The organism is Pseudomonas donghuensis (genome assembly GCF_000259195.1).
GTDB lineage: Bacteria > Pseudomonadota > Gammaproteobacteria > Pseudomonadales > Pseudomonadaceae > Aquipseudomonas > Aquipseudomonas donghuensis.
Genome location: NZ_JH650757.1, coordinates 84,002 through 134,241 on the forward strand (window position 1 = coordinate 84,002; position 50,240 = coordinate 134,241).

The 50,240-nt window shown below is 60.4% G+C and carries 44 protein-coding genes and 1 pseudogene; 14 read left to right on the top strand and 31 right to left on the bottom strand.

Annotated features, from left to right (window positions below):
• Positions 1-83 precede the first annotated feature (83 nt).
• On the bottom strand, positions 84-860 hold the full coding sequence (locus UW3_RS0102715; RefSeq protein WP_010220681.1) for an enoyl-CoA hydratase: 777 nt from the start codon (positions 858-860) through the stop codon (positions 84-86).
• Positions 861-887: 27 nt separating this feature from the next.
• Complete coding sequence (locus UW3_RS0102720; RefSeq protein ID WP_010220682.1) at positions 888-1,340, bottom strand: universal stress protein; 453 nt, start codon at positions 1,338-1,340, stop codon at positions 888-890.
• A gap of 171 nt (positions 1,341-1,511) precedes the next feature.
• On the opposite strand from UW3_RS0102720, the gene UW3_RS0102725 reads away from it, so the two are divergent.
• From UW3_RS0102725 to UW3_RS0102745, 5 genes are all read left to right on the top strand, one after another.
• On the top strand, positions 1,512-2,417 hold the full coding sequence (locus UW3_RS0102725) for a LysR family transcriptional regulator (protein ID WP_010220683.1): 906 nt from the start codon (positions 1,512-1,514) through the stop codon (positions 2,415-2,417).
• A 208-nt stretch (positions 2,418-2,625) separates the two neighbouring features.
• The gene (locus UW3_RS0102730; RefSeq protein ID WP_010220684.1) at positions 2,626-4,185 is read left to right on the top strand and encodes an MFS transporter; all 1,560 of its coding nucleotides are present in this window, start codon (positions 2,626-2,628) and stop codon (positions 4,183-4,185) included.
• A 26-nt stretch (positions 4,186-4,211) separates the two neighbouring features.
• Positions 4,212-5,288 (top strand): HlyD family secretion protein, encoded by a 1,077-nt coding sequence (locus UW3_RS0102735; protein WP_026001173.1) that lies wholly within the window; start codon positions 4,212-4,214, stop codon positions 5,286-5,288.
• Positions 5,285-6,751 carry an efflux transporter outer membrane subunit gene (locus UW3_RS0102740; RefSeq protein WP_026001174.1) on the top strand — a complete coding sequence of 489 codons (1,467 nt, stop codon included), beginning with the start codon at positions 5,285-5,287 and terminating at the stop codon, positions 6,749-6,751. The genes UW3_RS0102735 and UW3_RS0102740 overlap by 4 nt, the downstream gene beginning before the upstream one ends.
• A 102-nt stretch (positions 6,752-6,853) precedes the next feature.
• Positions 6,854-7,648: an SDR family NAD(P)-dependent oxidoreductase gene (locus UW3_RS0102745; protein ID WP_010220688.1), complete on the top strand. Its 795-nt coding sequence runs from the start codon at positions 6,854-6,856 to the stop codon at positions 7,646-7,648.
• Between the two features lie 42 nt (positions 7,649-7,690).
• On the opposite strand, the gene UW3_RS0102750 is transcribed toward UW3_RS0102745, so the two are convergent.
• The 4 genes from UW3_RS0102750 to UW3_RS0102765 all read right to left on the bottom strand — a co-directional run bounded on the left by UW3_RS0102750 (position 7,691) and on the right by UW3_RS0102765 (position 12,562).
• A complete protein-coding gene (locus UW3_RS0102750) occupies positions 7,691-9,382 on the bottom strand; it encodes an alpha-keto acid decarboxylase family protein (protein ID WP_010220689.1) in 1,692 nt (563 codons plus the stop codon).
• Positions 9,383-9,430: 48 nt separating this feature from the next.
• Entirely contained in the window at positions 9,431-10,744 is a 1,314-nt protein-coding gene (gene paaK / locus UW3_RS0102755) for a phenylacetate--CoA ligase PaaK (protein WP_010220690.1), read from the bottom strand.
• A gap of 189 nt (positions 10,745-10,933) precedes the next feature.
• Entirely contained in the window at positions 10,934-12,076 is a 1,143-nt protein-coding gene (locus tag UW3_RS0102760; RefSeq protein WP_010220691.1) for an acyl-CoA dehydrogenase family protein, read from the bottom strand.
• A 72-nt stretch (positions 12,077-12,148) separates the two neighbouring features.
• Positions 12,149-12,562 carry an acyl-CoA thioesterase gene (locus UW3_RS0102765; protein WP_010220692.1) on the bottom strand — a complete coding sequence of 138 codons (414 nt, stop codon included), beginning with the start codon at positions 12,560-12,562 and terminating at the stop codon, positions 12,149-12,151.
• A gap of 496 nt (positions 12,563-13,058) precedes the next feature.
• Between UW3_RS0102765 and UW3_RS0102770 the strand changes: the two genes are divergently transcribed.
• Positions 13,059-13,799 (top strand): SDR family NAD(P)-dependent oxidoreductase, encoded by a 741-nt coding sequence (locus tag UW3_RS0102770; protein ID WP_010220694.1) that lies wholly within the window; start codon positions 13,059-13,061, stop codon positions 13,797-13,799.
• A gap of 41 nt (positions 13,800-13,840) precedes the next feature.
• Positions 13,841-14,755 carry an HpcH/HpaI aldolase/citrate lyase family protein gene (locus UW3_RS26405; protein ID WP_010220695.1) on the top strand — a complete coding sequence of 305 codons (915 nt, stop codon included), beginning with the start codon at positions 13,841-13,843 and terminating at the stop codon, positions 14,753-14,755.
• Here the strand turns inward: UW3_RS26405 and UW3_RS26410 are convergent.
• From UW3_RS26410 to yaaA, 17 genes are all read right to left on the bottom strand, one after another.
• Positions 14,735-15,427, bottom strand: coding sequence for a TetR/AcrR family transcriptional regulator (locus UW3_RS26410; protein ID WP_145959290.1), 693 nt, complete (start codon positions 15,425-15,427; stop codon positions 14,735-14,737). The genes UW3_RS26405 and UW3_RS26410 overlap by 21 nt on opposite strands.
• Positions 15,428-15,724: 297 nt before the next feature.
• Positions 15,725-16,549, bottom strand: coding sequence for an SDR family oxidoreductase (locus UW3_RS0102785; protein ID WP_010220697.1), 825 nt, complete (start codon positions 16,547-16,549; stop codon positions 15,725-15,727).
• A gap of 33 nt (positions 16,550-16,582) precedes the next feature.
• A complete protein-coding gene (locus tag UW3_RS26415; RefSeq protein ID WP_010220698.1) occupies positions 16,583-16,933 on the bottom strand; it encodes a thioredoxin family protein in 351 nt (116 codons plus the stop codon).
• Between the two features lie 85 nt (positions 16,934-17,018).
• Entirely contained in the window at positions 17,019-17,483 is a 465-nt protein-coding gene (locus UW3_RS0102795) for a hypothetical protein (protein WP_010220699.1), read from the bottom strand.
• Between the two features lie 150 nt (positions 17,484-17,633).
• Positions 17,634-19,085 (bottom strand): mannose-1-phosphate guanylyltransferase/mannose-6-phosphate isomerase, encoded by a 1,452-nt coding sequence (locus UW3_RS0102800; protein ID WP_010220700.1) that lies wholly within the window; start codon positions 19,083-19,085, stop codon positions 17,634-17,636.
• A gap of 33 nt (positions 19,086-19,118) precedes the next feature.
• Positions 19,119-19,775 (bottom strand): alginate O-acetyltransferase AlgF, encoded by a 657-nt coding sequence (locus tag UW3_RS0102805; protein WP_010220701.1) that lies wholly within the window; start codon positions 19,773-19,775, stop codon positions 19,119-19,121.
• A 13-nt stretch (positions 19,776-19,788) separates the two neighbouring features.
• Positions 19,789-20,946: an alginate O-acetyltransferase gene (locus tag UW3_RS0102810; protein WP_010220702.1), complete on the bottom strand. Its 1,158-nt coding sequence runs from the start codon at positions 20,944-20,946 to the stop codon at positions 19,789-19,791.
• An 11-nt stretch (positions 20,947-20,957) separates the two neighbouring features.
• Positions 20,958-22,415, bottom strand: coding sequence for an MBOAT family O-acyltransferase (locus UW3_RS0102815; RefSeq protein WP_010220704.1), 1,458 nt, complete (start codon positions 22,413-22,415; stop codon positions 20,958-20,960).
• Positions 22,416-22,611: 196 nt separating this feature from the next.
• On the bottom strand, positions 22,612-23,733 hold the full coding sequence (locus tag UW3_RS0102820; protein ID WP_010220705.1) for a mannuronate-specific alginate lyase: 1,122 nt from the start codon (positions 23,731-23,733) through the stop codon (positions 22,612-22,614).
• Between the two features lie 7 nt (positions 23,734-23,740).
• Positions 23,741-25,150, bottom strand: coding sequence for an alginate O-acetyltransferase (locus UW3_RS0102825; RefSeq protein WP_010220707.1), 1,410 nt, complete (start codon positions 25,148-25,150; stop codon positions 23,741-23,743).
• Positions 25,151-25,163: 13 nt separating this feature from the next.
• A complete protein-coding gene (gene algG, locus UW3_RS0102830) occupies positions 25,164-26,729 on the bottom strand; it encodes a mannuronan 5-epimerase AlgG (protein WP_010220708.1) in 1,566 nt (521 codons plus the stop codon).
• Positions 26,730-26,747: 18 nt separating this feature from the next.
• Positions 26,748-28,229 (bottom strand): alginate export family protein, encoded by a 1,482-nt coding sequence (locus UW3_RS0102835; protein WP_010220710.1) that lies wholly within the window; start codon positions 28,227-28,229, stop codon positions 26,748-26,750.
• Positions 28,226-29,710: an alginate biosynthesis TPR repeat lipoprotein AlgK gene (gene algK / locus UW3_RS0102840; RefSeq protein WP_010220712.1), complete on the bottom strand. Its 1,485-nt coding sequence runs from the start codon at positions 29,708-29,710 to the stop codon at positions 28,226-28,228. The genes UW3_RS0102835 and algK overlap by 4 nt, the downstream gene beginning before the upstream one ends.
• 19 nt (positions 29,711-29,729) lie before the next feature.
• Entirely contained in the window at positions 29,730-30,896 is a 1,167-nt protein-coding gene (locus UW3_RS0102845) for an alginate biosynthesis protein Alg44 (RefSeq protein ID WP_010220713.1), read from the bottom strand.
• 37 nt (positions 30,897-30,933) lie between these two features.
• The gene (alg8, locus tag UW3_RS0102850; RefSeq protein WP_026001177.1) at positions 30,934-32,424 is read right to left on the bottom strand and encodes a mannuronan synthase; all 1,491 of its coding nucleotides are present in this window, start codon (positions 32,422-32,424) and stop codon (positions 30,934-30,936) included.
• A gap of 62 nt (positions 32,425-32,486) precedes the next feature.
• A complete protein-coding gene (locus UW3_RS0102855) occupies positions 32,487-33,803 on the bottom strand; it encodes a nucleotide sugar dehydrogenase (protein ID WP_010220716.1) in 1,317 nt (438 codons plus the stop codon).
• Between the two features lie 793 nt (positions 33,804-34,596).
• Positions 34,597-35,376 carry a peroxide stress protein YaaA gene (gene yaaA / locus UW3_RS0102860; RefSeq protein WP_010220717.1) on the bottom strand — a complete coding sequence of 260 codons (780 nt, stop codon included), beginning with the start codon at positions 35,374-35,376 and terminating at the stop codon, positions 34,597-34,599.
• A 134-nt stretch (positions 35,377-35,510) separates the two neighbouring features.
• On the opposite strand from yaaA, the gene UW3_RS0102865 reads away from it, so the two are divergent.
• Together UW3_RS0102865 and UW3_RS0102870 are read left to right on the top strand one after the other, a co-directional pair.
• Positions 35,511-36,638, top strand: coding sequence for a polysaccharide deacetylase family protein (locus tag UW3_RS0102865; protein WP_010220719.1), 1,128 nt, complete (start codon positions 35,511-35,513; stop codon positions 36,636-36,638).
• Between the two features lie 340 nt (positions 36,639-36,978).
• A complete protein-coding gene (locus UW3_RS0102870; protein WP_010220720.1) occupies positions 36,979-38,373 on the top strand; it encodes a PhoH family protein in 1,395 nt (464 codons plus the stop codon).
• A gap of 63 nt (positions 38,374-38,436) precedes the next feature.
• On the opposite strand, the gene UW3_RS0102875 is transcribed toward UW3_RS0102870, so the two are convergent.
• Positions 38,437-38,685 (bottom strand): hypothetical protein, encoded by a 249-nt coding sequence (locus UW3_RS0102875; RefSeq protein ID WP_010220721.1) that lies wholly within the window; start codon positions 38,683-38,685, stop codon positions 38,437-38,439.
• A 186-nt stretch (positions 38,686-38,871) separates the two neighbouring features.
• Here UW3_RS0102875 and moaC (UW3_RS28040) point away from each other — a divergent pair.
• Positions 38,872-38,985: pseudogene (moaC, locus tag UW3_RS28040) on the top strand (cyclic pyranopterin monophosphate synthase MoaC); the annotation flags it as partial.
• 39 nt (positions 38,986-39,024) lie between these two features.
• On the opposite strand, the gene UW3_RS28045 reads toward moaC (UW3_RS28040), so the two are convergent.
• From UW3_RS28045 to UW3_RS26420, 4 genes are read right to left on the bottom strand one after another with little or no spacing between them, the layout of a single operon-like run.
• Positions 39,025-40,254, bottom strand: a complete 1,230-nt coding sequence (locus tag UW3_RS28045; protein ID WP_010220722.1) for an MFS transporter — start codon at positions 40,252-40,254, stop codon at positions 39,025-39,027.
• A 1-nt stretch (position 40,255) separates the two neighbouring features.
• A complete protein-coding gene (locus UW3_RS28050; RefSeq protein WP_010220723.1) occupies positions 40,256-41,809 on the bottom strand; it encodes a carbamoyltransferase C-terminal domain-containing protein in 1,554 nt (517 codons plus the stop codon).
• A complete protein-coding gene (locus UW3_RS28055; protein WP_081492762.1) occupies positions 41,796-43,595 on the bottom strand; it encodes a methyltransferase domain-containing protein in 1,800 nt (599 codons plus the stop codon). Before UW3_RS28055 ends, UW3_RS28050 begins: the two co-directional genes overlap by 14 nt.
• A 14-nt stretch (positions 43,596-43,609) precedes the next feature.
• A complete protein-coding gene (locus UW3_RS26420) occupies positions 43,610-44,698 on the bottom strand; it encodes a SagB/ThcOx family dehydrogenase (RefSeq protein WP_050989985.1) in 1,089 nt (362 codons plus the stop codon).
• Between the two features lie 498 nt (positions 44,699-45,196).
• Between UW3_RS26420 and moaC (UW3_RS0102885) the strand changes: the two genes are divergently transcribed.
• From moaC (UW3_RS0102885) to UW3_RS0102900, 4 genes are all read left to right on the top strand, one after another.
• On the top strand, positions 45,197-45,673 hold the full coding sequence (moaC, locus tag UW3_RS0102885) for a cyclic pyranopterin monophosphate synthase MoaC (RefSeq protein WP_010220726.1): 477 nt from the start codon (positions 45,197-45,199) through the stop codon (positions 45,671-45,673).
• Positions 45,670-45,915: a MoaD family protein gene (locus tag UW3_RS0102890; RefSeq protein ID WP_010220727.1), complete on the top strand. Its 246-nt coding sequence runs from the start codon at positions 45,670-45,672 to the stop codon at positions 45,913-45,915. Before moaC (UW3_RS0102885) ends, UW3_RS0102890 begins: the two co-directional genes overlap by 4 nt.
• 1 nt (position 45,916) lies before the next feature.
• Positions 45,917-46,363 (top strand): molybdopterin synthase catalytic subunit MoaE, encoded by a 447-nt coding sequence (gene moaE / locus UW3_RS0102895; RefSeq protein ID WP_010220728.1) that lies wholly within the window; start codon positions 45,917-45,919, stop codon positions 46,361-46,363.
• Positions 46,364-46,535: 172 nt separating this feature from the next.
• A complete protein-coding gene (locus tag UW3_RS0102900; RefSeq protein WP_010220729.1) occupies positions 46,536-47,312 on the top strand; it encodes an ABC transporter substrate-binding protein in 777 nt (258 codons plus the stop codon).
• Between the two features lie 29 nt (positions 47,313-47,341).
• Here UW3_RS0102900 and UW3_RS0102905 read toward each other — a convergent pair whose 3' ends face one another.
• The 3 genes from UW3_RS0102905 to UW3_RS0102915 form a co-directional block, all read right to left on the bottom strand.
• A complete protein-coding gene (locus UW3_RS0102905) occupies positions 47,342-47,968 on the bottom strand; it encodes a helix-turn-helix transcriptional regulator (protein WP_010220730.1) in 627 nt (208 codons plus the stop codon).
• 74 nt (positions 47,969-48,042) lie between these two features.
• Positions 48,043-49,173, bottom strand: a complete 1,131-nt coding sequence (locus UW3_RS0102910) for an NAD(P)/FAD-dependent oxidoreductase (protein WP_010220731.1) — start codon at positions 49,171-49,173, stop codon at positions 48,043-48,045.
• Between the two features lie 10 nt (positions 49,174-49,183).
• A complete protein-coding gene (locus tag UW3_RS0102915; RefSeq protein ID WP_010220732.1) occupies positions 49,184-50,134 on the bottom strand; it encodes an ornithine cyclodeaminase family protein in 951 nt (316 codons plus the stop codon).
• Positions 50,135-50,240: the final 106 nt, after the last annotated feature.

A 50,240-nucleotide genomic window follows, 5' to 3' on the forward strand; every position in this document is an offset into this window, starting at 1 on the left:
GGCGCCACAGCGAATGGATAAGCTCGCAGCCAGAACAACCCAAGGATCCCTAGCCCCCCAGGATTCCGTGAAGAACCAATTTCTTAGCGATGCATGAACTGCGGCGCGCGTTTCTCGGCAAACGCCGCCATGCCTTCCTTCTGGTCCTCGATGGCGAAGGTGGAGTGGAACAAACGCCGCTCCTGGCGCACGCCTTCGCTCAGGGTGGTCTCGAAGGCGCGGTTGACCGCTTCCTTGGCCATCATGCTGACCGGGCCAGAGTAGCTGGCAATCCGCGCCGCAGCCTGCAGGGCTTCGTCGAGCAGGGCCTGATCGCTGACCCGGCGGCTGACCAGCCCGCAGCGCTCGGCTTCTTCAGCATCCATGGTGCGGCCGGTGAGGACCATGTCCATGGTCTTGGCCTTGCCGATCGAGCGGGCCAGGCGCTGGCTGCCACCGGCGCCGGGGATGGTGCCGATCTTGATTTCCGGCTGGCCGAAGCGGGCGCTGTCGGCAGCGATGATCATGTCGCACATCAGCGCCAGTTCGCAGCCACCACCCAGTGCGTAACCGGCCACTGCGGCGATGCTGGGCTTGCGAAAGCTCGCCAGGCGCTCCCAGTCCACGGTCACGAAATCGCTGGTGTAGACATCCATGTAGCTGCGATCACGCATCGCCTTGATGTCAGCGCCGGCGGCAAACACGGTGTCGCCACCGGTCAGTACCAGGGCGCGGACGCTACGGTCCTGCTCAAGGTGGTCAAGCACACCGGCCAGCTCCGCGGCCAGTTCGCAGCACAACGAGTTGAGCACCTCGGGACGGTTGAGGCGGATCAGGGCCACAGCGCCGATCTGTTCCAGTTGCAGGTAGTCGAGTTTCATCCGTGCGATCTCGGTAAAGGGGAAGGGTCAGACGTGGCGGGCATCGACCAGCACCGGGCAGCCGGCCTTGTCGATGACCTTGCTGCTGATCGAAGGGTCGAGCATGCGGTCCAGGCGCGACAGGTGGCGATGGCCCATGACGATCAGGTCGCTTTCCAGGCGCTTGGCCTCGGCGACGATGGTCGATACCGGGTCACCGTTGACCAGGTTGCCTTCGGTCTGGAAGCCGCGGGTGCGCAGGTAGTCCACGGCTTGCTGCATGGTCATGTCGGCCATTTGCTGTTCATGGCTGGCGGCCGGGTATTCACTTTGGTCGAAGGCGCTGATGCGTCTGTTCTCCTCGGCCAGGGCGTAGGCCACGTCGACCGCCAGCAGCACATGCAACTGATGGCGCGCGGGTTCGCAGAAGCGGCTGACGGTTTCGAGGATGCCGCGGCTGCGCGCAGAGCCATCAATGGCGATCAGTACCGAGCTGTACATGGTGACGGGACCCATTCTGAATACAAAGAGCAGGCATTCTTGAAAAAGCGTGCGGCCGGGTAAATGGTGCGCGGTGCAATGACTAGTTGCGCAGAATGCAAGGGCTGGAAAACCTGCAGAAACTGGTAAGATTGCAGCGGATTCACTGAAATACATGAATGGATGCTTACCATGCACTTTCCGGATATGAACTTGCTGGTTGCGCTGGATGCGCTGCTCGATGAAGGCAGTGTGGTCGGTGCGGCTCGTCGCATGAACCTCAGCCCGGCGGCCATGAGCCGCACCCTGACGCGAATTCGCCATGCCGTCGGCGACCCGATTCTGGTCCGCGCCGGCCGCGGCCTGGTACCGACCCCCAAGGCCATGGCCCTGCGCACCCAGGTGCGCAGCGTGGTCGAACAGGCCGGGCAGGTGTTCAGCTCCAGTGACGAGGTTGACCTGCTGACCCTGGAGCGCTCGTTCAACCTGCGCGCCAACGATGTGTTTATCGCGCCGTTCGCGGCCCCCTTGCTGGAAACCATGCGCCAGCAGGCGCCGCGTACCGTGCTGCGTTTTGTCCCGGAAGGCGAGGGCGGTGACGAGGACGACAGCCTGCGCGATGGGCGCCTGGACCTGTACATCAGCGCCACGCGCAACCTCGGCCCGGAAATCAAGGTGCAAAGCCTGTTTGCCACCACCTTCGTGGGCCTGGCGCGGGTCGATCACCCGATCTTCAACGATGAGATCACCCCGGAGCGCTTCGCCGCCTTCGAACAGATCAGCGTCTCACGCCGCGGTCGCGCCACCGGGCCAATCGACTCAGCGCTGGCGGGGATGGGCCTGAGCCGGCGGGTGGCGTTGATTACCCCGAGTTTTCACTCGGCGATGTTCTCCCTGCCCGAGTCCGACCTGCTGCTGCCCCTGCCCCAACACGTGCTGCTCAGTGTTGCCCGTCTGGGCCTGCCGCTACGTTCGTTCCGCATCCCCATGGCGCTGGAATCGGTGACCATCATGCAGGCCTGGCACCCGCGCTATGACAACGATCCTGCCCATCGCTGGCTGCGCCAGACGCTCAAGGAGTGTTGCAGTAAAGCCTGAGTGTTAACGTCAAGATTGATGCTTTTGAGCGCTTATATATACCTGATCGTATAGTTGCGTCTCATGCAGCATAAAGCTGCGAATATGTCAGTTTTCGTCAGTAATCGGCCTCCATAGACTTGCCGGGTACCTCAATTACCCGGAGTTCTGAAGCCATGCGCCTGTACCTGTTTTACCGTGCCCCTGCGCCCGTTCCCGGGGGCAGGCCATGAGTTCGCTGGAGGCCCTGGCCACCCCGGGTGCGGCCGTCGTCGCCGCACCGGCACCTGCCCCGGCCAAGCCTGCGGCACCGGCGGCATTCGGCCCGCGCATCGTCATCGGCCTGCTCGGTGTGCTGCTGGCGGTACTCTGCGCCGGCCTCAACGAGATGGTCACGAAAATGGCCCTGGCCGATATTCGTGGTGGCATGCACATCGGGTCTGACGAAGGTTCATGGCTGGTCGCCTTGTACTCGGCGACCTCGGTCTCGGCCATGGCTTTCGCGCCCTGGTGCTCGGTGACCTTCTCCCTGCGGCGTTTCACCCTCTGCGCGATTGGCGCCTTCGCCCTGCTCGGTTTGCTCTGCCCGTTCGCGCCCAACCAGGAAACCCTGATGCTGCTGCGCACCCTGCAGGGCTTTGCCGGTGGGGCCTTGCCGCCGATGCTGATGAGCGTGGCGCTGCGTTTCCTGCCCCCTGGCATCAAACTCTATGGCCTGGCCGGCTACGCCTTGACGGCCACCTTCGGGCCGAGCCTGGGGCTGCCGCTGGCGGGCTTGTGGACCGAGTACGTCGGTTGGCAGTGGGCGTTCTGGCAGATCATCCTGCCGTCGTTGCTGGCCATGGCTTGCGTGGCCTGGGGGTTGCCGCAAGACCCGCTGCGCCTGGAGCGCTTCAAGCAGTTTGACTGGCGCGGGTTGCTGCTGGGCCTGCCGGCCATTTGCTCGATTGTCATCGGCCTGAGCCAGGGCGATCGCATGGGCTGGTTCAACTCGCCGTTGATCTGCTGGTTGCTGGGCGGCGGCCTGGCACTGCTGGTGCTGTTCATGATCAACGAATGGTCGCACCCGCTGCCGTTCTTCAAATTGCAGATGCTCAGCAACCGCAACCTCACCCATGCCCTGGTCACCCTCGGCGGGGTGCTGGTAGTGCTTTCGGCGGTGATCATCATTCCGTCCAGCTTCCTCGCCCAGATCCAGGGCTACCGGCCGGTGCAGACGGGCCCGGTGATGTTGCTGGTGGCGTTGCCGCAGTTGCTGGCCCTGCCGCTGACCGCAGCGCTGTGCAACATCCGCGCGGTGGACTGCCGCTGGGTTCTGGCCATTGGCCTGGGCATGCTGGCGGTGTCGTGCTTTGGCGGCACGATGATTACCTCGCAGTGGATTCGCGACAACTTCTACGTGCTGCAACTGTTCCAGATCTTCGGTCAGCCGATGGCGGTGATCCCGCTGCTGATGCTCGCCACTGGCGGCATGACCCCGCAAGACGGCCCGTTCGCTTCGGCCTGGTTCAACACCGTCAAGGGCCTGGCCTCGGTGGTCGCCGCCGGGGTGCTGGAGGCGCTGACCACGGTACGCCGGCATTTTCACTCGAACATGCTGGTGGACAACCTGGGCAATTCACCCCTGGCCGATGCCAGTGCACCGGGCCTGGCCAAGCGTATCCATGAACAGGCCGTGGTGCTGACCTCGGCCGACCTCTACCTGTGCATGGCGCTGCTGGCGCTGGCGTTGATCCTGCTGATTCCTTTTGTGCCCACCCGGATCTATCCACCCCGTGCGGTGGCATAGCGTTCCTGCTGAGAGAGATAGTCGTAATGACCCTAAGTAAAAACCATAAATTGGCCTTGATTGCAGCGGCGGTGCTCATCGTCGGCGGCATAGCCTTTACTGCCTTGCCCTCGATCTTCGGTTCGGGCGGCGTGCAATCGACCAACGATGCCTATGTCTCGGCCGACTACACCGTGGTCGCGCCGAAAGTCTCGGGTTTTATCACCCGGGTGCTGGTCGAGGATAACCAGCGGGTCAAGGCCGGGCAGACCCTGGCACTGATCGATGACCGCGATTTTCAGGCGGCCCTGGCGGCGGCCGAAGCGCAGTTGCTGATGTCCAAGGCCCAGGCGCAGAACGCCAGGGCGACCCTGGAACGTCAGGCATCGCTGATTTCCCAGGCGCAGGCAACGGTGGCAGCCGACGAAGCGGAACTTGCCTTCGCCAACCATGAACTGACCCGCCACAGCCGCCTGGCCGAGCAGGGCGCGGGCACCGTGCAGAACGCCCAGCAGGCGCGCAGCCGGGTCGACCAGGCGCGCGCGCGCCTGGCCAACTCCAGCGCGGCGCTGGCGGCGGCGCGCAAGCAGATCGATATCCTCACCGCCCAGGTCGATGCTGCCCAAGGTGGCCTCAAGCATGCCGAGGCGGCGCTGGAGCGCGCCCGCCTGGACCTGTCCTACACCACGATCGTCGCGCCCATCGACGGCATGGTCGGCGAGCGTGCGGTGCGCGTGGGGGCTTACGTCAACCCGGGGGCGCGGATGCTCTCGGTGGTGCCGCTGGAGCGTGCCTATGTGATCGGCAACTTCCAGGAAACCCAATTGACCCACGTGCTGCCTGGGCAAATCGTCGAGGTGAGCGTTGATACCTTTGCCGGTGAACGCCTGCGCGGTCGCGTGCAAAGTGTCGCCCCGGCCACCGGCCTGACCTTCGCGGCGGTCAAGCCGGATAACGCCACCGGTAACTTCACCAAGGTGGTGCAGCGTATTCCGGTGAAGATCGTCTTCGATGCCGACCAGCCGTTGCTGGAGCGTTTGCGGGTCGGCATGTCGGTCGTGGCCAGGATCGACACCCAGAGCAAGGCCAAGGCCGAGGCGGGTAACGAGGTCAGTGTTCGATGAGACTTGCATACACGGCTTCGCCCCTCGTGCTTGGCGCTACGCTGACCTTGAGCGCCTGCACCGTCGGCCCGGACTTCGAGGCGCCGAAAAGCACCGTGCCCTCGGCATGGCCTGCGCTGCAGGAAAAACCGGCCCCCAGCCAGCCGCAGAGCGCGCCCCTGGAGGCGCGCTGGTGGGAAACCTTCGACGACCGCCAGCTGTCGGCGTTGATCCAGCGCGCGGTGGAGCGCAACCTCGATCTGCAGATTGCCACCTCGCGGCTGATGCAAAGCCGTGCGGTGCGCATGAGCATCGCGTCCGACAAGTACCCGGCGGTGGACCTCGATGGCGGCTACAGCCGCACTCGCAACAGTGCCGAAGGCCTCGCTGACCCGTCCGGCAAGGGCGGCAAGTCAGCCTTCAACCTCTGGCAGGGGGATTTCACCGCGTCCTGGGAACTGGACCTGTGGGGCCGCGTGCGCCGTGAGGTGGAGGCCGCGGACGCCAGCGTCGAAGTGGCCGAAAACGATCGCCAGGGTGTGCTCTTGTCGTTGCTGGCCGAAACCGCCCGTGACTACATCCAGTTGCGCGCAGTGCAGAACACCCTGGCGGTGGTACGCGAGAACCTGGATGTCTCCCGGCATAGCCTGCGCCTGTCGCAGATGCGTTTGAACGATGGCGTGGCGACCAACCTCGATGTCGCCCAGGCCGCCGCCCAGGTGGCCTCGATCGAGGCGCGGCTACCGACTCTGGAAGAGCGTCAGGCGCAACTGATCAACGCCCTGAGCCTGCTGGTTGCCGAGCCGCCGCGCAGCCTGCAGAACGAACTGCTCACGCCGGTCGAGTTGCCGCGCACGGTACAACGCTTTGCCATGGGCGTGCCGTCTGAACTGGCCGAGCGCCGCCCGGACATCCGCCAGGCCCAGGCGCAGTTGCACGCCGCTACGGCCAGCATCGGCGTGGCCAAGGCCAACTTCTACCCGAGCATTCGCTTGTCCGGCAGCGCCGGCTTTCAGTCGCTGCAGCTCTCGGACTTCGGTAACGGGAGTTCCCGCCGCTTTGCGATCGGCCCGCAATTGAGCTTGCCGATTTTTGAAGGCGGGCGCCTCAAGGGCGTGCTCAAGCTGCGCGAGGCGCAACAGCAGGAAGCGGCGTTGCAGTACCAGCAGGTGGTGTTGCGTGCCTGGCACGAGATCGATGATGTGCTTCGCTTGTACAACGCCAGTCAATTGCGTCGCGACCTGCTCGATGAAGCGGTGCGCCAGAGCCGGGTGGCCCTGGAAACCGCGCAGCGCCAGTACGTGGAGGGCGCGGTGGACTTTCTCAACGTCTTGACCGTGCAGGGCACGCTGCTGGCCAACCAGGAGCAGTGGGTAGAAAGCAGTGCCGCGACCTCGCTGGCGATGGTCGGGTTGTACAAATCCCTGGGCGGTGGCTGGCAATCTTTTGCGCCTTCGCTCCAGGCCGCTGCCGAACTCGACTGATGGCAGCGGTCAAACAGCCATGAAGCCGTGGCCAACAGCCTTCAACGCTGTTGGCGGCGTGCTGTTTGTGGGCTCTCATTTCATCCATATAAGGACGCAGGTATGAATATTTCCTTGCACGGCAAACGTGCGATCGTCAGCGGCTCCACGGCCGGTATCGGCTTTGCCATTGCCTTCGGGCTGGCAGAGGCAGGCGCTGAAGTAGTGATCAACGGGCGCAGCAAGGCACGGGTGACCCGCGCCATCGAACAGATCCAGCGCAAGCTGCCGGGCGCGCGGGTAACCGGCGTGACGGCTGACCTGGGGACTGCCGAAGGGGCCGAGACGTTGTTTGCCAAAGTACCGGATACCGACATTCTGGTGAACAACCTGGGGATCTTCGAACCCAAGGGCTTCTTTGACATCACTGACGACGACTGGCGGCGCTTCTTTGAAGTCAACGTGATGAGCGCAGTGCGCCTGTCGCGTCACTACGCCCCGGCCATGGCCGAGCGTGAGTGGGGGCGGGTGTTGTTCCTGTCGAGCGAATCGGCGTTGCAGATCCCGACCGAGATGGTTCACTACGGCACCACCAAGACGGCCTTGCTGGCGATATCCCGCGGCCTGGCGGAAACCCTGGCCGGGACCGGCGTAACCGTCAACGCGGTACTGCCGGGGCCGACTCGCTCCGAAGGCGTCGGTGGTTTCTTCAGCCAGATGGCCGAAGAGCAGGGTGTGCCCGCCGAGGAGCTGGAAGCCAGCTTCATCGCCGAGCATCGTTCCAGTTCGATCATCAAACGCTTGGCGACGGTCGAGGAGGTTGCCAGCCTGGTGGTCTACCTGGCGTCGCGTCAGGCCAGCGCCACGACGGGTGCGGCAATGCGTGTGGATGGCGGGGTGGTTCGCTCGATTGCCTGATCACCTGCGGCCTGGGCGACGGTGGTCGCCCAGGCGCGGGTTTCAGCTGGCGATTGCGGGCTGGCTGAGCGGTTGCAGGCCGTAGTCGAACTCGGCAAACAGACGGGCAAAGCGCTTGAGCGACTCCGGTGCGTCCATGCGTTCCATCACCACTTCAATGAACACCAGGGTGTCAGCGCCTTCGGCCTCGACCAGCGCGGCCTCCAGCTGGTCTTCGGTGTGCACGGTGAAATGCCGTGAGCGATCGCGGGTATCGAGCACCTGTGGCAGTTGCGCATAGCGCCACGGGTTGATGTCGTTGTAGCTGGAATTCTCGCCGAGGATCAGCCGCTCGATGGTGTAGCCATCGTTGTTGATCAGGAAGATCACCGGCTTGAGTTGGTGGGCGAGGATGGTCGACAGCTCCTGCACGGTCATCTGCAACGAACCGTCGCCAATGAACAGCATTTGCCGCCGCTCGGGCTGTGCCAGCAGGCTGCCGAGCAGGGCCGGCAGGGGGTAGCCGATCGAGCCCCAGATCGGCTGGGTGATGTAGGTCACGCCGCTGGGCATGCGCAGGCCATTGAGCCCCGCCGATGACGTGCCGCTTTCGGCAATGATCAGTTCGTCGCCCTTGATCAGGTGGGCCATGCGCTGCCAGAAGCGCAACTGGCTGAGCGGTTGCTCGGGCAAGGCGCGCACCGCTGGCGGGGCGCTGAACGGTGGAATCTGCCGCGGCGTGGCCCGTAGCGTTGGTGGTTGCTGAACGAGCTTTTCCAGCACCTGGCGCATGCTCACCGCGTTGTAGTGCACTTTGCCCAGCGAGGCGGCGTAAGGCTGCAACTGGATCAGGGCGCCATCCTTGAACTTCTGCGAGAACAACGCGGTGCTGGTGTCGGTGAAGCGGGCGCCGATACTGATCACGCAGTCCGCCTGCTCGATGGCTTCACGCACGCTTGGCGCCGAGCCCGCACCGGCATAGGTACCGAGAAACAGCGGGTGCGATTCCGGCAGCATGGCCTTGGCTGGCGGCAGGTTGGCAAAGGGCAGCTCAAGGCGCTCGATCAGCTCGAGTACCTGCGCGGTCAGACCAAAACGTTCGACGTCGATGTCCACCAGCAACACCGGGTTGCTGGCACTGGCCAGACGCTGGTGCAGTTGCGTGACCACGTTGAGCAACTGGCCCGGCTCGCTGCGGGTTTCGCTCAACTGCAGCGGCGTTTGGGGCACTTCGATGTGCAGGCAGGCCAGATCCGACGGCAGTTGCAGGTAGACCGGCCGGCGCTCGCGGAAACAGGTCTGCAGCACCCGGTCGATTTCCTGGGCGGCGTTTTCCACGGTGATGCGTGCCTGGGCCACGGTGAACTGGCGCAGGGTGACCATGATGTTGTCGTAGTTGCCGTCGCACAGGGTGTGGTGCATCAGGGCGCGGTCGATAATCGCGTGCAAGGGCGGCATGCCGGAAATCATGATGACCGGGACCCGCTCGGCATAGGCGCCGGCAATGCCGTTGAGGGCGCTCAGGTCGCCCACCCCGTAGGTCGTCAGTACCGCGCCAAAGCCCTGGGTGCGGGCGTAGCCGTCGGCGGCATAGGCGGCGTTGAGTTCGTTGCAGTTACCGATGAAGCGCAGTTGCGGCAGGGCTTCGACCTGTTCGAGCAGGGTCAGGTTGTAGTCGCCGGGCACGCCGAACAGATGGCGGATGCCGAATTCCTGCAGGCGACGCAGGAGAAAATCGCCAATGGTCATATCCATGATGGGGTCAACCTCGTGAGTCCTTTGAGGGGGGCGGGCAGCAGGCTTTTAGCGTTTGCCGCGCAGATCGATGACTTTTCCGGCCTTGCCTTCAGAGCGCTTGAGGGTGTTGCACGGCTGCAGGACGATGCGCGTGCTGATGCCCACATGCACCTTGATCTGGTGGCTGAGGTGCTGGCAGGCGGCAAGCTGTTCCTCGGTGCTCAGGCGGCTGTGCTCAGGGCGCATTTCGACCTGGACGGTCAGCGAGTCGAGGTTGCCCTCGCGGCTGACGTGCAGCTCATGCACGGGGCTGAAGATGAACAGGTTCAGCAGCTGTTCCTCGATCTGGCTGGGGAACACGTTGACCCCGCGAATGATCAGCATGTCGTCGCTGCGGCCGGTGATCTTGTCCAGGCGGCGCATGGCCCGGCCATTCCCTGGCAGCAGGCGGGTGAGGTCACGGGTGCGGTAGCGCACCATCGGCAGCGCTTCCTTGCTCAGGGTGGTCAGTACCAGCTCGCCGAACTGGCCGTCGGGCAGCACTTCGCCGGTTTGCGGGTCGATGATTTCCGGGTAGAAATGGTCTTCCCAGAGGGTCGGCCCATCCTTGGTGTCCAGGTGTTCCATGGCCACGCCCGGGCCCATGACTTCCGACAGGCCATAGATGTCCAGGGCCTGGATTCCCAGGCGTTGCTCCAGCTCGGTGCGCATTTGCTGGCCCCAGGGCTCGGCACCGAAGATCCCGACCCGCAGCGACAGCTCATGAGGGTTGATGCCCTGGCGCTCGATTTCCTCGGCGATGTTGAGCATGTAGGAGGGGGTGACCATGATGATGTCTGGCTGGAAGTCCTTGAGCAGTTGCACCTGGCGTGCGGTCTGGCCGCCTGACATCGGGATCACCGTGCAGCCGAGTTTCTCGGCGCCGTAGTGGGCCCCCAGGCCCCCGGTAAACAGGCCGTAGCCATAGGCGATGTGGATTCGGTCGCCGCGCTTGCCGCCAGCGGCACGGATCGAACGGGCCACCAACGAGGACCAGACGTCGATGTCGTTGCGGGTGTAGCCGACCACGGTCGGTTTGCCGGTGGTGCCGCTGGAGGCATGCAGGCGTGACACCTGGTCCATGGGCACGGCGAACAGGCCGAAGGGGTAATGCTCGCGCAGTTCGGCCTTGCTGGTCAGCGGGAAGCGGGACAGGTCTTCCAGGCTCTCCAGGTCATAGGGGTGCACGTCCCGGGCATGGAACTGCTCGCGGTACCAGGGCACGTTGTTGTAAGCGTGCGCCAGGCTCTGACGCAGGCGCAGCAACTGATGCGCGCGCAGTTCATCGAGGCTGGCATGTTCGAAGCGGTCGTCGACGGGCTGGGCAAAGGCAGCAGGCATCTGGGCGACGGGGGTTCTGTGCAGGGGTATCGATTTGGTTGGCATCCGATCTGCTCTCTTCATGGATGGACGGAATAAAAGGCAGGCAGAATCCCGCCGCCGTGCCACGCCTGGCAGGACCGTACGGGCCTGGCCGGCGTGGTGGCAGGGGTTGCGAAAAAAGGCTTGCGGGCTGCTGGCTCGACCGCTTCAGGCGGCCTGTGTCAGGCGTAGCAGCTGGTTGAAGATGTTTTTCTGGTGCATTTCTTCGGTGCCGCCGACGCTGGCGAACCCCAACGCATCCTTGACCAGGTTGGCGATGTCGCCTTCGTGGTAACCCAGGCTGCCATACAGCTTGAGCAGGCTGATGGCGCTGTTGATGAAGTCCTGGGCCGCGCCGAGCTTGGCGATCGAGCAGCTCATCAACGCCTGTGGATGGTCGTTGAGCAACTGATCCAGCGCGGCATAAACCATCCAGCGGTTGCGCTCCATGCCCATGGCCAGGTCCACCAGGCGCTTCTGCACATACTGGTGGTTGTCGATAGCGCTGTTGAAGCTTTCGCGCTGCGCCGCGTACTGCATGGCCTCGGTCAGGAACGGAGTCGGCAGGTTGGCGGCCACCAGGCCGTAGTACAGGCGCCCCAGGGAAATGATCTTGATCAGCTGCTGCAGCCCGCGACCAGGCTGACCGAGCACCTGGGACGCCGGGATGGCCAGGTTGTCGAAATACAGCGGGCCGGTGGGCAGGTGCTTGTTGCCCAGCTTGTCGTCAGGCTCGCCGCGGGTCAGGCCCGGGGTGTCCTTGTCGATCATGACCAGGGCAATGTTGGCTTTGGCGTCAGTGTCCAGCTTGGTCACGATCAGCATGAAATCGGCCACTGGTGCGTGGGCGATATTGAACTTGCTGCCGTTCAGGCGATATCCGTCGGCGACCGGCGTCAGCAGGCTGTGGATGCTGCGCACATCGGTACCGGTACCGGGTTCGGCAATGCCGGTGGCACTCAGTGCACCGTTGAGGATCGCGGTCAGGTAGCGGTCTTTCTGCTCGTCGCTGCCGTACAGCATCAGCGCGCGAACCATGCCGGCCTGAGCGATCACCGAGAGCAACAGCTCCGGCGTGCGGATCGAAGAGGCCAGGCCTTCGAGGGCGGCGGTAAAGCCCCACCAGTCCTCGCCCAGGCCGCCATGGCTGGCCGGAATCACCAATTGCCACAGGCCGGCGTCGCACAGGCGTTGCCAACCGTAATGATCGAAACCGGGCGCTGCGGTTTTGCGGGCGGTGGCCAGCTCGGCACCGATTTCCCGATATTTCACCAGCAACTCATGTTGCTGCGGAGTCCAGGAGAGTTTCATTGCTAGGTTACCTTTGCAGTCTGTTCGCCGGCCGCAAGGCGCCCGGCGAAACCGTCATCCTTGAGCAGCTGCTCAGCCTTCCTGGAACGCCAGGACCTGATCCTTGAATGCTTGCGGTACAGGGATGGTGGACTGTTTGTCGTAGTCGAACATGACGTGGTAGGACTTGGCCTTGGCGACCACTTCCTTGCTGTCGTCCTGACGGCGCATGGTGTGCTCGATTTCAAAGCTCTTGGTGCCGAACTTCACGACTTCGCTGGTGACCACCAGGGTTTCGCCATACATGGCTTGCTTGATGTAGTCGCACTCACTGCGAACCATGATGTGCGGCAGCTTTTCGCTCTTTGGCAGTTTCAGCAGATCGTGCATGTAGCAGAGGTAGGCGTGCTGCATGTAGTCATAATAAATCGGGCTGCTGACATGACCCATCGAGTCGGTGTCGCGGTATTTGATTTCAATGACGGTGTCAAAACCCTTGTTGCTCATCGTGAACGTCCTTTTATTGATTTGTGGGGCTGAAGATTGCAAGAAAGTTGAAACATCGTTGAGCGGGTAGTTGTCACTTTTAACAACGTTTCAATTTGTTTCTTATCCTAGGCAAGTTGCCGTGCTATGGCTACTCGCATTCAAATAACCGAGTGCGGCGCTGCGTGATTGCTCAGGTTGAGCTCAGGAAATACGCGGGCTTGCTGGGTTTTAAATGGACGTTATGGTTCGTTATGAGACGCTGCGTCGATTTGTCGCGATGAAAATAAAATGGATTTGCAAGTTGCTCGCATTTCGTCGGCGATAACGAGTCTGGGTATCGGATATTTAACAATTTTGTTAAATGCGAGTTAAACCTGGCAACGGCTCGGCTTTGCCCCGTTATTATCGGGGGCCGGTAAGCGAGTAGTTGTTGTCTCAACATTCTTTTAGCATGTCGGACAGGCGTGGACTGGTAATGAAAGGTTCACGGTTTGCCTCAAGGAGTGCAGTTGATATGTTGGAACAAACCAAGGTTGCCGTGGTGACCGGCGCGGCCAGCGGGATCGGCGCGGCAACTGCCCGGCAACTGGCTGACGAGGGCTATCGGGTCGCGTGTCTGGACCTCGATGAGCGCGGGTTGGCGGCGACGTTGGCGGCGCTTGGCCCCCAGCATCGCAGCTTCACCCTGGACTTGTGTGACGAGCAGGCAGTGGCGGCAACGTTTACCGAGATTGAACACTGGCAGGGGCGGGTGGACGTACTGGCCACCTGCGCCGGTGTCGTTGATACCGCGCCTTTCGAGCAGTTGAGCGTTGCGCGCTTGCGTCAGTTGCTGGATATCAACCTGATCGCGACCTTCAGTGTGGTGCAGCAGTCGGTTCGCCTCATGGCGCGTGGCGGACGCATTTGCACGGTGGCCAGTGTCGCCGGCATTCGCGGTGGCGGGTTGGCCGGCACACTGGGGTATGCCACCAGCAAGGGCGCGGTCATCACCCTCAGCAAAGGCCTGGCGCGTGAGCTCGGGCCGCGCGGCATCAACGTCAACTGCGTCGCCCCGGCAGTGATCCGCACGCCGATGCTCGACGACACCACCCGTGATGCCGGCAAGCTTGAACAACTGCATGGCATGACGGCCCTGCGCCGCGAAGGCAGCGCCGAGGAAGCGGCCGAAGTGATCTGCTGGTTGCTGTCGGGCAAGGCTTCTTTCGTCAGTGGCACCACCATCGCCGTCGATGGCGGCCTGGCGATGCTCTAGTTGTTTAGTTGTTTTCCATTCTCTTAGTACAGGACGTCATCATGGCTGTTTCCAAGGATAATCCGCTGGCGCTTTGCCGCACCTTCTTCTTCATCCCGGGGGCCGATCAAGCGGCACTGCTCGATGCGCTCAATGGCGGCGGCGATGTGCTGGTCCAGGAGCTGGAGGATTTCACCCCGCCATCCCGCCGCGCCGAAGCGCGGGCCTTGTCGGTGAGCATCATGCAGCACTGGCGCGAATGCGGGCGGATCAGCTCGGTGCGCATCAACCCGTTCGAAACCTGTGGCTACGAAGACCTTGAAGCGGTCATGGCCGCGCGTCCGCAAGTGGTCATGATGTCCAAGGTCGAGGCCTGCGAGCAGATGATCGAGCTGGACAAGCAGATCACTCGCCTGGAAGCACAGTATGCGATCGAAGCCGGATCGACCTTGATCGTGCCGAATATCGAAACCGCCCTGGGCGTGGTCCGGGCCATCGAGATCGCCCACTCCAGCCCGCGGATCAAGGCAATGCTGGTCGCCACCGAAGACATGGTTGCCGACCTGGGGGCCGGGCGCAGTCGTGCCGGTACCGAACTCTACTATCCGCGTTCGCGGTTTTTGCTCGAATGTGCGGCCGCAGGGGTGCTGGCCATCGACTCGCCTTACACCTTTGCCGATGACGCCGGTGCCGAGGCAGACATGCAATTTGCCCGATCAATCGGGTACCAGGCCAAAGGCGTGGTCAATCCGGCCCATGTGGCCGTTGCCAACCGCTACCTGACGCCGACGGCGGCAGAGGCCGACCTGGCACGGCGGCAGATCGAGGCGTTCGAACAAGCGGCCAGTACCGGCAGTGTGCGCGCCGAAGTCGATGGCCTGGTGGTGGAAGTGCCTAGTTACCTGCAATCACGGCGTTTGCTGGAACGCTACCAGCAATTGCAGCGGGTACAGGCTTCACGCGGCGGGAATGCGTGAATGGGCCAGGGCACTGTTGCTGCTGTCGAGCAGGTACGGGCGCCGGGTGAAGGCCGGGTTGGGGCTTGAGCACAACAGCCCGGTCACCGAGCAACTGATGGCCTGCTCGATTTCCACCTGGCTGATCTGTGGCGCATCAAGGATGTAGGCCTTGACCATCGAGGTGATCATCTGCGCCGTCAGCCAGGCGGCCGACTGCAGGTTGGAGTGGGCCAACTGGTGGCTCCAGCGTTGCAGCAGGCACTCGATCGACTGGGAGATGCGCGCTTTGTACTGATGCTCGCTGGATTCGTTGCTGAGGAAGGCGAAATCCTTGTCGAGCAGACGATGCAGCTCCGGTTCCTGCAGGTGCAACTGCAGCAGGGCGCGCACCAGCAGCTTGATGTGCGCCTGCAGGTCGGCCACTTCGTACTGGCCGGCGACATCGAGGATTACCCGGTTCACCGACTGCGCGTGGCGTTCGTAGAGGGCGGCAATCAGCGCGTCCTTGTTCGGGAAGTACTGGTACACCGAGCCGACACTAACCCCGGCGCGCTGCGCCACCAGGTTGGTGTTGGTACCGGCGTAACCGTGCTTGACCACGACGGTGGCGGTAGTCTTGAGGATGGTCTCGACCATCATCCTCGAGCGGGCTTGTGTGGGTATCTTGCGCGGAAGTTGAGCTTGTTTCACGAATGACTCCAGAATTTACCTGATCGCATTTGTGAGAAAGACTGCCAGCCAGACCACGGGGCTCCGATCCTGGAGGTTTTTCCCTGAATGTCTTTGAACCGGCAGTGTTCTCTGCCCGCAAATGGGGCATGCAGGCCCTAACTCAAGGGCGTGCAAGGACACAGAGGGCTGGCCAGCCGTTCAAATACGGTAGGGATTCTTCGCCTTGGCGAGACTTTGGAAAATGCTCTAGCGTGCAATTTATAGTTAGCGATAGGGTCAGCTATCGCAGGCGTTCACCCCCGAAAACCGGGAAGATCACAGCATCCGGTTCAGACCGAAACGTTTTTTCAGGACCTTTTGCAGCATACCGTTGGGCAGCCAGCTGGCCAGTAACGGCAATGCCCGGCTGCCAGTGCCCAGGCGCACCAGCGTCGGCGTCGGGCTTTTCTGCACGGCATCGAGCACGCCTTTGGCGAATGTGGCGGCCGGTGTCGGGTTGTCCTGGGAGGCCCGGGCGCGGGCGCGGATGCCTTCGCGCAGCGGCCACCAGGGCGAGGTTTCGTCGAGTAATTGCTCGGCCTCGCGCCCGGCGTTACTGGCGAACTGCGAGGCAATTGCGCCTGGCTGCACTTCCATGACCCGTACAGCAAACGGTGCCAGCTCCAGGCGCAGGGTTTCGCTCAGCGCGTGGACTGCGGCTTTGGAGGCGCAATAGGCGCCGGCGAACGGGGTCACCAGAACTCCGGAGACGCTGCCAATGTTCACCACCAGGCCCCGATTGCGTCGCAGTAAGGCAAACAGTGCAGCGGTGACGCCCACCGGGGCGAAGACGTTGGTCTCAAATTGCCGGCGCATCGCCTCGACGCCGCCGTCGAGCAGTGGGCCCATGGCACCGTAGCCGGCGTTGTTGATCAGCACATCGAGGCCATTGCCGCGTTGCTCAAGCTCGTTTGCCAGTTGGCTCAATGCCTCTGGATCATTGACGTCCAGCTGGCGGGCGGTGAAACCCGAGGCTGCCAGGCGCTGAACATCTTCAGCCTTGCGCGCGGTGGCCCAGACGTCGAAGCCCGCGTTGTTGAAAGCTTCGGCCAGGGCCAGGCCGATACCGCTGGAGCAACCGGTGATCAAGACGCTTGGCATAAGTTGCTGTCCTTGAGCAGTGGGGGTACTGGATCATACTTCAGCGATCAATGTTTTCAGCGCATTTTCCAACTGTTCGGTGTAGATGCCGGTCCACAGCTGGCGCTGGCTTGCAGTGTCATACAGCAGTTGAGTGGGCACATGGGTAACCTGCAGGTCGCAGGACAAGGCCTGAAAGGCGGCGAAGGTCAGTTGATAGAACTGAACGCGGTCCCGATAGCCGTTGTTGGCCAGGGTAGTCACATTGCGTTTGGCGTCGGCGCACGCCGGACAGGTGTCCGAGTACACCAGGATCACCACCGGCTTGGCCAGGGTCCGATGGTTATTGATACGTTCGAAGAGCAGCTTGAATTCGTCCTGAACCGCTGGCGATGTATCGACCATGACCTTACTCCGCTAGGCAGTGAAGTCTGCAGCGATATTCAACAGGGTTTTGCCGCTGGGGTAACCTGGCAAAAATACCAGGTGCTCAGTCGGCGAAGCTGCCTTGCAGGTGCTCGGCGCGGTAGTCGACGCTCTGTGGCCGGTAGCCGGAGCGCAGCGGTGGCAACGGCAGGCACTCTTGCCAGCTGGCGCCAGGTTGCAGCTCGCCCGGGCCGCGGTAGCGCGGCGCGGCATAGGTGTTTTCGGCAAGGTTGACGGTATCGCCCGGGGCATAGGCGGCGACCCGCCAGCGCAGTTCCAGCAAAGGCACCGAGTTGCCGTTGTTGATATGCACTTGCAGCGGGCGATCGGCCGGGCATTGCTCGGGGGCGTAGGTCAGGCGCAGTTCCAGGCGGGCCAACTGGTTGGCTTCGCGGTTGTCCAGCCACACCACCCACAACGCCACCAGCCCCAGGCCGAGCAATGCTGCCAGGGAAATCGGCAGGGCCTTGGCCGGGTAGCGCAGCAGCAGGACCAGCCAGGTGAGGATCAGCAGGGCACCGATGAACATGGAATGAACCTTGTGTGCGGGGTGCTTTCATCCTAACCGTAAATCGGGTGGGCCTCAAAAAGCTTCGCCGGCAAGGCCGGCTCCCACAGGGATTGTGAATACAGATCCAGTGTGGGAGCCGGCCTTGCCGGCGATGGGCAGGCTACGGGGTTACTGCGCGATGGTCTTGATCGAGATCCCGCGCTCGATCGGCGTCGAGCGCCCGTAGACATCTTCAAAGCGCTCGATATCGTCCTCGCCCAGGTAACTGCCGGACTGCACTTCGATGATCTCCAGCGGGATCTTGCCCGGGTTGCGCAGGCGGTGCACCGAAGCGATCGGGATATAGGTGGACTGGTTCTCGGTGAGCAGGAACACGTTCTCGTCGCAGGTCACCTCGGCGGTGCCGGACACCACGATCCAGTGCTCGGCACGGTGGTGGTGCATTTGCAGCGACAGGCTGGCGCCGGGCTTGACGGTGATGTGCTTGACCTGGAAGCGCCCGCCCATGTCCACCGAGTCGTACGAGCCCCACGGCCGGAACACCTCGCAGTGGTTCTGGGTTTCACTGCGGCCCTGTTCGTTGAGGGTGTTGACCAGTTGCTTGACGCCCTGAACCTTGTCCTTGTGGGCAATCATCATGGCGTCCTTGGTCTCGACCACGACGATGTTCTCAAGGCCGATCACCGACACCAGCTTGCCGTTGCCGTGGATCATGCAGTTACGGCTGTCCTGGACCACCACGTCGCCCTTGGTGACGTTGCCGTTGTGGTCTTTTTCGTGCACATCCCACAGCGACGACCAGCAGCCGACATCGCTCCAGCCGGCCGACAGCGGCACCACGCAGGCACGCCGGGTCTTCTCCATCACTGCGTAGTCGATGGAGTTGTCCGGGCAGCAGGCGAAGGTGGCTTCGTCGATGTTCAGGTTGTCGCCGTCTTGCGTGCTGCGCTCCAGGGTCAGCAGGCAGGTGTCGTAGATGTCGGCATCGTGCTTTTTCAGCTCTTCGAGGAAGCGGCTGGCGCGGAACAGGAACATGCCGCTGTTCCAGAAGTAACCGCCGGCGCGGACGAATTCGGCCGCGCGCTTTTCGTCCGGCTTCTCGACGAACTGCGCCACCCGGCTGACGCCTTCGGGCAGCAGCGCATCCTGGCTCGACTTGATGTAGCCGTAGCCGGTTTCCGGTTTGCTCGCCGGGACTCCGAACAGCACCATCTCGCCGCGCTCGGCGGCCACGGTGGCCAGGGCCAAGGCGCGTTGCAGGGCTTTCTGGTCATCGATCACATGGTCGGCCGGAAGCACCAGCATCAGCTCGTCACGGCCTTCGTTGACCAGCTTCATCGCGGTCAGGGCTACCGCTGGCGCGGTGTTGCGGCCGAAGGGCTCCATGAGGATGCCCTGGGTTTCGAGTTTCAGGTTGTGCAGTTGCTCGCTGACGATGAACTTGTGGTCCTTGTTGCAGACCACGATGGGCGCGTCCATGCCGTCGAACACCAGGCGCTCGATCGTCTGCTGGAACAAGGTGTGTTCACCGGTCAGGGCCAGGAACTGCTTGGGGAATTGCTTGCGCGACAGGGGCCACAGACGCGAGCCGCTACCACCGGACAGAATGACTGGAATCATGAGTGTTCTCCAAAAATTGAAATAGGCAGGTGGTTAACGGGTGGATACCGGGCGCTTGACCCAGACCGGCGACAGATTGCTGCCGGAGCCGGTGACATACAGCACCGCCGCTTCGCCGCGCTCCAGAGCCACAGGCTTCAGGTCGCTGACTTTCTTGTCGCCTTCATACAGCGCCAGGCTGACCTTGACCGGATTGATCTCGCGCTCGCCACGGGCTTTGGCGGCGACCGGCTTGACCACTTCGGTCTTGCCGTCGGCGGTCTTCAGGGTCAGGGCCTGGTCACTGAGGTTCTGTACCCGAACCAGGGATTTCTGCTTGTTCCTGAACGGTGGCTCCTCGATCAGTTGCGGCTGGCCCGAAGCGTTGTTGACCAGGGTGTAGTAGTGATCAGCGGCGAGCTTGACCGGCAGGCTCTGGCTGCCGACCTTGGCGCTGTAATCACCCTGGGGCATGAAGCTGAAATCACTGCTGCCCTGGGCGGCCACCGCGTTGATCTGGGTATTGCCGACGCTGGCGCTCACTGGCTGGGCGCTGGCGTTGTAGATGCGCACGAAGGTCGAGCCTTTCGGTGCGGTTGGGCCATACAGTGCGGCATCGGCGCCGGCGAAGGCTTGCAGCGACAGCAGGCTGAGCCCTGCGGCCAGGGCGCAGGCTTTGGCGATGCGGTGCTTTGGGGTATGCAAGGTCATGTGCGTTTCCTCTTCAGTTTTCCGTCCGATGGGACGACAGGGCCAGGTCTTGATTGGCATTGCGGGTTTTTTTCAGCTGCGCGATCCACTGCGGATCGAATGCGCTGAGGTCGTTTTGCATTGGCAGATAACGTTCCGGGAACTCCCAGATCAGCACTTGCGGCGCGCTGTTCTTGAAGGCGTCGGTTTGCAGGTACTTGAGCATCGGCAGCAGTGGGCCATGGCCGTCTTCGGCGTAATTGACCACGTCGCTGCGCAGCGCCTGTTGCAGGGCACCGAGGAAGTTCCAGTTGGGGTTGGCGCTGTAGCTGGTGCCGATCAGCGCCACCGGGATTTCGTTGTCGGCGAACAGTGCGTCGCCGTTTTCACCTTCAGCCTGGGCTGGGCGGGTGCTGCGTTTTTGCAGGGTGTCCGGCGGCGGCAGCAGGTTGCTGAACAGTGGGTCGAGCGGCAGGAAGTTGGTCAGGTCGCCTTTGTACGGCGCGCTCTGGCGCTGTTCGGTGACAAACTGCTGCGGCTCGCCGTTGAGCAGGGTCTGGCGCGCGACGGCGGCGGCCAGGTGCTGGGCGACCACTTCGGCGCCCAGCGGCGTCCAGTGGGTGTCGGTGCGCAGGAACACCTGGCCACGGGCCTTGGCCTCCTGCAGCGGCGCCAGCAGGTCGGGGGCGAACACACCGGCCTGGCGGGCCTGGGCGTGGAACTCGTTGTACAGGTCAGTGTGCAGGCTGGCTGGGGTCTGCTCGCCGAGGTACTCCGGATACAACCGCGCCTTGGCCGGCACGATCGCCAGCACCAACTGCACGCCGCGTTGTTGCAGGGTGTCGCGTACACCGCGAATCAGCGCGAGGTTTTCCTGTTCGAACTGGTCGCTATTGGCCACCGGCTTGAACTCCTCGTCACTGAACAGCCAGTGCTCGCGGCCCAGCACCACGCCCGGGCGGCCTTCGTTGAACAGCTTGAAATCCAGCGCCGCCCACAGGTTGGTGCCGATGCGCTTGAGCGGGAACTGCTCGTCGTAGTGGGTCTCGGCGGCCTTGGCCAGCTTGCCGTCGAGGGCAGTCATTTGCGCGCTGCGCTGGAAGCTGCCAAGGCCGCCCAGCGACCACAGGCCCAGGCCCAGCAACAGGGCGAGGAACAGCAGGGCGTAGAGTTTGCGTAATGATCGGGTCATGGTCGGCTCGCTCAGAACTGGAAGTAGAGGAACGGCGAGTAGCTTTGCGCCGAGAGCTTGAGAATCGAGGCAACGAACAGCAGCAGCACCAGCGCACGGGTGGCGTACAGGCCCCAGTCCAGGCCCAGGCTGCCGTCGGCGTGGACCGCCACGGGGCTGGCCTTGGCTTCGGGCTTGGCGTTGCGGTAGAAGTCGCGCAGGCCGAAGTACGCCAGGGTCGCGTAGGCCAGCACCAGGGTCGCCACTTGCAGGCCGGTGAGGCTGGCGCGGTTGAGCTCCGACAGTTGCCAGTCAGCGAAGCTGAACATGGCGCCGTACATGCGTGCGGCGACGTGCAGGTTTTCGGCGCGGAAGATCACCCAGCCCATCACCACCAGCAGGAAGGTGAAGGCCCAGCGCACCAGGTTGAAGCGCTGCGGCGCGGCGTTGATGCCCAGGGCCCGCTCGATCGCCAGCCACATGCCGTGCCAGGCACCCCAGACGATGTAGGTGAAGTTGGCACCGTGCCACAGCCCGCCCAGGAGCATGGTCAGGAACAGGTTGCGGTAGGTGGCGAAGGTGCCGCCGCGGTTGCCGCCCAGGGTGATGTACAGGTAGTCGCGCAGCCAGGTCGACAGGCTGATGTGCCAGCGCCGCCAGAACTCGGTGATCGACTGGCTGATGTACGGCTGCTTGAAGTTCTCCATGAAGCGAAAGCCCATCATCAGGCCCAGGCCGATGGCCATGTCGCTGTAGCCGGAGAAGTCGAAGTACAGCTGCGCGGTGTAGGCCAGGGCGCCGAGCCAGGCGTCGCCGGTGGTCGGGTTCTGCAGGGCGAAGCAATGGTCGGCGACCACCGCCAGGGTGTCGGCGATGAACACCTTCTTGATGAAGCCCTGCATGAAGCGTGTGCAACCCTCGGAGAACTTGTCCAGGGTGTGGGTGCGGTGGTTGAACTGATCGGCCAGGTCCTTGAAGCGCAGCACGGGGCCGGCGATCAGGTGCGGGAAGATTGCCACGAAGGCGGCGAAGTCGATCAGGTTGCGGGTCGCCGGGGTGTCGCCGCGGTACACGTCGATGATGTAGCTGATCGACTCGAAGATGTAGAACGAGATGCCGATCGGCAGCAGCACGTGGGTGAGGATGAACGGCTCAAGCCCGAACGAGGTCATGATCGCGTTAAGGCTGTCGACGCCGAAGTTGGCGTACTTGAAGTAGCCGAGGATGCCCAGGTCGACCGCCACGCCCAGCAGCAGCCAGCGCTGGGCCGGTTTGGTGCGCACGCCGGCGGCGCCGACTTTCAGGCCGATCCAGTAGTTCCACAGGGTGACCCCGGCGAACAGCGCCAGGAAGTCCACCCGCCACCAGGCATAGAACACATAACTGGCCAGCAGCAACAGGGCGTTGCGATAGCGTTGCCCGCTCAAGTAGTACAAGCCGAGAAAGATCGGCAGGAACAGGAACAGGAACACATTGGATGAAAACACCATCCCGATCTCTCCTTGTCGTTATCAGTCGGGGCAGCAGCCCCCCAAACCCCCCGTGAAACCTCCCGGGAGAAACCAGATCAAATCTTTGCCTTGCACCAACCCTGTAGGAGCTGGCTTGCCAGCGAGGCGTCGTATCTGACACATCGCGGTGTTCCGATCGCTGGCAAGCCAGCTCCCACAGGGACAATGCAGATCCTTACTTTTTCTGTTCGGCCTGCGGGTCATAGACCCGGGTCAGGTCGCCGCCCAGGCGGAAGCTCTTGAACGGCTGCATGTCGTGCTTGCGCCCGAGCACATCGCTGTTGCAGCGGTAGAGGCTGCACCAGGGTTCGAGCCAGGCGTACTTGCTGTCGATCTTCAGGTCATCCATGTCCTGCTTTTCACCATTCTTGGCCTTGAACGGGCTCGGGTCTTTCGCCCCCGCCAGCACCCGTTCACCCAGGCGCTTGAGCGCGCCGTTGTTTTCCGGGCGCACATCGACACCGTTGGCCTGGGCGAAGCTGGCGATCATCGCCAGCGGCGGCAGGGCATAGTTGTGGTAGGCCAGGGCACGTTGCTTGCGCTTGAGCTCGTTGGGCAAAAAGCCCTGGGCGTCGACCTGGTTGGCGGCCACCCGGTATTCCTTCAACGACCAGTCGAACAGGTCGCGGCGGTCAGTGGCCACGGCGGTCGCCATCACCGACCAGGCCGCCCAGTAGGAGTGGTTGTTGATCTTCTCCAGCGGCAGGTCGCTCCAGTCCTTGACCACCTGGTCGGCCAGGCGCCCGAACCATTTCTCGATCAGCTCGGCCTGTTGCTGGTGCGCAGCCAACGGCTGGGAGTTGGAGAACTTCAGGTGCAGCCAGGCCGAGCTCAGGCTGCCCAGCGCCCATTTGCGCATCGACTTGCCGGTGTGGTTGTAGTCGGTGGACATCAGCGCATTGGCGCTGGCCCAGCTGCTCAGCCACTCCAGGGTGCAGTCGAGCTGCTGCGGGCGGCCATCGCGCATGTACTGCATGACCTGTTTGCTGACCCCGCGCTCAAGGGTGGTGATGCTCGCGGTGGAATCGCGAAAGGCTTGTTCCGAGGCCTTGTTCAGGGTCGCGCGGGCTTTGTCCGAGCCTTCGTACTTGCTGCGAAACTGCAGCTTGCCGGTGTAGGGGCGGGGGATGGCTTCGCACTTGAAGTCGCTGCCGCCGCTCTTGAGTTTCTCGATCCCGGCGTAGTAACCCTGGGGAGGAACCAGCCCGGCGGCCTGCACGGCCGGGCCGAACAGGGCCAGGGCCAGCGCGAGCACCTTGAAGCCCGCGCCTACAGGGGATGTGCTGAATGTGTTCATAAGCACCTCACTTGCGTTTGCACAGCGTGGCTGCGACTTTCTGGCTGCCGCTCTGCGGCCCCTGAACTTCCACGGCGAGCAGGGTCTGGGCGGCCCAGTCCTCGTCCTCGCGCAGCTCGAAGGCAAAGCGGCCATCGGTGTCGGCGGTCTGCGGCTTCTCGATCTTCAGGTCCTCGTGGCGGCCGTTCATGTACCAGAGGGTGGCTTGCAGGGTCTTGACCGAGGTGTCCTCGAACTGGATGTCCAGTTGGTGACGGCCATTGGTCAGGTCCTTGATCACGCCGTTACGGCCGTTGACCATCAGCTCGTTCTTGCCTGGCTTGAGTGTGGTGCTGGCGCTCATCTGCGCGGGCTTGCCTGCGCAGCCGTTGTCGACCAGGGCGAGCATCTGCCGCCAGATGGTTTCCTGGTCCAGGCGGTACAGCGGCGAGAACTCCCAGATGAGGATCTTCGGTGGGTTTTTCTGGAACGCTTCGCTGCCCAGGTACTGGATCATCGAGCCTTCCAGGCCGCCGCCAGGGAAGGCGACGTTGAGCACGTCGGCGCCGATGTACTGTTCGAGAAAGCCCGAGAAGTTGTAGTTCTTGCCGCTGTGGCTGGTGCCAACCAGGGTGATCTGCGGGTTGCCGGAATCGCCGAACAGGTCGTCGCTGCCACTCTCGCCCTTGGGTTCGGTGACGAACTGGTCCATGTACTGCACCGCGTAGCTGGTGCCGCACAGTTGCCCGGCGACGTTGTGCAGGGTGCCGGTCTTGCCCATGCGCCCGGACTTGTGGCTTTCGAACTCACGCTTGGGCACCTCGGCGAAGGCCGCCATCTTGTGCACGCTGTCGGCGACGATCTTCGCCGCGCGCTCGGCGCCGTAGGGGGTCCAGTGCTGATCGCCGCGGAAGTAGAAATCCTTGCCCTGGTCGGCGGCGGCCAACTGTTCGTTGGTCAGCGGCGACAGGTCGGGCACGGTGTAGCCCATCTTGCTGAAGCGCCCGAGCATGGCCTGGTAGTTGTGCAGCGCCTTGGTGTAGTTGAAGGCGGCCTTGTCGGCGGGCTTGAGCATGTTGCGGTTCACCAGGCCACGGGTCGGCTGGTAGACGATCACCAGCTCCACGCCCCTGGCCTTGAACGCATCGTGCAACTGCTGCAGGCGGCGGTAGCCGGCCGGCGTGGTGTCGAACTCGGTGCGCAGGTCTTCGCGGGTGCGGAACAGCCAGTCGCCCTGGGCTTGTATCAGGGTGGTGAAGTTCTGCTGGTAGCGGGTGGTGTAGCGGCTGGCGTCGTGGGCCTGCGGGCACAGCTGGCAGCACGGTTCGGCGCTGAAGCGGGGTGCCTGGGCCTGCTCGGCCGACGCCTGGGCACTGATCGCCAACAGGGCGGCGGCAAGGCCGGAAAGGCTCAGCAGCTTGGTCAGTTGTGGTTGCATAAGATTGGCTTCCTCAGTCCAGCATTTCGGTCTGGCGCTCGACCGGATCGATCAGCACGGCTTTGCCCTGGCGCACCATCAGGTCGAGAATCTCGTCCTGGCGCTCGCCCAGTACCCCGGAAAAACTGATGCCGCTGGCCTTGCTCGGGGCCAGCATCGAGACCCGGTACAGTTCCACGCTCAGCGGCGAGTCGATCGACAGCGGGCCGCTGCCGTTGGCCGCCAGCTCACCGCCGACGACGATCAGCGAGACCTTGGTGTCGAACGGGTCGAGGGCGATGTCGCGGTCGGTTTCCGACAGGTCCTTGATGTGCCCGTACACGCCCACCAGGCCGTTGGCCATGGCGACGTTCTCGTACAGGCGGATGTTCACGCTGTTGCGCACGCGAATGCCGTGGCGGCGGTTGTTGATCAGCTTGTTGCCCCAGATCAGGTTGTCGCCGCTCTCGTACAGGGTGATGCCGTCGGTGTGGTTGCGGTAGATCTCGTTGTAGGCGATCAGGTTGTTGACGCTGTTACGGTCGATCACCACGCCCGAGAGCTTGTTGTCATAGCTCTTGTTGTTGATGATCCAGCTGTCGTTGACCTCGCGCGAGACGATGATGCCGTGCTTTTTCTTGGTCCCGTACACGGTGTTGCCGGCGATGATCAAGCGGTGCGAGCGGTCGTGGGGGTCGATGCCGTAGACGATGTTGTCGCGGTAGGTGCTGTCCTTGACCACGAAGTCGCTGGTTTCGTAGCAATAGAAGCCGTACCACATGTCGCTGAATTCGGAGCCGATGATCCAGCCGGTGGGTTCCGAACGGCCCATCTGTTTGGCCATGTTCGGCGTGTACTGGGAGATGCTCACGCCGTAGGACTTACTCTTGGCGTAGCCGAAGCTGGCCATCTTGCTGTTGACGATGTAGGTCTCGGTGCCGCCCCAGGACAGCAGGAACGGGCGAAACTCCTTGGGCGAGCGGAAGGTCGCCGGGCCGTTGTCCTGCTCGCGCCAGCCGGTCAACCGGGTATCGCTGACGAACAGCTTGCCGTCGTTGACGATGAACGCGCCGCCCTCCTGGGACAGGCGCAGTTCCTTGACCTTGGCGTCGATCTCGAGCACGCCTTTTGGCCCGACCACGATCGGCAGGCGCGCCAGGTACACGCCCGGTGCGGTTTCGCGCAGGTACTGGCTGGGCACCTGCTTGCTCAACTCGGTGAAGTCGACATGGCCGTCGTCGATGAAGATCGCCTGGGGGATGCCATGCTGGCGCGCCACCCATTCGGCCATCTTGTTGTCGCCGCCGATGAACTCCTTGAGGCTGTTTTCCTGGAGCATGCGCCGCACCGAAACCTTGCCCTTGTGGCTGCGGACGATCTTTTTCTGCACGGCATCAACGGTGTAGCCGGACAGGTCCGGCAGGGTCGGTGCCGGGATCTGCAGCGGCTCGATCGGCGCGCTGCTGACGGTGTAGGTCTTGGCCTGCTGCAGCTCCTTGGCCACCGGCGTCGGCGCCTGGCCGTTGGCCAGGGCGATGCTGCTGGCCAGCAGCAGGGTGCCGGCCAGCAGGGCATGGAGCGTGTTTGGAGGAAGGCTCATTTCATTGCACCCCAGGCGTCAGAAGCGCCAGATCACGTCGACGAAAGCGCGGTGCATGTAGGAGTCCGCTTCCTTGCCATAGGCATCACCGGGCTTGAACACGCCGCCACGAAAGCGCACCAGCGCCGACGGCTCGTCGATCGACTGGCTCAGCGAGGCCGGTAACAGGCCTTGCTTGAAGTACTTGGTGACCACCAGGTCCATCTCCTGGCCGAGGTCTTTCTCGCCCTGGACCAGCGGCCGGTTGATGCCGTTGTCCTCGACCACGGCATTGATGCCACTGCTGCCGATGTTCTGGTCGCCATCGACGCGCCAGAACTTGTGGTAGATCAGGCTGGCGTCGTAGTCGTCGCGCAGTTGCCAGGAGGTGAACAGGGTCGCCGCCTGTACGTTGCCCAGCTCGCCGCGGAAGGCTTCGCCAAAGCGATGGACCCGCGAGCGGGTGCCGGTGAAGTTGGAGCGGTTGCTCTCAAGGCCGGTCTGCTCGTAGTTGCCCGAGCCATCGCTGCCACCGCCGCCGCTGCCGCGGGCGTAGGCGGCACCGACCTGCCAGTTGGGATCCAGGCGCAGGCGGACACCGAGGTCGGTGGCCCAGGCATTGACGTCGCCACTCTGTTTGCCGCTGGCCACCTGCTCGCCGTTGACCGTGGTGGTGTTGAGGCTGTCGCGATCACCGGTCAGCCAGGTCATGCTGCCCCAGTAGTTGACGCGGTTCTGGTTGCGCCAGTTGTAGGCGTCGCTGTTGGCTTCCAGGCCCAGCCAGGTGAGGTCGCCGGTGCGGGTCTTGTCCAGGGCATCGACGGTTTCGCCCGGGTTTTTCAGCTTGCCGTCGTCGTGGCTGTGGTGAGCGCGCAGGCCGACCCAGTGGCCGGGTGTCCACTGCGTGGCGACGTCGCCGTAAACGTGCAGGCGGTCCTTGTCTTCCGGGGCCAGCTCGGTGAGGTCGGTGCGGTACTCGCTGAAGCGCTCGGCCACGCCCAGGTTGGCGCGCAGCAGGGTGGTGTCGAAGGTCCAGTTCAGCGCTTCGATATTGGTGTCGCGCCACATGCCGTCGTCGTTGCGCAGGCGCTGGCGGCCGAAGCGCAGCTGCTCGCCGGGGTAGGCGGTCAGGCCGCTGTAGCCGACCCAGAACTCACGCATGGCCAGGTAGTTTTTGTCCGCTTCACGGCCATTGGTGCGGCCGCTGTCGGCCTCGGCCTGGTCGCCGGACTGGCGCAGGGTGTCGGTCTCGATGATGTCGGTAGCCGCCACCGCCTGGCCCATGGCGAAGGCGCTCCAGTTGCCGCGCTCGCCGTACACCCAGGGGCGCAGGTCCAGGCCCAGGCCGTTGACGTCGCCGCCGGAACGGGTGCCCAGGTCGCGGTCGTCTTCGGACTGGCCGGTGATCTTCACGTCCAGGCCGAAGTTCTTTTCAGCAGTCATCGCTGCCAGGGTCGGGCAGGACCAGAGCAGGGCAAAGCCCAGGCCTACGCCTGCTTTCATCCACGGATTGAGTGTCATAGGGAGTCCTCGCCTTGTTCGGGTTGCGCTTGCAGGGCCAGGGCAGCGGGGCCCATGGCGCCACGGGCCTGGCGTTCTTGTTGCAACAGGCGTTGAGCCTGGGCCTTCTGCGCCGGGGTGAGTTGCTGATCGAGTTGGGCTGCCAGCTCGCGTGACTGGTCGCTGGGATTGGCTTGTGCCAGTTGGCTGAACACCCAGGCGTTGACCAGGTCCTGGCGGATGCCGTGGCCTTCGCTGAACAGCTGGGCCAGGGCGTAGTCGGCACTGAGCTGGCCGCCGCGGGCGGCGCTGAGCAAATGATCGACGGCTTTTTGCGGGTCGACATTGCCCAGGTAGCCACGGCGGTACAGCTGGCCCAGGTAGTAATGGGCGCTGACTTCGCCGGCGTTGGCGGCGCTGAGCAGATGGGTTTCGGCTTTCTGCGCGTCGGCCGCTACAGTCTTGCCTTCGTAGTACAGGCGGCCCAGCAGCAACTCGGCACGCGGCTGTTCGGCGGCGCGGCCCTTGTCGATGTACTCCATCAGCTTGTCGGTGTCGCCAAGCTCGGGGAAGTCATAGAGCAATTGCGCCAGGCTGACCCAGGAGCCGGGGTTGACCGGCGCCACCTGCTCAAGCAGGGCCTGGGCGGTTTTCTCGTCGGTCTGGCCGAGGCTGCGGTCGGCCAGTACGCGGGCAACGCTGTCGACCCGGGTGGCGGGGATCGCGCCATGCTGGTAGGCGCTTTTCAGCTGTTCGATCAGTGCCGCCCGTTGCTCGGGCTGGGCGCGTTTCTGGTAGACGGTGGCCAGTTCCACATAGCAGATGTCGGTGCTGCTCAGCGCGGTCTTGCAGATGCGCTCGACCTCGTCCAGGTGCTGGTCATAGGTGTCCTGGGTGCGGTACAGCAGGACCTGGGCCAGGCCGGCTTCGGGGTAACCGGCGGCACGCCACTTATCGATCTGCTGCTGGGCGTTGGTGCCGGGGAAGCTCTGCGGGTATTGCAGGTAAAGCATCGCCAGCGGGATCAGGGTATTGCCCTCGCCATTGGCGAAGGCTTTTTTCAGCAGGGTTTCGGCTTCCTGGCGCTCGGCTTCGGTAGCGTCCGGCTTGGCGGCCAGCAGGCGTCCGAGGCGGGCTTGGGCACGCGGCGAGATATCGGCGGCAGCGCGGTAGGTGGCCTCGGCCTCCTTGAGCTTGGCCGGGTCGCGGGTTTCGATCTGGATATCGGCCAGGCCTACCTGCGCTTCGCTGTAACCGAGGTCGGCGAGCTGGCGGTAGTTCTGCTCGGCCAGGGCGGTGTCACCGCGCTTGAGCGCCTCGTTGGCCAGGCGCTGGTCGGGCAGACCGGCACAACCGGCCAGGCTGATGGCCAGGGCCAGGCCGCAAATTTTAAGGGCATCGCTGGCAAGCCAGCTCCCACAGGGGACTGTGGTGTTACCCGGATCATTGTGGGAGCGGGCTTGCCCGCGATCGAGTGCGTAGCACTCGCCGGCGTTTAGCATATTCACAGGCAGACCCTCATCAAAGCCCACGGGCCACGGCTTTATCGATCAGCCAGTCCAGCGACGGGCCACGGTTGCTGTCCACCGCCACCGGGCGGCCGGCCAGTTCGCTGGGCAGTGCACCCTCTGGCTTGATCTGCACGCGAATATCCGAAGACAGGTCTTCGCTGTTCAGGCTGGTGCTGCTGACGATCTCGCCCTTGCGCCAGTCGTCTTCACCGGCGATCTGGAAGTTGACGCGAGTGCCGGGTTTGACGTCGTCGAACTGGCGATAGCTGAAGCGCGCTTCAATGGTCGGATTGCTGGTGCGCGGAATCAGTTGGAAAATCACCTGACCCTTGCTCGCGTACTGGCCGTTATCCACCAGTTGGCGGGCGACCACGCAATCACAGGGGCTGGTCAGGGTGCCGCTCATCTGCTTGCCGAACAGCTCCTCGACCTTGGCCGGCTCCAGCTGCTGGTCATCCAGGTGGCCCTTGAGCATGTCCAGCATGCTGGTGCTGAACGAGGCCAGCGGCGCGCCCTTGACCACCTGGCCGCCGTTTTCCACCAGGCCCTGCACGGTGCCGTCGCGCGGCATGGTGACGTTGCTGGTCGGCACGCTGACCACCCCGGCCTGGGCATGGCTGACGAAGTACAGGCCATACACCGACTTGGCAATAAAGCCGAACGCCGCCACGCCGACCACGAACACGCCGAGGCTGAAGGTCACTGCGCGCAGGCGGCCGAACGCGCTCATGCCGCCGCTGGCATCCTTCTGTTTGCGCGCCTTGGTGAAGTTGTCGCGCTGCAGGGTGCTGAGCACATCACCGATGGTGATCAGCTCGCCGGACAGGTGCGAGGTGATGATGTGGCGCAGGGTGGCGATGTCACGCGGTTCGAGGTTCTGGAACTGCACGCCGGTGCGGCCGCTGGACGGGTCGAAAGAGCGCACCTGGATCTCGATGTCCATGGCCAGGCCGAGCTTGTCGACGGTGAACTGCAGGCGCCCGCGCAGCACTTCGCCAACCTTCAACGGGTGCTTGGCGTGGAAGCTCAGGCCGCCGGCGGAGAGGTCGTCGACCTTCACTTCCAGGGTTTCGCGGTTCCCCCCCAGGTAGCGCAGCTTGGCCGGGATGCGCACCCGCGCGTGCTGACGCTGGGCTTCGGACTCATGCACGACATTGACGTTGACGGCGGTATTCATGGCGATTTGTTCCTGTTTAATCCAATCGGGTTCCGGCTCACACGACCATGAACAGCACAGCAATGAAGATGCTGGCCGCCGAGAAGGTCATGGTCCGGGAGGACCAGGTGTTGAACCATTGTTGAAAGCTGGCGAGGTCGCGCTTGAGGGCAGTGGGCTGGCGGGTCCAGGACTGCTTGTCGAGGCGGAAGAACACGTAGATCTTCATGATCGCGCCGACGATCTGGTTGTAATAAAGAATCAGCGGGTAGGCCGGGCCGATGTTGTGACCCGAGCACAGCAGCATGATCGTCAGGATCAGCCGGGTGATGCCGATCCACAGCAGGTACACCAGCAGGAACGCCGGGCCGAACTTGAGGCTGGCGATCACTGCGACGGTCAGGCCCAGCAGGCTGGTCCACATCGACACGCGCTGGTCGAACAGCACCACGCTGGTGAACAGGCCGAGGCGGCGGATACCCAGGCCCAGGGCCCGGGAGTTCTGCCGCAGGTTGTTGCCGTACCAGCGGTACATCAGTTTGCGGCTGGCCTTGATGAAGCTTTTTTCCGGCGGGTGCTCGACCGTGTTGATCGCCGCATCCGGCACGTAGAAGGTGTCGTAGCCCAGGCGCATGAGGCTGAACCAGCTGGACTTGTCGTCACCGGTGAGAAACTTGAAGCGGCCCAGGCGCCAGTGCTGCAGCGAGTCGTTCTCGACGTCGGCGATGAACTCGGGGTTGGTCACCACGGCGGCGCGGAACACCGACATGCGCCCGGTCATGGTCAGCACGCGCTTGGACAGGGCCATCGAGCACATGTTGATGTGGCGTTGGGCGAAGCGCAGCTTGTGCCATTCGCTCATGATGTAGCCGCCACGCACTTCACAGAATTCGTTGGTGGTCAGGCCGCCGACATTGCCGAACAGCTTGAACCAGGGCACGGTCTTGCGGACCACGCCTTCGCCGAGCACGGTGTCGCCATCGATCACCGCGACCACTGCGTTCTCATCCGGCAGGTGGCGGGAGATGGCACGAAAGCCGTAGGCCAGGCCGTCGCGTTTGCCGGTACCGGCGATGCGCACGAAGTCGAGGGTTACACGTTCCGGCGGGTTGTATTTTTCCCACAGGCTTTTCACCAGCAGCTCGTCGGACATTTCCACCAGTGAACAGACCACCGTCGTCGGGTAACCGCAGTCGATCGCCTCGCGGATCACCGAGCTGTAGACCTGGGCGGTAGTCAGGGCATCGATGCGAAAACTGGTGACCATCAGGTACACGTGGGACGGGTCGGCCGCGCTACCGAGCTTGCGCACTTTGCGCCGCAGGTAGGGGTAGACCACGTAGAGGAACAGCATGCCGCGCACAAAGTGCGTGGCTCCCATGGAATAGCGCCAGATGCCGACGGCGCCGACCAGGAAAATGAAGTCCTTCGAGTCGGGGTCGAAAATGGAGTTGGGCAAGGCCAGGGCGATCAACATGAGCAGGCTCACGTAGAACAGCCAACCGGCGACCTGTAACAGGCCGTGCTTGAGCCTTTGCATGTTCTGCATCCGTATCGAATGGAAAGGGCGTTGATGGTGCGCGGGGCCGGGTAGCCCCGCGCAGCCTGTGGTTACCAGCAAATACCTTCGGTACGGCTGGCCGGGCAGGATGGTTTGTTCATGAAACCGACCAGGTCGATGACCTGTTTGCCTTCCGGAGCCTGTTGGGCCAGGGCACGGAATTTCTCGTCGCGGTTGCCCAGGACGATCACGTCGGCGTGCTTGATCACCTGGTCGAAGTCGGCATTGAGCAGCGACGACACGTGCGGGATCTTCGACTCGATGTAGTCCTTGTTGGCGCCGTTGACCCGCGCATACTCGACGTTGCTGTCGTAGATGTTCAGGTCGTAGCCCTTGCCGATCAGGCGTTCGGCCAGTTCCACCAGCGGGCTTTCACGCAGGTCGTCGGTGCCGGCCTTGAAGCTCAGGCCGAGCAGGGCGATCTTGCGCTTGTCGTGGCTCTCGATGATGTCGAAGGCGTTCTGCACCTGCGATTCGTTGCTGGTCATCAGCGAGTTGAGCAGCGGTGCTTTGACGTCCAGGCTGCCGGCGCGGTAGGTCAGGGCGCGCACGTCCTTGGGCAGGCACGAGCCGCCGAAGGCAAAGCCCGGGCGCATGTAGTACTGCGACAGGTTCAGGGCCTTGTCCTGGCAGACCACGTCCATCACTTCACGGCCATCGACGCCGACAGCCTTGGCGATGTTGCCGATCTCGTTGGCGAAGGTGACCTTGGTGGCGTGCCAGACGTTGCAGGTGTACTTGATCATCTCGGCCACTTCGATGTCCTTGCGGATGATCGGTGCGTCGAGTTCTTCGTACAGCGATTGCAGAAGGTCGCCACTGGTCTTGTCCAGCTCGCCGATGACGGTCATTGGCGGTTGGTCGTAGTCTTTGATCGCGGTGCTTTCGCGCAGGAATTCCGGGTTGACCGCCACGCCGAAGTCGACGCCGGCCTTTTTCCCCGAACAGTCTTCGAGGATCGGGATGACCACGTTCTTCACTGTGCCCGGCAATACGGTGCTGCGCACCACGATGGTGTGGCGGCTGGATTTTTCCCGCAGCACGAAGCCGATTTCGCGGCACACCGACTCGATGTATTCCAGGCCCAGGTCGCCGTTCTTCTTGCTTGGCGTACCGACGCAGATCATCGACAGGTCGCTGTCGCGGATGGCGGCGGCAAAATCGGTGGTGCCACGCAGGCGGCCATTGTCGATACCCTGTTGCAGCAGGGCTTCGAGGCCCGGTTCGACAATCGGCGATTTGCCTTGGTTGATCAGGTCGATCTTGGTGGTGGATACATCGACGCCAATCACTTCATGACCCCGTGCCGACAGGCAGCCAGCACAGACTGCACCCACATAACCCAAACCAAAGATGCTGATACGCATCGCATTCACCTCATGTGTTTATCACGCCGGCTCAATAAGAAGAGCCAGACCGGGTTGATTAACCAGCAGTTATCGGGCACACGGCGGCGTGGCAAAAAGATGTCACTTCACCGTGTGCAGGCATATAAATATCAAGTGCAAAAGTCTTTGCACTTAAACTTGGCAGCCAAAGGCCAATAATTATGGGCGTGCCCTGTTATGCAGCCGTCTTTATTGCAGATCGGTTACCCGGAACTGCAGTGCTTGTTCTTTCAAGTGAATAAAATCCTTTGAAATCAACCACAAGGACGATTTGTAGGGGCGCGTTTCTCCTGGGTTCAACTGTAGGTCGGGCGACCGACACTCAAGTCAAAGTTGTCTGGATGCACAATGGCTGTGCGCTCCAATCAGTGATGTAAGTCATCTCTCACCTGTCGCTCGAGAATCGTTACGGGTGGTATGAGCGACGGCTGAGGGGATAAGTTCCGGGGCGAGTTCAAAGGTCGTGAAAGATTTTTTAATATTTTATCTGATGGCCATACTTTCACTTTGATAGCACTTGGCAGTTTCATCCCTGTATATAAAGGGCGAACGCGAGGGGGGATGTTTTTGTGCCAGTACCGGAAATTATTTTTCGAAATTCGTCAAAAAATTACGAACGGTCTTATGGCATTTTGCAATAAAACTAGGTGGGTGGTTTTTTGGCGTCAGTATTATGGCGATTGTTCAGGCGTCATCGCTGGCAAGCCAGTGCCCACAAAAACCTGTGGGAGCTGGCTTGCCAGCGATTGGGCTGTGAAGCGGCCCCAGAGGGTTACTCGTCCGGATGATCGCGCAGGAACACCAGGTTATCGGCCTTCGACAGCTCGGCACTGTAGTAGTAGCCCTGCACATCGAACTGCTTGAGCTGTTCGGGATCGTTGATGCGTTCCTGGATCACGAAACGGCTCATCATGCCGCGGGCCTTCTTGGCGTAGAAGCTGATGATCTTGTACTGGCCGTTCTTGAAGTCGCGAAATTCGGTATTGATCACCCGCGCCTTGAGGGCACTGCGCTTGACCGCGCTGAAGTACTCGTTGCTGGCCAGGTTCAGCAGCAGCTCGTCGCCTTGCTCGGCCAGGGCCTGGTTCAGCCATTCGCTGATGCGCGTGCCCCAGAAGGCATACAGGTCCTTGCCACGGGCGTTGGCGAGCTTGGTGCCCATTTCCAGGCGATAGGGCTGCATCAGGTCCAGCGGGCGCAGCAGGCCGTACAGGCCGGAGAGCATGCGCAGGTGATCCTGGGCGTAGCTGAAGTCGTCTTCGCTGAGGGTCTGGGCATCGAGACCGGTGTACACGTCACCCTTGAACGCCAGCAGCGCCTGTTTGGCGTTTTCCGGGGTGAAGGCCGGGGTCCAGCTGCCGAAGCGCGCGGCATTGAGACCTGCGAGCTTGTCGGAGAGGTGCATCAGTTCGCTGATCTGCGCAGGCGACAGTTCACGCAGTTGCACGATCAGTTCCTGGGAGTCGTCCAGGTACTGCGGCTGGGTGTAGCATTGGGTCACCGGCGGGGTGTCGTAGTCGAGGGTCTTGGCGGGGGAAATCACCGTCAGCATCAGGTCGGCTCCTTTATTCGTGGCGCCGATTCTACGGGGCGGGGGCGGCGATCTCCAGCTATCAAGGTAATAGCCACAGACCATCCCGACACTTGGCGCTATAGTGCGCGGCGAGGAAAACGGAGAGCCCGATCGTGCGCATTGCCCTTCTCTTACTGGCCGGACTGTTCAGCGTTGCTGCTGGTGCAGCGCCTGCCCCGGTCGCCACCTTTGACCGCAGCCACTGGCCTGAGCCGCTCGACAGCCCGGCGTTGTTCGATGTCGCCTCGCGCGCCGAGATCCTCGGCTTCGCCCGGGTGCTGGGTGAAAGCGAGGTGCTTGATCAGGGCACCCTGGCGGCGCGGCTGAACCTGCGGCAGATCAACCTGGTGTCGATCAACAGCCTGCGCCAGCGCCTTTGGCAGCGCTTGTGGCGCAACTACGACCTGGCCCAGAAGAGCTGCGAGCAGGACGCCTCATTCTGCTATGCCATCGACGACCTGGCTGATTTTCACAAACAGACGGCGAGCTTCGAGGTTGCCGCCGATTCCTTTTATGGCGGTTGGGCCGAGCCCGGCCGCGCTTTTCACGAGCGCTACCTGGACGAGTTGCTGCGCAAGGCCGCGCTGTTCCCGCAGACTGCCAGCGAGATCGAGCGCTTCTCCGACCTTGAGCGCAATGGCGACGAGCTCAACGACCGGCTGTTCATGCTGACCTTCGATGGCGGCCCGTCATTGGCGGGCGGTAGTACCGACGGCCTGGCCGAGTTCCTGCGCCGGCAACGGCTGTCTGCGACCTTTTTTGTGTTGGGCAACAGTCTGCAGAACCGGCGCGACAAGACCTCGCTGGCCGACCTGAGGGCGCTTTACCAGGACCAGTGCGTGGGCTTGCAAGGCTGGCAGTATCGCTCCCACGGGCAGTGGCAGGGCTGGCAGGACTCGGTACTGCGCAGCCAGGCGCGGGTGCAGGGCGACTTGCCACAGCAGTATGTGCCGTTGTTCCGGCCGCCTTACGGCCAGCGCCGTGCCGACAGCCAGGCATTCTTCGCCGGCCAGCATTTGCAGGTGGTGTTGTGGGATATCGACGCCCAGGATCAGGGCGCGTTGAACAGCGAGCAGTCGGCCCAGCGGGTGCTGACCTTGATGCTGCTGTGGCGCAAGGGGCTGATCCAGTTTCACGACGCCCAGCCCAAGGCGCAGGAAGCACTGGCCTGGTTGCTCAAGCAAACGGCGCAGAGTGGAATTGGCTGGGAAGATTGCCGGAATTTCGGCGAAAAGCTGTGAAGATGTGAGGATCGCTTGGCGCCCGGGAATAAAACGCCGCAGGCATTTCACATGACTGGATTTATGACTGTAGCGGTGCTTTGCCCCTGCGCCAAGGGCTAATTGGCCGATCGAAAAATAAACTTCAAAAAAACGTAAAAACGCTTTTTTCGGTCATGGGTTTTGCGGTATTACGAAGACAGACCGCCGAACCCTGCAGCACAGGTGGCGTCCTACGGCCCATTCTTTGTTCGCAGCTCCCTACCCGTAACGACGCGGGCCCGGGGAGAACCGGCGGCCACTTCGCGGCGCAGCACCGTTCAGGTATTGCGTCGTCTGGCTCCCACAAAGGTGACCGAGTATGGATGATCAAGGACGCACCACTTCCTCCAACCAGCCAATCCTTTATGTGCTCGATACCAATGTACTGATTCACGATCCCAACGCATTGCTCAACTTCGAGGAGCATCACGTCGCCATCCCGATGACGGTGCTGGAGGAGCTCGACAAACTCAAGACCGGCAAACACACGATTGCCGCCGAATGTCGCCAGGCCATCCGCCTGATCGACCAGACCCTGGGCGATGCCACGCCGGCCGATGTCGAGCAGGGCGTGCCGATCCAGCGGGGCAAGAGTGGCCCCAAAGGCTTTTTGTCCATTCTCATGAGCCCGCGCAACGAGCCCAACCGCCTGCTGCCGGAAAACCTCGCAGACAACATCATCATCAACCAGTTGCTGGAGCTGCGTGGTCGACGCAAGGAAATGGACGTGGTGCTGGTCACCAAAGATATCAACATGCGCCTCAAGGCCCGCGCCTGTGGGATCGCGGCCGAGGACTACAGCACCGACCAGTTGGTTGACGACGTTTCCCTGCTGTCCAAGGGCTATCACAGCGTCACCGGCTCGTTCTGGGACCGCGTCAGCAAGGTCGAGACCCGCCAGGACCATGGCCGCACCTGGCACCGGGTGCAGATGATCGATAACCTGCCGGCCGTGCATATCAACGAGTTCATCATCGACGAACAGGGCTTCGTCGGCTGGATCAAGGGCATCAAGGATGGCGAGCTGGTGCTGCTCGACCTGCACCAGGAGCCACTGCTGCACCAGGAGGCCTGGGGCCTCAAGCCCCGGGACATTCATCAGAGCCTGGCGCTGTTCGCCTTGCTTGACCCGGACATTCACCTGGTCAACCTAACCGGCGCCGCCGGTTCCGGCAAGACCATCCTGGCCCTGGCTGCCGCCATCGAGCAGACCATGGTCAGCAAGCGCTACCGGCGCATCATCGCCACCCGCAGCGTGCAGGGGCTGGACCAGGAAATCGGCTTCCTGCCGGGTACCGAAGCAGAAAAAATGGAGCCTTGGCTCGGGGCAATCACCGACAACCTCGAAGCCTTGCACATGGATGACGAAAACACCCATGGCAGCGTCGAGTACATCCTTGAGCGTGTACCGCTGCAGTTCAAATCGCTGAACTACATTCGGGGCCGCAGCTTCCAGCAGAGCCTGATCCTGATCGACGAATGCCAGAACCTCACCCCGCACCAGATGAAAACCATCATCACCCGTGCCGGCACCGGTTCCAAGGTGATCTGCCTGGGCAACCTGGCGCAGATCGACACCCCTTACCTGTCCGCTACCAGCTCCGGCCTTACCTACCTGACCGAGCGCTTCAAGGACTTCCCCAACGGCGTGCACATCACCCTGCAGGGCGTGCCGCGCTCGATTCTGGCCGAATACGCCGAATCGCACCTGTAACCATCACGGAGGTTGTAAAAAAGCCCGCATCAGTCGATGCGGGCTTTTTCATTGCCGGTGACTTCATTTCCAGCCACGGCCAAAACCGCTCCAGCCGGTGAAAATCACGCTGATGATGGTGTCGTCCCCGTCGAGAATCAGCAGGTAAGGGCTTTGCCCGGTGTAACCAATGACCCCCGGCCGAATCTCGGTGACTTCACCCCCGCCTGCCGTTTCGCTGATCTGTTTGGCTAGCTGCTTGCTGAATGTTTTGCCAATGTATGGAGCAAAGACGGGTTGCAACTTTTCGTAGTCTTTCGCGTTAATGACCATAGCGGTGCCTCCTGGCGTCGGGTAATGGTGTCTTCAAGTGTGCAGCGTTGCCAGTTTCTACCTGCCCGAGCGCCAGCGTGTAATAGATGAATAACGCACATTAAAAGACGCTGGCATTGCCCGCGCTTGTCGCTAAGGCCTGACTCGAGGGTTTACAATCGGCTGTCCTGAAGCAGGAGTAACGCTGTGCTGACTCATCTCGATTCCCAAGGTCGCGCCAATATGGTCGACGTCACCGATAAAGCCGTGACTTCGCGTGAGGCCGTGGCCGAAGCGCGGGTGCGCATGCTCCCGCAAACCTTTAACTGCAAGCCTGCACTTTCGCAGGCTTGCAGTGTTTCAGTCTATGGTTGCGCTATCTCGTATGCTGGTACTTTCTGAATGATTCGTCCGATGGGTAACATGTAGCGTACAAGCGATCAAGGTGGTGGAGATACCTGCTGCTAAGAGAACGCTGGCGATGTTGGCCAATTCCGCTAGCCAACCACCCAGTATGGGGAAACTGATGAACAGAGCGATGGATAGAGTGCGCACAGTCGCAAATGTCGTACCCAATTTGTTAGGGGGACAAGTGAGTTGCAAAGTGGTTGTGAGGCCCTGAGTTGTCAGGCCATAGGCGAATCCGGCGAGAAGAAAAAGTAGCGACAAGAGATTAAGCTCGAAATACGCAGGAAAAAAGCTGAGAGATCCGACTGCGAGTACTGCGAGACCAAAACACATCGACGCTATTGTGGAGCAGATACGCGAACCACTACGATAAAAGCGTGGAAACAAGAAGCCTGCAAAAATGCCGCCCAGTGCAGTTGCACTGACGATAACGCCGAAAGACGTTGCACTTTGTCCGTTCCCCTTCAACAGCAAGCTCAATAGGGAGTCGTATAGACCCAAGGCGGCTGACTGGGAAAGTATGCACATTAAAAAAATACGTGCGGTCAATTGTTTTTTGAAAAAACTATAGATTTGTCGGTTGCTGGTTTTTGGAATTAAAGGACATGTGGCCTCGCTTCTCATGATCCTTGCAGATAGTAAAGTTACGAATAGTAAACCGCACAAACACACAAAAGCGGAAAGTAAAAAACCGGCTGACTTAAAACTCAATCCTGTGAGAATCCCAGCTGCAAGGGGGGATACGATTTTTACGGTTTGATCTATTATCATAATTAATGAAGTGTTACGGATAATCTGCGGTGCGGTCAGCAAGTTTCTTGTGAGAACGACTTCGGCCGCTGTTGAGCCAAGGTTAGATAAGCCCTTTAGCATTGTAAATGCCAAAAACAACTCGACGGAAGGGGCTGCAAACAGAGCGCAAGATGCAATGAAACGAATACAGAAACTGACCGAGATTATTATGCAGGGGTTGAATCGGTCTGCCAATGATCCTAGATAAGGGCCAAAGAGAAGTGCCGGAATCCCATACAAGGAAGCTGCTAATGCTAGCGTTTGTGCCGAGGCATCGAAAATGAAAGTTAGCGTCGAAAAAATGAGTATGAAGTCGAGCCATAGTACAACAGAGCTGCAGAACCGGATTCCACACAGAGAGAAGTAGTTCTTGGTGCTGATCTGTTGCACTTCAACGGTCTCCTGGCTTGATATACATTGTGTCATTTATCACAAATGTCATTATATTATGTTTAATGCAGAACCTTTCGAGGTCTGTTCGGTTGTTGATAAAACCAGAGCCGCTGAAATTGAGTGATGTGTTACACAGTACTCCGACGTCGGTGGCCTCCTTGAAATTTTTAAGTAGCTCGTATGTGGCTGGGCTGTCTCTGTAAGTGATTGTCTGCACGCGAGCAGTTCCATCTACGTGGGTTATCGCTTTGAGGCGCGGGTCAGTTACAGTGTAAAAAGTCAGCATAAATTTGCTTGATGTACACTCTTCGAAATGTAGTGCTGCGTCTTCCTCAAGGCAAATTGGGGCGATGGGGCGATAGTGTTCTCTGTTTTTTATTTGGTTTAGCTTGGCCGTTGTAGTTTTTAGAAAAGGAGCTGCAAAAATAGAGCGATTACCTAATGCTCGTGGACCTATTTCACATTTTCCTTGAACCCAGCATATTATCTCTCCTCTAGCTAGTTTTTGACTGACTAGGGATAATGAAAGCTTAGAAGCCTCGTATTTGGAAGGACTGTCAGTAGTACGGGTATTAGAAAATTCCTGGCCAGAGTAAACACTCCAATTCAATTTTGACCTTGCAGAAAAGGTCTTGTTCGCCAAGGCTGCGGCCCCTATGGCGACCCCAGTATCATTTGTGCAGGGTGGGACAAAAATATCTGTGAACAACCCGGAACACTTCCATTTTTTATTCCAGTCGCAGTTTAGTCCACAGCCGCCTGCTATTAATAATGGCCTTTTTTTGTGGATGTGTTTTCTGAGTCGTCTTGAAATGAGTTCGAATAGCGAGTTGGATATCTTTCTTGCAAGGTCGCAAAAGTCCTGGCTTTGAACACCAATATTGTAATATTTGCTGGCTTTTAGGTCTGATTTTGAAAAGCTATCAATGGGGGAAGGGGTGTCAAGGATGTAACTAAGTAGTAGTCGCTCATCATCGGTGATCTCAGCATTTCTGCCAAAAGCTGCGAGAGCCATCATTTTTCCGGCATCTCCCAATCGACAGTATCCTTTAGGTAGGTCGAAATGAGGGTCTGCGACGCCGAATGCAAATGAGTATCTCAATCCAGGGCTTTGAATTATATCCTCCAATAACTCGATGCTCAGATCCTTTCGAATTAAATAGAGTTTTCCTATGAAACCTTCGAGGAGCAGTACATAGCAATCTGTTGAATCGGCGTATGGGGATAAAGCATAGGAACATATGATATGTGAAAGTTCATGGCTGCAATATAACCAGGGGATGTTGTCCCGTTGTTCAAGCTTGTAATTGAGCCCGAGATAGCCGCCGTCGGTGGGGGCACTCCGTGGGTCATTCCCCCGCGCCCATCCACTTACGGCTATTACATCAATGCTACTGGACGAAGCGGAAAATCCCCTCGCGAGGTTGGTAGGAGTGTTATAGGAGTATCTGGGATTGTTATCCTTTTCGGCTTCATAGCTAAATACAAGCTCGCCATTGCTAACAAAGCAGATATGGCCGTCGTGTCCAGTGTTAAAACTAACTATTTTCATGTGTCATCCTTGGTCGAAGCCAAAAAAGGTACATGTTGCTAAAGGTGCTAGGGTTTGCTATTTCAAAATCGTGCCATTCATTGAGTAAAGATTTGGTGTCGCGATTCGTATTGAATTTCGAAAATGACGGTCTTTGTGATGCTGAATTACTTAGTTCGAATCCCGCGAAATCCAAATTGTACAGGCGTATGAGGTTGTAAATCTTACGGGTGGTGAAAGGGATTTCACAGGGGTTGAATAGGAGATCCATGCAGCCTTGAATTGAGTAAAAATCTTTAGAGTGGATAAGGTTTTCCAATTGTTTAGGGTAGAGCGTAATTGCTAAATTTCTAATAGAAGGGATATTGTCAGGTGTGTAAGGGATTTCGTGCTCTTTACATTTTGTTTTTAGGGTTTCTAAAGTTGTTCTTGCATACTTGCTGTAGAGGCCAAGTTTTATAATTCCGTTAGGAGCAAGTACTGAAAGTAATGTCTTGAGGGCTCGCGCCGGCTGTTTGAGATGATGCAATACGCCGATGCACTCAATGATTTTAAATTTTATGCCAAGGCTAGGTGTATCGGAGATGCTGCAGTGGATGAATTTTACGTTCTTAATTGAGTATAGTTTTTTTTGTTTGTTTGCATGTCGAAGGCTTGGCAGGCTCACATCTACGCCGATTACGTCAGTATCCGGATAGTTTAATGCAAGCTGTATAGCATGGCGGCCGGTTCCACAGCCGGCTACCAAAATACGCTTGTTGGTCCATGAATGGGTGCTTGGATTCAGCCCTGTATTGGAAAAATAATCTTCTAGTGTACTGGGGGTGTGCAGGGGGAGCTGTTTCCAGTGAGGGTAAGGGTTTGATTCGTAGAACTGCCTAAGTTTGTCACGATTCACACTGTGTAATAACTTTGGGTGTGGTTTTGTCCTAGGGGTGTATTTGAATTTATCATTCTCTATTTCAATGTCTATTGTTCTTGGCTTAGATGGGGCTGTGATCAAGATTTCGGCGGTTGTCGTGGAGCGTTGTCTTGTGGTGGGGGAGTTGTCGCAGGTGTCGTGTATTCCGTTGGAAAGAAGATTTTGAGTTCTCAAAGTTTCAAAGATATAAGCTTGGTGGGGTGTAAGTTCTCCAAGGGTCGATAGTTCTTGGAGCGCTTTGTTTAACAGGCTCAGGCCATACTCTATAGTCGGATTGGTGGCTGTTTGTGTATTCAAAATCGAAGCAAAAAGTGGGTAGTCTTCGAATGCAGATAGTAGGTGTAAGCAGTTAGCCGGATGAGAGGAATGAAAATAATCCTCGCATGCGATAATGTCGAGGTATGCATCAGATACTGCCTGAAGGTCTATGTTGGAGTTCGTTGAAATTTTCTCTAGTGTTCTGGCTGATTGTCGATCTACGCCGGCTCGGTTTGATTTCCTGATTACCTCTAGATACCTAACTGCAGTTGCATATTCAACAGTGTCCTGAGCTTCAATAGCTTTTTCATAAGCCCAAAGTGCTAGAGTATTATCGCAGGTCTTCTCGCAAATCCGGCCAAGGTTTGTAAAGTAGATTGAACGTCCTTTTTCAGTTTTATGGGCTAATGAGCATGCTTTTCTGTAATAGGCAGTCGAGTGCTCTAGGTTTCCAAGTTTTTCGTGTAATACACCTAGGTTGTTTAGGGTTTTGAAATTGTCGCTATACAGATCTAAACTTTTGTTATATGAATCTTCGCAGGCGATGAGGTTATCACTTTTGAAAAAACTGTCTCCGGCGACTCTTTCGCACTCGGAGGCTGCAAGTAGATATTCAGATTTTTCCATGTCATGCTTATCCTCTACAAGAGCTTTTGTATTCCCGGTGATAGAGGGTCGGAATAGCCAGGTCCTGCCGCTGCCACGAAGATAGAGTGTTCTTTCACGCCATCGATGCAGACCATATCGTTCAGCATGTCATCGATGAAGTAGCCAGTGACCCAAGTGTTCAGTTCATAAGCGGTAGCGACTAAGTTAAAAGTTTGAGATAGATGGCCTACATCCAAGAGGGCGGAGCGATAGGCTCTTGAGTGGGGGTACTTCCACCAGAGTTTGTCAAATCTAGATGTCATAACGATGAGAAAGGATGCATCACTTGCAAACGCCTGGTGGCAAAGCGCTTTATTTAAGTGTTCTATTTTTTCACTTACCAAAGTTAGCGCGTGTTGGTGTGAGCGGTAATGGTAGATACCTCTTTCGAGGCTGTTTACATTTAATGCTATTAGGTAGGCTTCGGTTGCCTGAAGGCAGCCAGCGCTGGGCGAGGAGCGTCGATAGCCGACTGTTTTAACTCCACGTGCCGCTAGATCGTGCTGATGAGAGTCTCCGTGAATTTTTCCAAATGTTGCGAACAGTAAATTTGAGACGATTTCGAGGTCAATTTTACTATTTTTGAAGTGACGGCTTGTTTTCCGTTGTTTCAGAGTTTTCACCAGAGAAGTACTTAACTCCGATAGTGAGTTAGGTGGTAGAGGAAAGGTTTTCCCTTCGCGCTCTGTGTCAATGGTTGGCATACGCTCAGCTATACTTTCACAAAACGCTACATAGCCCGTCTCTGGGTTTTCATTCTGGTCGGATAAGTCTGATGGAAAATTGTGCTTGCTACCCAAGTGAAAAATTCTGGCTATATCATCCCAGCCCCAGTTGCTCTGAGTGTATCCATCGGGTCGGGAAGAATTTACGCTGGTTTCTAAAAAACCAGCCTCAGTTAGAGTATCGTCCTCAGCGGCTGGGTGATAGGGTAATAATCGTGATGTGGTTAGTTCGTAAAATCTATCTAGGAATCGGCGATCAAAAAAATCATATTGATGTCCTGTTTGCAAATTCCAAGCGACAAATCTACCTTTGCTGACGGTGAAGATTATATTCTCGTTGATGTTGTATTTACTCATGTAATTTTTCTCCGGATTGGGCAGGTGTGGCCTGCCCAATGTCAAGATTAACTTACAAGTGCCTGTTTATCATTCAGTCTGGTGACCAAGATGTGGTAGGCGTCGTTCGACAGTGAACTAAGATGGCTCTGCATGATAATTTTTTTCATGTGAATCCCTCGTTGTTGTTGGTGAAGCTTGATGGCCTCATGTGTGAGGATAATTTTGCTCTGGTCAAAGTCAATGTTAGGTGTTGTCAGTGAATTCTTATAAGGTTGTAAGAATATTCATGGGTTTAATGTGTTTTAAGTATCAGCAAGTTAGAGTTTTTTCTATTTCATGTGCAGGGTGATCCGTTTGAATTAATTCTTGGTATGGCAACCTTTAATTCTCTCAACGCAAAACCTATATTCAGCCGTACACCCCAATAAAGCGCCTTGACGCCGGCCCAGGCTATTTTTCGCTTCGAAGACCTGACCCCAGGGTTTACACTCTTTGCTCCTGAACAGGAGGAAAGCTGTGCTGACTCATCTCGATTCCCAAGGTCGCGCCAATATGGTCGACGTCACCGATAAAGCCGTGACTTCGCGTGAGGCCGTGGCCGAAGCGCGGGTGCGCATGCTCCCGCAAACCCTGCAGATGATCGTCGAAGGCGAGCACCCCAAGGGTGACGTGTTTGCCGTGGCGCGCATTGCTGGCATCCAGGCGGCAAAGAAAACCAGCGACCTGATTCCGTTGTGCCACCCGTTGCTGCTGACCAGCGTCAAGGTCGAGCTCAGCGCTGAAGGCAACGACACCGTTTACATCGTCGCCCGTTGCAAGCTGGCCGGGCAGACCGGCGTGGAAATGGAAGCCCTGACCGCTGCCAGCGTCGCGGCCCTGACCATCTACGACATGTGCAAGGCGGTCGACCGCGGCATGATCATTGACGGCGTTCGCGTGCTGGAGAAACTGGGCGGCAAGAGCGGCCATTACCAGGCGGATGAAGTCAAATGAACATTAAGGTGATGTATTTCGCCCGTTACCGGGAGGTTCTGGGTATCGACGTCGAGAAGCTCGACGGTTCGTTCGCTACCCTGGATGACGTACGCAAGGCACTGGTCGCAAAGGGCGGCAAGTATGAGGTGCTGAGCGAACAGAACCTGATGTGCGCGCGTAACGAAGAGCTGTGCAAGCTGGACGAGCCGCTCGAAGACGGTGACGAAGTAGCGTTCTTCCCGCCAGTGACCGGAGGCTGAGATGAGCGTTCGAGTCCAGGCCGAGGCCTTTGATCCGGGTGTCGAAGTCAACGCCATGCACGCGGCCAATGTTGGCGTGGGCGCGGTGGTGGGTTTTGTCGGCTACGTGCGCGACTTCAATGATGGCCAGGACGTGGCGGGGATGTTCCTGGAACACTACCCGGGTATGACCGAAAAGGCCCTGGGCAAGATCGTGGTTGAAGCCGAGCAGCGCTGGCCACTGCTCAAGGTTGAGGTGCTGCACCGTATCGGCGGCCTTGAACCGGGTGAGCCGATCGTCTTCGTCGGTGTCGCCAGTGCTCATCGCCAGGCCGCGTTCGACGCCTGCAATTTCATCATGGACTACCTCAAGACCCGTGCGCCGTTCTGGAAGAAGGAACAGACCGGGGACGGCCCGCGCTGGGTCGAAGGCAAGCAGAGTGATGAGGACGCTGCCGGGCGCTGGTAACCCTGTGGGAGCTGGCTTGCCAGCTCCCACAATGCTTTTGCTTGTTGAGTTTTAATACGAAAAAGTCCAGTATGGAATTATGAGTACAAAATAGTTCCAGGCCGCCCCTTGCCTGCCCGCCTTTCCCTCTGTCTTGCAACACACCTCCAACAACGAGCGAGAGAGACCCGTCATGAACAAGTTCACCCTGATCAGCGGTCTGGCCATGAGCCTGTTGGCCAGCAGCAGTCTGTACGCCGCTGGGGATACCCTGCGCATCGGCATCGAAGCCGCCTACCCACCCTTTGCCTCGAAGAATGACAAAGGCCAGATCGTCGGTTTCGACTACGACATCGGCAACGCCCTGTGCGCGCAGATGCAGGTCAAGTGTGAATGGAAAGAAGTCGAGTTCGACGGCCTGATCCCTTCGCTGAAAGTGAAGAAAATCGACGCCGCGCTGTCGTCGATGACCATCAGCGAAGAGCGCAAGAAGTCCGTGGACTTCACCCACAAGTACTACTTCACCTCATCGCGGCTGGTGATGAAAAAAGGTGCGGTGGTCGATGACCAGTACGAAAGCCTCAAGGGCAAGACCGTCGGCGTGCAGCGCGCGACCACCACTGATCGCTACGCCACCGAAGTGTTCGAACCCAAGGGCATCAAGGTCCAGCGTTACGGCAACAACGAAGAAATCTACATGGACCTGGCATCCGGACGGGTCGATGCGATTTTTGCCGACACCATTCCCCTGGAAGACTTCCTGTCCATGCCCCGCGGCGCGGACTACGCCTTTACCGGCCCAGAGCTCAAAGATCCGAAATACGTCGGTGAGGGCGCGGGGATTGCCGTGCGCAAGGGCAATGGCGAGCTGGTCAGCCAGCTCAACCAGGCCATCGACGCTATCCGCGCCAACGGCGAATACCAGAAGATCCAGGCCAAGTACTTCAAGTCGGACATCTACGGCGACTGATCGCCGACTCACTCAAGGCCTGGAGCCAGTCAGGCCTTGAGTTCCTTCAGGTGTTTGTACACCGTCGCCCGTCCCATCCCCAGCACATTGGCCACATAGTTGGCCGCACTCTTGCCTTTGAACGCGCCTTCGGCGTGCAGGGCCAGCACCAGTTCGCGCTTGTGGTCGCGGCTGAGCAGGTTGAGGCTCAGTTGCCGTTGACGCAGCCAGCTGTTGAGGAAGGTGTTGATGCGTTCTTGCCAGTCATCGCGAAACAGCGCATCGGGCTGCGGGATCAACTTGCTTGGCGAGAGGAACAGGTCCAGCGCCGCCTTGGCGTTCTCGAACAGAGAGATATTCAGGTTGATGCACAGCACCGCCAGCGGCTTTCCGGCCGGGTCGCGCAGCACGGTGCTCAGCGAGCGGATCTTCTGCCCGTCCCAATTGAGTTTTTCGTAGGGGCCGATGTTGGTCTCGTCGGTGCCCGCCTCGAGCATGTCCTCCAGGGCCGCCTCATCGCCAATCTCGCGCTTGGACAGGTTGTTGGCGATGTAATCGATCTTCTGGCTGCGCAGATCGTGCAGCACTACTTCGGCGTGGGGGAAGAACAGGGTGGCGATGGCGTCGGCGATGGCCCGGTAGTTTTGCAGGGCGGGATCGGGGCGGGGTGTGGGCATTCGGGCAGGCTCCAGGCGGTGTCAGCGCCCTTGGCGAAAGGGCGCTGGGAGTGTGCCGCAATCGCGGCCGGGCGTCACCCTTGCAGGCGGCGCGGCGACAGCATTGCGGCGTTCAGGCCAAAGCCCTTGAGTGCTTCGGGCAAGTCCTCGCCACGCACCAGTGCGGCGCTGGCCTGGCCCATGGCCGGCGAGGTCTGGATGCCATAGCCGCCTTGCGCGGCAACCCAGAACAGGCCCGGTACCTGTGGATCGAAGCCGGCTACCAGGTCGCCGTCGGCAACGAAGCTGCGCAACCCGGCCCAGGTGCGGGTCGGGCGGCGAATGCTCAGGGTGGTGGCTTCTTCGATCTGGTAGATGCCCATGGCGATGTCCAGTTCTTCGGCCTGCACATCATGGGGCTCGACCGGGTCGGCATTGGCCGGAGAGCCGAGCAGCATGCCGGCGTCGGGTTTCATGTAGAACGATTCATCGAGGCTGACCAGCATTGGCCAGGCATGGCTGTCGATACCTTCGGGGCCGGCGAAGATGAACGCGGCGCGGCGCTTGGGCTGCAAGCCCAGCGGCTGGGCGCCGGCCAGTTCAGCGATCTTGTCGGCCCAGGCACCGGCGGCGTTGATCAGCACGGGGGCGCTGAAGCTGCCACGGCTGGTCTGCACCTGCCAGAGACCGTCGGCGTCGCGGCGCAGTTGCTGAACCTCGCAGTCGCTGTGCACCTCGCCCTGCTGGCGGCGAATGCCGCGCAGATAGCCCTGATGCAGGGCGTCGGTGTCGATGTCGCTGGCGCTCGGGTCATACAGGGCGCCATGCACCTTGTCGCGGCGCAGCACCGGCAGGCGCGCGCAGGCCTGCTCGGCGCTGAGCAGCTCGACTTCCGGCACGCAGGCCTTGGCGCTCTGGTACTGGCGCTGCAACTCTTCAGGGTCGCCGTTGAGGTCGACGGTCATTTCCCCGCGCGGGCTGAGCAGCGGGTGCTCGGCGAAGCCTGCTGGCGGGTGGTCGAAAAACGCGCGGCTGGCCAGGGTCAGCGCGCGCACTTGTGGCGTGCCATAGGCGGCGGTGTACAGCGCCGCCGAGCGGCCGGGGGAGTGGTAGCCCGGCTGCGACTCGCGCTCAAGCAGCAGCACCCGGCCGTGGCCGGCCAGCCAGTAGCCGGTGGAGGCGCCGGCAATACCGGCGCCGATGATGATGAAATCAGCCTGTTGCATGGAGGTTTCCTCAGTCGGCGCGTGGCAGGCGGTACAGGGCGTTGGCCAGGGCGATGTCTTCAAGGCCCAGGCCGATGGAGCGGAAGAAGGCGTGGCGCTGGTAGGTCGGTTTTTGCGCTGCGCCACTGATCAATTGCGCCAGATCGCCGACGATCGCTTCGGCTTGCCAGCCATGTTGCTCGGAGGCGATGCGCATCTCACCGGCGCTGCCCGGGGTGGTCACCCGGTAATCGCAGTAGACGTCCATCTCGCTCAAGCTCGCTGGCGGCACTTCATGGGCGCGGACGGCATTGGTACTGATCGAGGTGATCAACGCGGGCTTGCTCAACTGGCGTGGGTCGAGCACCGGGCTGGCCGAGGAGGTGCACAGCAGGATCACGTCGGCATCCGCCACGGCCTGCTCCAGGCTCGCGCAGAGCACCAGACGTGGATCAAGATCGGTCAGGGCCTGGCGCTGCCCGGCCGACTGTTCGCTAAGGCTTGGCGAGTACAGGCGGATATCCTGCCACTCGCGCAGGCCGCGGGCGTAATGCAGGTGCGCGCGGGCAATCGGGCCGCTGCCGACCAGGGTCAGGCGCCGGGCGTCAGTGGCCGCCAGGGCGTCGACGGCCACGGCGGTGGTGGCGGCGGTGCGCGCGGTGGTCAGCTCGCCGGCATCGCACAGGAGCAGGGGTTGGCCGCTGTCCATGGACATCAGTAGGGTCCAGGCGGTGACCAGCGGGCCTTGCTCACGGACGATGTAGGGCGAGGTCTTGACCCCGTAGACGCGCTCCTGGGCCAGTACGCCGCCATAGTTGATGAAGTCGCCTTTGCCTGCCGGAAACTCCACCAGTTGCTGGGGCGGTTGCACCGCTTGCCCGGCCGCCAGGTCACGGAACAGGTTGCGCAGGATCTGCGGGACATCCACCTGGGCGAGCAGTTGGCGAGCGTGCTGTTGATCGATGACGAGAGGCGCAGACATGCGAAGCTCCAAATGAACTATTTTGTCTATTATGGACTTTTTGTTTATTTGGGCAATATCGGAAGGATTAAATGGACGAAAAGCATCGCGGGGCAAGCCCGCTCCT

Excerpts from the sequence above, each read along its gene's own strand:
- UW3_RS0102915 (WP_010220732.1), bottom strand. The coding sequence starts at position 50,134 with ATGTCTGCGCCTCTCGTCATCGATCAACAGCACGCTCGCCAACTGCTC.
- UW3_RS0102725 (WP_010220683.1), top strand. The coding sequence starts at position 1,512 with ATGCACTTTCCGGATATGAACTTGCTGGTTGCGCTGGATGCGCTGCTC.
- UW3_RS0102735 (WP_026001173.1), top strand. The coding sequence starts at position 4,212 with ATGACCCTAAGTAAAAACCATAAATTGGCCTTGATTGCAGCGGCGGTG.
- UW3_RS0102890 (WP_010220727.1), top strand. The coding sequence starts at position 45,670 with ATGAACATTAAGGTGATGTATTTCGCCCGTTACCGGGAGGTTCTGGGT.
- UW3_RS0102900 (WP_010220729.1), top strand. The coding sequence starts at position 46,536 with ATGAACAAGTTCACCCTGATCAGCGGTCTGGCCATGAGCCTGTTGGCC.
- UW3_RS0102730 (WP_010220684.1), top strand. The coding sequence starts at position 2,626 with ATGAGTTCGCTGGAGGCCCTGGCCACCCCGGGTGCGGCCGTCGTCGCC.
- UW3_RS0102740 (WP_026001174.1), top strand. The coding sequence starts at position 5,285 with ATGAGACTTGCATACACGGCTTCGCCCCTCGTGCTTGGCGCTACGCTG.
- UW3_RS0102855 (WP_010220716.1), bottom strand. The coding sequence starts at position 33,803 with ATGCGTATCAGCATCTTTGGTTTGGGTTATGTGGGTGCAGTCTGTGCT.
- alg8 (WP_026001177.1), bottom strand. The coding sequence starts at position 32,424 with ATGCAGAACATGCAAAGGCTCAAGCACGGCCTGTTACAGGTCGCCGGT.
- UW3_RS0102750 (WP_010220689.1), bottom strand. The coding sequence starts at position 9,382 with ATGGATATGACCATTGGCGATTTTCTCCTGCGTCGCCTGCAGGAATTC.
- UW3_RS26405 (WP_010220695.1), top strand. The coding sequence starts at position 13,841 with ATGGCTGTTTCCAAGGATAATCCGCTGGCGCTTTGCCGCACCTTCTTC.
- UW3_RS0102745 (WP_010220688.1), top strand. The coding sequence starts at position 6,854 with ATGAATATTTCCTTGCACGGCAAACGTGCGATCGTCAGCGGCTCCACG.
- moaE (WP_010220728.1), top strand. The coding sequence starts at position 45,917 with ATGAGCGTTCGAGTCCAGGCCGAGGCCTTTGATCCGGGTGTCGAAGTC.
- UW3_RS0102820 (WP_010220705.1), bottom strand. The coding sequence starts at position 23,733 with ATGAACACATTCAGCACATCCCCTGTAGGCGCGGGCTTCAAGGTGCTC.
- UW3_RS0102720 (WP_010220682.1), bottom strand. The coding sequence starts at position 1,340 with ATGTACAGCTCGGTACTGATCGCCATTGATGGCTCTGCGCGCAGCCGC.
- yaaA (WP_010220717.1), bottom strand. The coding sequence starts at position 35,376 with ATGCTGACGGTGATTTCCCCCGCCAAGACCCTCGACTACGACACCCCG.
- algG (WP_010220708.1), bottom strand. The coding sequence starts at position 26,729 with ATGAGCCTTCCTCCAAACACGCTCCATGCCCTGCTGGCCGGCACCCTG.
- UW3_RS0102910 (WP_010220731.1), bottom strand. The coding sequence starts at position 49,173 with ATGCAACAGGCTGATTTCATCATCATCGGCGCCGGTATTGCCGGCGCC.
- UW3_RS0102875 (WP_010220721.1), bottom strand. The coding sequence starts at position 38,685 with ATGGTCATTAACGCGAAAGACTACGAAAAGTTGCAACCCGTCTTTGCT.
- UW3_RS26420 (WP_050989985.1), bottom strand. The coding sequence starts at position 44,698 with ATGAGTAAATACAACATCAACGAGAATATAATCTTCACCGTCAGCAAA.
- paaK (WP_010220690.1), bottom strand. The coding sequence starts at position 10,744 with ATGCCTGCTGCCTTTGCCCAGCCCGTCGACGACCGCTTCGAACATGCC.
- UW3_RS0102815 (WP_010220704.1), bottom strand. The coding sequence starts at position 22,415 with ATGGTGTTTTCATCCAATGTGTTCCTGTTCCTGTTCCTGCCGATCTTT.
- UW3_RS28050 (WP_010220723.1), bottom strand. The coding sequence starts at position 41,809 with ATGAAAATAGTTAGTTTTAACACTGGACACGACGGCCATATCTGCTTT.
- UW3_RS0102825 (WP_010220707.1), bottom strand. The coding sequence starts at position 25,150 with ATGCAACCACAACTGACCAAGCTGCTGAGCCTTTCCGGCCTTGCCGCC.
- UW3_RS0102810 (WP_010220702.1), bottom strand. The coding sequence starts at position 20,946 with ATGACCCGATCATTACGCAAACTCTACGCCCTGCTGTTCCTCGCCCTG.
- UW3_RS0102835 (WP_010220710.1), bottom strand. The coding sequence starts at position 28,229 with ATGACACTCAATCCGTGGATGAAAGCAGGCGTAGGCCTGGGCTTTGCC.
- UW3_RS0102845 (WP_010220713.1), bottom strand. The coding sequence starts at position 30,896 with ATGAATACCGCCGTCAACGTCAATGTCGTGCATGAGTCCGAAGCCCAG.
- UW3_RS0102870 (WP_010220720.1), top strand. The coding sequence starts at position 36,979 with ATGGATGATCAAGGACGCACCACTTCCTCCAACCAGCCAATCCTTTAT.
- UW3_RS0102800 (WP_010220700.1), bottom strand. The coding sequence starts at position 19,085 with ATGATTCCAGTCATTCTGTCCGGTGGTAGCGGCTCGCGTCTGTGGCCC.
- algK (WP_010220712.1), bottom strand. The coding sequence starts at position 29,710 with ATGCTAAACGCCGGCGAGTGCTACGCACTCGATCGCGGGCAAGCCCGC.
- UW3_RS0102760 (WP_010220691.1), bottom strand. The coding sequence starts at position 12,076 with ATGAAACTCTCCTGGACTCCGCAGCAACATGAGTTGCTGGTGAAATAT.
- UW3_RS0102765 (WP_010220692.1), bottom strand. The coding sequence starts at position 12,562 with ATGAGCAACAAGGGTTTTGACACCGTCATTGAAATCAAATACCGCGAC.
- UW3_RS0102715 (WP_010220681.1), bottom strand. The coding sequence starts at position 860 with ATGAAACTCGACTACCTGCAACTGGAACAGATCGGCGCTGTGGCCCTG.
- UW3_RS0102795 (WP_010220699.1), bottom strand. The coding sequence starts at position 17,483 with ATGTTCATCGGTGCCCTGCTGATCCTCACCTGGCTGGTCCTGCTGCTG.
- UW3_RS26415 (WP_010220698.1), bottom strand. The coding sequence starts at position 16,933 with ATGGTCGATACATCGCCAGCGGTTCAGGACGAATTCAAGCTGCTCTTC.
- UW3_RS28055 (WP_081492762.1), bottom strand. The coding sequence starts at position 43,595 with ATGGAAAAATCTGAATATCTACTTGCAGCCTCCGAGTGCGAAAGAGTC.
- UW3_RS0102805 (WP_010220701.1), bottom strand. The coding sequence starts at position 19,775 with ATGACCTTGCATACCCCAAAGCACCGCATCGCCAAAGCCTGCGCCCTG.
- UW3_RS0102785 (WP_010220697.1), bottom strand. The coding sequence starts at position 16,549 with ATGCCAAGCGTCTTGATCACCGGTTGCTCCAGCGGTATCGGCCTGGCC.
- UW3_RS0102905 (WP_010220730.1), bottom strand. The coding sequence starts at position 47,968 with ATGCCCACACCCCGCCCCGATCCCGCCCTGCAAAACTACCGGGCCATC.
- UW3_RS0102770 (WP_010220694.1), top strand. The coding sequence starts at position 13,059 with ATGTTGGAACAAACCAAGGTTGCCGTGGTGACCGGCGCGGCCAGCGGG.